Annotated in this window: 37 protein-coding genes; 22 read left to right on the top strand and 15 right to left on the bottom strand. The window is 50.3% G+C overall.

Annotated features, from left to right (window positions below; translation table 11 throughout):
- Positions 1–132: 132 nt before the first annotated feature.
- From ACFSW8_RS14600 to ACFSW8_RS14590, 3 genes are all read right to left on the bottom strand, one after another.
- Entirely contained in the window at positions 133–948 is an 816-nt protein-coding gene (locus ACFSW8_RS14600; protein ID WP_377178614.1) for a transporter family protein, read from the bottom strand.
- A gap of 46 nt (positions 949–994) precedes the next feature.
- Complete coding sequence (locus tag ACFSW8_RS14595; RefSeq protein WP_377178612.1) at positions 995–2,029, bottom strand: hypothetical protein; 1,035 nt, start codon at positions 2,027–2,029, stop codon at positions 995–997.
- A 137-nt stretch (positions 2,030–2,166) separates the two neighbouring features.
- A complete protein-coding gene (locus tag ACFSW8_RS14590) occupies positions 2,167–3,114 on the bottom strand; it encodes a helix-turn-helix domain-containing protein (RefSeq protein WP_377088123.1) in 948 nt (315 codons plus the stop codon).
- Positions 3,115–3,368: 254 nt separating this feature from the next.
- Here ACFSW8_RS14590 and ACFSW8_RS14585 point away from each other — a divergent pair, with 254 nt between their 5' ends.
- The 9 genes from ACFSW8_RS14585 to ACFSW8_RS14545 all read left to right on the top strand — a co-directional run bounded on the left by ACFSW8_RS14585 (position 3,369) and on the right by ACFSW8_RS14545 (position 15,532).
- Complete coding sequence (locus tag ACFSW8_RS14585; protein ID WP_377088121.1) at positions 3,369–4,172, top strand: TonB-dependent receptor; 804 nt, start codon at positions 3,369–3,371, stop codon at positions 4,170–4,172.
- 66 nt (positions 4,173–4,238) lie between these two features.
- Positions 4,239–5,147: a tyrosine-protein phosphatase gene (locus ACFSW8_RS14580; protein WP_377088120.1), complete on the top strand. Its 909-nt coding sequence runs from the start codon at positions 4,239–4,241 to the stop codon at positions 5,145–5,147.
- A gap of 4 nt (positions 5,148–5,151) precedes the next feature.
- Positions 5,152–6,828: a sulfatase-like hydrolase/transferase gene (locus ACFSW8_RS14575; RefSeq protein WP_377178610.1), complete on the top strand. Its 1,677-nt coding sequence runs from the start codon at positions 5,152–5,154 to the stop codon at positions 6,826–6,828.
- A 103-nt stretch (positions 6,829–6,931) separates the two neighbouring features.
- Positions 6,932–8,587: a sulfatase-like hydrolase/transferase gene (locus ACFSW8_RS14570; protein ID WP_377178608.1), complete on the top strand. Its 1,656-nt coding sequence runs from the start codon at positions 6,932–6,934 to the stop codon at positions 8,585–8,587.
- 56 nt (positions 8,588–8,643) lie between these two features.
- Positions 8,644–10,245 carry a sulfatase-like hydrolase/transferase gene (locus ACFSW8_RS14565; RefSeq protein WP_377088117.1) on the top strand — a complete coding sequence of 534 codons (1,602 nt, stop codon included), beginning with the start codon at positions 8,644–8,646 and terminating at the stop codon, positions 10,243–10,245.
- Positions 10,246–10,302: 57 nt separating this feature from the next.
- The gene (locus ACFSW8_RS14560) at positions 10,303–11,391 is read left to right on the top strand and encodes an ABC transporter substrate-binding protein (protein WP_377178606.1); all 1,089 of its coding nucleotides are present in this window, start codon (positions 10,303–10,305) and stop codon (positions 11,389–11,391) included.
- A gap of 64 nt (positions 11,392–11,455) precedes the next feature.
- The gene (locus tag ACFSW8_RS14555) at positions 11,456–13,156 is read left to right on the top strand and encodes an arylsulfatase (RefSeq protein WP_377088113.1); all 1,701 of its coding nucleotides are present in this window, start codon (positions 11,456–11,458) and stop codon (positions 13,154–13,156) included.
- Between the two features lie 46 nt (positions 13,157–13,202).
- Positions 13,203–14,090 carry a transporter family protein gene (locus ACFSW8_RS14550; RefSeq protein ID WP_377088112.1) on the top strand — a complete coding sequence of 296 codons (888 nt, stop codon included), beginning with the start codon at positions 13,203–13,205 and terminating at the stop codon, positions 14,088–14,090.
- A 281-nt stretch (positions 14,091–14,371) separates the two neighbouring features.
- On the top strand, positions 14,372–15,532 hold the full coding sequence (locus tag ACFSW8_RS14545; RefSeq protein ID WP_377088107.1) for a BamA/TamA family outer membrane protein: 1,161 nt from the start codon (positions 14,372–14,374) through the stop codon (positions 15,530–15,532).
- A 17-nt stretch (positions 15,533–15,549) separates the two neighbouring features.
- Here ACFSW8_RS14545 and ACFSW8_RS14540 read toward each other — a convergent pair whose 3' ends face one another.
- The 4 genes from ACFSW8_RS14540 to ACFSW8_RS14525 form a co-directional block, all read right to left on the bottom strand.
- The gene (locus ACFSW8_RS14540; protein ID WP_377088106.1) at positions 15,550–16,392 is read right to left on the bottom strand and encodes a hypothetical protein; all 843 of its coding nucleotides are present in this window, start codon (positions 16,390–16,392) and stop codon (positions 15,550–15,552) included.
- Between the two features lie 81 nt (positions 16,393–16,473).
- Complete coding sequence (locus ACFSW8_RS14535) at positions 16,474–18,246, bottom strand: alpha-amylase family glycosyl hydrolase (RefSeq protein WP_377091411.1); 1,773 nt, start codon at positions 18,244–18,246, stop codon at positions 16,474–16,476.
- 1,214 nt (positions 18,247–19,460) lie between these two features.
- The gene (locus ACFSW8_RS14530) at positions 19,461–20,279 is read right to left on the bottom strand and encodes an HAD-IIB family hydrolase (protein WP_377178604.1); all 819 of its coding nucleotides are present in this window, start codon (positions 20,277–20,279) and stop codon (positions 19,461–19,463) included.
- 218 nt (positions 20,280–20,497) lie between these two features.
- The gene (locus ACFSW8_RS14525) at positions 20,498–21,334 is read right to left on the bottom strand and encodes a hypothetical protein (protein ID WP_377088102.1); all 837 of its coding nucleotides are present in this window, start codon (positions 21,332–21,334) and stop codon (positions 20,498–20,500) included.
- A gap of 164 nt (positions 21,335–21,498) precedes the next feature.
- On the opposite strand from ACFSW8_RS14525, the gene ACFSW8_RS14520 reads away from it, so the two are divergent.
- Both ACFSW8_RS14520 and ACFSW8_RS14515 read left to right on the top strand, forming a co-directional pair.
- A complete protein-coding gene (locus ACFSW8_RS14520; protein WP_377088100.1) occupies positions 21,499–23,232 on the top strand; it encodes a LamG-like jellyroll fold domain-containing protein in 1,734 nt (577 codons plus the stop codon).
- 112 nt (positions 23,233–23,344) lie between these two features.
- The gene (locus ACFSW8_RS14515; RefSeq protein ID WP_377088099.1) at positions 23,345–24,310 is read left to right on the top strand and encodes a DUF6268 family outer membrane beta-barrel protein; all 966 of its coding nucleotides are present in this window, start codon (positions 23,345–23,347) and stop codon (positions 24,308–24,310) included.
- Between the two features lie 29 nt (positions 24,311–24,339).
- On the opposite strand, the gene ACFSW8_RS14510 is transcribed toward ACFSW8_RS14515, so the two are convergent.
- Together ACFSW8_RS14510 and ACFSW8_RS14505 are read right to left on the bottom strand one after the other, a co-directional pair.
- Positions 24,340–26,868: a DUF6288 domain-containing protein gene (locus ACFSW8_RS14510; RefSeq protein WP_377178602.1), complete on the bottom strand. Its 2,529-nt coding sequence runs from the start codon at positions 26,866–26,868 to the stop codon at positions 24,340–24,342.
- A 169-nt stretch (positions 26,869–27,037) separates the two neighbouring features.
- Positions 27,038–28,081, bottom strand: coding sequence for a GntR family transcriptional regulator (locus tag ACFSW8_RS14505; RefSeq protein WP_377178600.1), 1,044 nt, complete (start codon positions 28,079–28,081; stop codon positions 27,038–27,040).
- Between the two features lie 102 nt (positions 28,082–28,183).
- On the opposite strand from ACFSW8_RS14505, the gene ACFSW8_RS14500 reads away from it, so the two are divergent.
- A complete protein-coding gene (locus ACFSW8_RS14500; RefSeq protein WP_377088093.1) occupies positions 28,184–28,879 on the top strand; it encodes a PEP-CTERM sorting domain-containing protein in 696 nt (231 codons plus the stop codon).
- A gap of 49 nt (positions 28,880–28,928) precedes the next feature.
- On the opposite strand, the gene ACFSW8_RS14495 is transcribed toward ACFSW8_RS14500, so the two are convergent.
- The 5 genes from ACFSW8_RS14495 to ACFSW8_RS14475 all read right to left on the bottom strand — a co-directional run bounded on the left by ACFSW8_RS14495 (position 28,929) and on the right by ACFSW8_RS14475 (position 34,502).
- The gene (locus tag ACFSW8_RS14495; protein WP_377088091.1) at positions 28,929–30,062 is read right to left on the bottom strand and encodes a lactonase family protein; all 1,134 of its coding nucleotides are present in this window, start codon (positions 30,060–30,062) and stop codon (positions 28,929–28,931) included.
- 309 nt (positions 30,063–30,371) lie between these two features.
- Positions 30,372–31,058 (bottom strand): PEP-CTERM sorting domain-containing protein, encoded by a 687-nt coding sequence (locus tag ACFSW8_RS14490; RefSeq protein ID WP_377088087.1) that lies wholly within the window; start codon positions 31,056–31,058, stop codon positions 30,372–30,374.
- Between the two features lie 104 nt (positions 31,059–31,162).
- Positions 31,163–32,683, bottom strand: coding sequence for a FecR domain-containing protein (locus tag ACFSW8_RS14485; RefSeq protein WP_377088085.1), 1,521 nt, complete (start codon positions 32,681–32,683; stop codon positions 31,163–31,165).
- Between the two features lie 166 nt (positions 32,684–32,849).
- Positions 32,850–33,440, bottom strand: a complete 591-nt coding sequence (locus tag ACFSW8_RS14480; RefSeq protein WP_377178598.1) for a sigma-70 family RNA polymerase sigma factor — start codon at positions 33,438–33,440, stop codon at positions 32,850–32,852.
- Positions 33,441–33,596: 156 nt separating this feature from the next.
- Positions 33,597–34,502 carry a sugar phosphate isomerase/epimerase family protein gene (locus tag ACFSW8_RS14475; RefSeq protein ID WP_377088082.1) on the bottom strand — a complete coding sequence of 302 codons (906 nt, stop codon included), beginning with the start codon at positions 34,500–34,502 and terminating at the stop codon, positions 33,597–33,599.
- A gap of 397 nt (positions 34,503–34,899) precedes the next feature.
- On the opposite strand from ACFSW8_RS14475, the gene ACFSW8_RS14470 reads away from it, so the two are divergent.
- The 10 genes from ACFSW8_RS14470 (at position 34,900) to ACFSW8_RS14425 (ending at position 48,376) form a co-directional block, all read left to right on the top strand.
- On the top strand, positions 34,900–35,736 hold the full coding sequence (locus ACFSW8_RS14470; RefSeq protein WP_377088080.1) for an AraC family transcriptional regulator: 837 nt from the start codon (positions 34,900–34,902) through the stop codon (positions 35,734–35,736).
- 40 nt (positions 35,737–35,776) lie between these two features.
- Positions 35,777–37,885, top strand: coding sequence for a DUF7133 domain-containing protein (locus ACFSW8_RS14465; RefSeq protein ID WP_377088079.1), 2,109 nt, complete (start codon positions 35,777–35,779; stop codon positions 37,883–37,885).
- Positions 37,886–38,902: 1,017 nt separating this feature from the next.
- Entirely contained in the window at positions 38,903–39,520 is a 618-nt protein-coding gene (locus tag ACFSW8_RS14460) for a hypothetical protein (protein WP_377088075.1), read from the top strand.
- Positions 39,521–39,541: 21 nt separating this feature from the next.
- On the top strand, positions 39,542–41,746 hold the full coding sequence (locus ACFSW8_RS14455; protein WP_377088074.1) for a DUF7133 domain-containing protein: 2,205 nt from the start codon (positions 39,542–39,544) through the stop codon (positions 41,744–41,746).
- Positions 41,747–41,816: 70 nt separating this feature from the next.
- Positions 41,817–43,262, top strand: coding sequence for a sulfatase family protein (locus ACFSW8_RS14450; RefSeq protein WP_377178596.1), 1,446 nt, complete (start codon positions 41,817–41,819; stop codon positions 43,260–43,262).
- A 195-nt stretch (positions 43,263–43,457) separates the two neighbouring features.
- Positions 43,458–44,207, top strand: coding sequence for a 3-keto-disaccharide hydrolase (locus ACFSW8_RS14445; RefSeq protein ID WP_377088069.1), 750 nt, complete (start codon positions 43,458–43,460; stop codon positions 44,205–44,207).
- Positions 44,208–44,508: 301 nt separating this feature from the next.
- On the top strand, positions 44,509–45,249 hold the full coding sequence (locus tag ACFSW8_RS14440) for a VC0807 family protein (protein ID WP_377088068.1): 741 nt from the start codon (positions 44,509–44,511) through the stop codon (positions 45,247–45,249).
- A 58-nt stretch (positions 45,250–45,307) separates the two neighbouring features.
- The gene (locus ACFSW8_RS14435) at positions 45,308–46,186 is read left to right on the top strand and encodes a DUF4261 domain-containing protein (protein WP_377178594.1); all 879 of its coding nucleotides are present in this window, start codon (positions 45,308–45,310) and stop codon (positions 46,184–46,186) included.
- Between the two features lie 8 nt (positions 46,187–46,194).
- Complete coding sequence (locus ACFSW8_RS14430) at positions 46,195–46,632, top strand: YchJ family protein (protein WP_377178592.1); 438 nt, start codon at positions 46,195–46,197, stop codon at positions 46,630–46,632.
- Between the two features lie 1,015 nt (positions 46,633–47,647).
- Positions 47,648–48,376: a substrate-binding periplasmic protein gene (locus ACFSW8_RS14425; RefSeq protein WP_377088060.1), complete on the top strand. Its 729-nt coding sequence runs from the start codon at positions 47,648–47,650 to the stop codon at positions 48,374–48,376.
- A gap of 195 nt (positions 48,377–48,571) precedes the next feature.
- On the opposite strand, the gene ACFSW8_RS14420 is transcribed toward ACFSW8_RS14425, so the two are convergent.
- Positions 48,572–49,630: a hypothetical protein gene (locus tag ACFSW8_RS14420; RefSeq protein WP_377178590.1), complete on the bottom strand. Its 1,059-nt coding sequence runs from the start codon at positions 49,628–49,630 to the stop codon at positions 48,572–48,574.
- Positions 49,631–49,773 lie beyond the last annotated feature (143 nt).

Below are 49,773 nucleotides of genomic sequence, written 5' to 3'. Positions count from 1 at the left end.
AGCCATACTGAGCTGTCAGCAATATTCGCACCAATATGAAGAGGACTTCGCTGACAGCACACTAGGCGGTGTGGACAAAATGCACATCGATCCAACGAGGAGCACCTCTAAGAAATACGCAGCAACAGCCGACTACTTCGGAAAGAGCATGATGAAATTGATGCGAAGCCCCCAACCCTCAGGGCCATTTCTCGGGCTATCTAACCAATAACGACCACCAATCCCAACCTGCAATGGCTGCCCAGCGATCTTAAGCATCTGGTTCGCTCCAAAATTAATGGGCGCAGACCATGTGCTGGAATTCCAATCATAGGTCGATTCCGAATTCAAATAAAGCGTGGTCTTGCTAGGTAGAATGTAGTTGATGAATGGCTGAAGAAATGTCGCGTTAACTGTATTGCGATCCTCGTTCCCTGCAAACGACCAAATGTGATTGGCCAATCCCCCAACAGTCCATGGCCCAAATTGTTTCAAAGCAATCCCCGTTGGCCCTATGCCCCATCTCTCAGATCCCAACACGTCATTGCTGGCTGTCGGTAATAAAAAGACGGGACCCCCTCCTAAAATCCAATCACCTACTTTCTCCCGCGGCGAGAAAAATAAACTCTGTACCGTATCACCAATCCCAGACTTATTCTGATTAGGATCGCTGAACCCAGACTGATCAATCACGGGAACAATCGTACGCGATATCACATTCCAATCCTCATTAATCTGGATCGGAATCACTGGCTGCACGTTGATACGCCAGACACTTCCCCCATCATCAGCACCGTAATTCTCATCGTAGTTCGCTTGAATAGGAAAACTTACCAAATCCGCGATAGGATTCGCTAACTTCTTGGCCAACTCATCAACCTGCCCGCCTGAATCTGCACTTGCCGCTCCTGACGCCAGCGACTCACTGAAGTCTTGAGCCTGCAGATTTGATATACTGATGCTGGCCATAGCTCCTGCTATGGCCAATCTTGAGGGTTTTACTTTCATAAAGTGTTTATTCAGTAGGCAACTTCACCTTGCCTGCTTCGTAGTCGATTAACCACTGTTTGCGTGCTTTCAGATTCGACTCTAACTTTTGAATCTTACGGCGCTCGTCCACAATCTCTGCATACTTCTGCTTAATCAAGCGAATGTCAGAGTCAAAATCGTTGACCGCATCGTCCAGTGCACGCTCTACGTCAAGCGCCTCACGCTGACTAATTGCCTTTGTGTGAGGTTGCTCCACTAACACAAAGTCTGCTAACTGACGCTTACGGTTCTCAAGCACGCGATTGTAATGCGCCTGCTCCGACATCAAAAGCTCTCTGTACTCCGCCGAAATTTCCTTGCTCTTCAACTTTTGCTCTACGCCATTGGCCAATGACTCATAACGAGTGATAGATTTTTCCAGAGCCGCTTTGACAGCATCACGCTGTTTCTTATTCATGCTCTTATCACGGTTATTTTGACGCCACTCTTCACTCACGCGCTCATTCGAGTTCCAACCTCCACCCCAGCCATAATAACCACCACCTCCATTGGTGTATTTTTTCACATCTCGCTCCTGAGAAAATGACTTCGAAAGCAACAAGACTTGCTCAACGCGCTTCTCAACTCGGTCATCAACGATCTGAACATCCCCTTCTACCATGTCCTTAGGCTGACTAGGTTTCTTCTTCTGCAGCTCTCTAATCAATTCCGCACGCTTAGATTGATACTCCTTAGCGTCTTTTACCAAGCCTTCCATCGCTGCCATCTTAATCTGGCTAACACGTCGTCGTGAACTCTCTGAGTCTTTTAACGACGCCAATTTGTTCACAATGTTATCCACCTTCTTCTCAAGGCGATCATCAAGTCTCAGAACATCTACACTGATTTCCTCAAGGCGCCCGCGACGCTCAGAAATATGATTCTCTAGACTAGGAATCGAAGCCTTTCGCTCCTCTAAAGTCATCGGTACTTCTTTCTCCTTTGCCGGGGCTTCAGTCTGAGCCGAAATGGCTCCCATCGTAAGTGAAAGCGTCGTGATTGCGATCGGTAGTGGTTTCATTAGCGTAAACTGACCATAATCTGACAAATTGATCAAACACAAACAACCCACCCAGCATTACCCTCATAAACGATCACTCTGATAAACCAAAATTACTCTAGCTTAAGCAGACAAAACCCCAACCCACTCCCCCTTCTTTACATCCTAACAGTCTGTGAGGGCAGCTCTAAAAAGAGCTTCCTGTAGTCTGCTGCAAATTGCCCCATGTGATTGAACCCCCACTCCGATGCCACCTCTGAAATATTCCTCCTCTCACCTCTCATAGCACAAAGCTCACGTCTCACCTGATGCAACCGAAAACGCTTAAAATAAGCTTTAGGCCCCATCTGGTATTGCTCACGGAAAGCATATTCTAACGTACGGGCACTCACTCCAGATACCGCTGTCATCTCCTGCAGATTCAAATGATTCTTCGACATCGCGATACACTCACGCACTTTGTCTACCGCCATCACGCGATTACTCCGCACCCTATCTGACTCAGATAACCTGCTGCGATAACAAACCCGCACCAATAACTCCACTAAATCAGATGTCACTGCCCCCACACAGGGAACCTCATCCAAATTAAGAAAGAGACCAAAGTGCTGCCGTAACCTAGCCATACTGACAGGGTCTGACCGAAATACCTCCCTCTCCAATATCTTCGGAGAGCAACCCACTGCTTCACAATGTGACTCTAACGTATCCTTCGGCACCGAAAATGTGATCACGTGAAAATCCGACTCGGATATTGAATGCAACTCCCCACCCACGGGAAATAACATTATGTCATTCCCTCCAACCTCATGGTTTCTCCACTGAATTCGGCTCTCCGGATTTAACAAAAATGCAAAGGTCCGATAGCCAACCGGTGCACTCCCTAGCTGCTCCACCTTCGAACAAAAACGCGCTCTGCTCACCAACATTTCTCCCGCAACAACTTGCGTCAAATGCGCCTGAAAGACCCCGCACTGAAGCTGAACCAAATCCAAATCCCAGTCGCGTATCGATGCATGCAAAGCATCAAAGTCATCAAATCGCATCTGAAACCTTTGTACCCCATTCATCCCCACAGCCTGAATCAGGCCTCCCTGATCTGTCAACGCCCCAACCCAATCGACACACTTCTGTCACAGACTCTATCAAATACTTTAACCCGAAATAGTTAGAGCCAACCCAGCAAACTCAACGCCAAAGTGAATATCAAAAAATCGCAACCTAGCCGAAATTCACCACTTTCTCAAAAAGCCATCCCCCTCTAACGTGAATACAGAAAAATCTGATAATCAAAAGCTTCTTGCCACGCCTAACACATATAACTATGTTACCTGTCACTTTCGTTCATTATTTTTTTCCAATGAAATCTACAAAAAACCACCTGTTTGGAGCTCTCATTTTAGGAGCAATGTGTACCCCTATTTTAGCTGGTGAAGACCAAAGCAAAATTAACTTAGAACCCATTTCTGAAGATTGTTGGGAGTTCTCTCTCTCCCCCTACTTCATGATGGCAAGCCTAACGGGAGATGTTTCCCCTGGCCCTAACGTGCCATCACTTGGCGTCGACGCGGCTTTCTCTGACCTCAAAGATCACCTCGAAGCCGGTGCCGCCGGCTACTTCGAAGCCAGAAAAGGAAAATGGGGCTTCGGCCTAGATGCCATGTGGTTGAAACTCAGTGGCAGCAACACATTCTCCCCTGATCCTGGTAGTATGCTCACAGCCTCCGCGAGCCTCGACATTGAAGAAGTGCGCGCTAAAGCCCTCGCATTCTACAGGTTCAATGAATATGACTCCGGCTCACTCGATTTCTACGCAGGTGTCAGCTACAACTATGTTGACATGAGCGCCTCCATTGCAGGCTCAGGCCCCGCAGGTCTAGACGGCAACAGAGGGAACAATAAGGGCTGGTTTGACCCCGTAATCGGCGTCCGCTTTATCCAAGATATCAATGACAAATGGTTCCTTAAGGGCATCGCAGAAATTGGGGGCTGGGCCTCATCAGACACCAATTGGGAACTCATGGGTGTCCTCGGCTACCACATCAACCATCGCTGGGATCTAGCACTCGCCTACCGCGGCATTGGCATTGACTATAAAGACGACGGATTCGTCTACGATGTCACGATGCATGGCCCAATGATCGGCTTCACCTATAACTGGTAAAACCTCCTCTAGCAGCGCTGAAAAATGCGCTGCTTTTTTTAAACCCCTAACTCTCTCATCCACAGCATGCTCATACCACGCCTCCTGATAGGAACCATGCTAGGCTCCCTATGCCTCTACTCAGCCTCGTGTGATAAAAACCATCCCACCACACACACTGCCACCGAACAACCAAACAGGCATGTGCCACTAGAGGGCCAACCAAATTTCCGCGACCTCGGTGGCTACAAAACATCCGATGGTAAAACTATAGTATGGCATAAACTCTACCGCACCGGCTCACTCAAAGAACTCAGCGATGCTGATGTCGAAAAACTCGATGACCTCGGCATCAAAACCGTCGTCAATTTTCTCTCAGACCTTGAAGTCAAAAGCGAAGACCCAGACCGAGTCCCCGAAGGAACCAAAGAAATCCACATCCCTATCGACCCCAAAATCGGTCTCGGCGAAGAGTTCATGCATGACCTCATGAGTGCACGCAAAACTGGCGACTTCTCAAAAATACCAGCCAGCGTGAACCCCGAAATCCACCGCGCCCTAGTCACCGATGCCAATAAAGAATACACTCGGCTTCTCAATCTTCTAGCGGAACCTAGCAACTATCCTCTCGCTTTCCATTGTTCGCACGGCGTCCACCGTACTGGCACCGCCTCCGCCATCATCCTCTCCGCTCTCGGAGTCCCATGGGAGACTATCCAACAAGATTATGTCCTCTCGCGGAAACTCCGCGAAAAACAAAACACGAAGCGCATCAACGAACTCACCGAGACCTACGCGAAGTCGAAGGGCATCAAGCCCGAAGAAGTCGATGCCACAGATATCAAAGCCTTCTACCTCCTCGAAACCGACTACATCGATGGCACCCTTGAACAAGCCGTCAAAGACTACGGCTCCATGGGAAATTACATCCGCAACGGCCTCGGTATCGACGAAGCAACTCTCACGAAAATCAAAGCAAACCTTCTCACCAAGTAATCACATGAAAACTAAAACACTACTCACAACCTGTGCTCTGAGTGCCAGCCTACTCAGCACCCCACAAGGCCACGCAAAGGAGCTCATCCACGATGCCGACCACTACGTCCTCAAAGCCCAACACGCGGAACAATGGGCTAAAGACGACAAAGCCGTGGATTCCAAGCTCGCTGAGTTCAAAAAGTCCAACAACGGCAAACCGCCTAACATCTTTTACATCCTCATCGATGATATGGGATACGGCGACATGGGTATCCCAGAGCTCAACTCAATTCGTGGGTACTCCACAGCCAACGTTAACAAATTCTCAGACCAAGCCATGCGCCTCAACCGCATGTACACCGAGCCATCCTGCACACCGACCCGCTGTGCCTTCATGACAGGCCGCCAACCCTACCGATACGGCATGGGCGACACAGCTGTCGACATCTCAGGATTTGGTCTACCTGCAAAAGAAGTGACTCTAGCAGAAGTTCTTTCCGAAGCAGGATACGCAACCACCCACATTGGAAAATGGCACATGGGCGACATCAAAGAAGCTTGGCCAAACCATCAAGGCTTCGACTACGCAGCCTTCCCTATCCACCAACAAGGCCAGCTCACGATCTTCAATGACGACGCATCAAAAGAAGGCGTCGCCGTCTCTATCGGCCCAGGCCAATACAAAGAAACCTTCACCAAAGACAAGTGGTTCCGCCCAGATGGCTCTGCCATGGCTGTCGGTGTCGAAGGGAAAAAAGGTGAAAATGTCCGCGAAGTCGGCATGAAGCCAGGCGAACGCTGGACCGAAGCCAAGTACGATGAGCTCAACCAGCGCTACCAAGACCAAGCAGTAGAACACCTCCGCAAACTTGCAAAACAGGACAAGCCATTCTTCCTCCAGTACTGGCCAATTATCCCACTCTCCGCTCCACGCCACACTACCGAAATCTACAACACCCCTAACGGTGGTACTTATACCGAAAAAATGGAGCTCCTCGATCGCTGGATCGGTGACCTCATGAAAGAAATGGATGACCTCGGTGTCGCAGACAACACCATCGTCATCATCATGGGCGACAACGGTCACTTCACCAAGTACTCACCCCAAAGTGGCTACACCCCAATGATCTTCAAAGGCGGTAAAGGCTACACCACAGAAGGCGGCGTCCGCGTGGACGCCTTCGTCCGCTGGCCTGGTATGATTGCAGCCGACTCCATCGTCGCAGATATCTTCAACGTCTCAGACTTCTACACCACCCTCGCACGCCTCGCAGGGGCAATGGATAAACTTCCTACTGACCGCCTCATCGATGGGGTCGACCAGTCAGCACTTCTGCTAGAGGGCGAAACCAAGGGCAGAAGAGACACAGTTTACATCTATTCTGGAAATAAAATGGAAGCGATTGTCAAAGAGCACCTTAAGCTCAAAGTGCCAGAGCCGGGCGAAAATGCCATCCTTGCATCCTTCTACGACCTCCAACGTGATACCCGCGAAGAAAACCCCGTTTCCACTGAAATCGGAGCCTGGGGCGGAGCGGAATTCACACGCATTATCCAACGCCACATGATGCGTAAGAAAAAATACCCAGATGAGCCAGCTGCCTTCGGAAAACCCTATGAGGGCATCGATAACCTGCGTCCAGAAACCAAAGCCGCAGTCGAAGCCTTCCTCATCAAAAGTAAGGTCCACGAACAGTAACCATAGACGCCCACTCCCTCTAAGAGTGGGCATATTTCTTACAATCGACTTTCACAACAGACTCAACTCTCAGCCTTCGAGAGGCGCCGCACACTCTAGAACAATGAAAACCAACCTACTCACTAAAGCACTCGCCCCCCTCGCTCTCGCCAGCAACCTCGTGCTCGCAGAGGACAAACCCATCATCCACGATGGCGAATACAATTTCCTCGCCGCCCAACATGGAGAAAAATGGGCCGCTCAAGATAAAGAAATCGACGCCAAACTCGCCGAGATCAAAAAGAAAAATGGCGATAAGCGCCCTAACATCCTCTACATCCTTATCGACGACGTCAGCTTCGGCCAAATGGGTGACCCGAAAATGAACTACGTCATGGGCATCAAGACGCCCAACCTCAACAAGCTTTCCTCCGAGAGCCTCAACTTCATGCGCATGTACACCGAGCCATCTTGCACTCCGACACGCGCAGCCTTCCTAACAGGACGACTCCCTGTCCGCTCTGGCATCAAAGAAGTCAAAGTCGCCCTCGTCGGTGAAGGCCTCCCAGCTAACGAAGTCACCATTGCTGAAGTTCTCAAACAAGCCGGCTACAACACCGCCCACATCGGAAAATGGCACCAAGGTGACATTGAGCAAGCCTACCCGCACAACCAAGGCTTCGACTTCGCTGCCTTCCCACTCCACCAGCAGGTCCAGCTCACCGTCATGACCCCAGAGTCAGGCAAGGCGAATAACCAATTCGGCTACAATGCCTCGCTCCGCAATGACACCTTCGAGCTCGATAAAAAGTTCCGCCCCTTCGGCCTCGTCACCGGCGTCGAAGCCACCGCAGGAGGCAAAGCCAAGGAAGTCGATCTCAAGCCAGGTGAAGAATGGACTCACGCGCACTACGTCAAAATGAACGAGCGCTACCAAAAGCAAATCCTCGAACAGGTCGAATCACTCGCCAAAAAAGACGAGCCCTTCTTCCTCCAGTACTGGCCTCTCTATCCACTCAACTTCGTCGTGCCGGAAAACCCAAAAACCCTCAATGGTGGTTTCATGGCCGAAAAACTTGAGTTGTTAGACACTTGGGTAGGCGAACTCCTCGCTAAACTCGAAGAGACTGGCGAAGCCGACAACACCATCGTTTGCTTCATGGCCGACAACGGTCTCATGTACCACTACGAAGGTACCTCTGGCCTCAATCAGCTCATCTACCGTGGCGGCAAAACCGACTTCACCGAAGGTGGTATCCGTGTCGATGCCTTCATGCGCTGGCCTGCTGCGATCAAGCCAAACAGCTACGCAGGCGACATCGTCCACGTCTCAGACCTCTTCACCACTTTCGCCCGCCTTGGAGAAGCCAAACAATTCATCCCTCGCGACCGCATCATCGATGGCATTGACCAGACCTCCCTCATCCTCGAAGGCGAGCTCAACGGTCGCCGTGACTACGTCTACGTCTATCAGAACGACATCCTCCGCGGCATCGTGAAGCAAGAGTATAAAATGCACATGCCAGCTCCGGGTATGCCAGGTGCTGCAGCTCCTGTCTTCAACGTCTTCCGTGACCCACGCGAAGAACACCCACAGATCGGTACCGCACTCTGGTCGGGCGCCAGCTTCCAAGACATGGCCTACCGGCACATGATGATGATCAAAAAATACCCACACAATAAACTCGGCAAGGGCATCCCCTACGAAGGCATTGAAAACCTCCGCCCCGAATCCGTCGAAACCGTCAAAACATTCATGTCCTGGCAACCACAAAAATAGATCTGAACTATCAAACACACTCACCTAACACAAATCTACTAACCTAGTTTCACATAATGGAAATAAAACACTTAACCAACACAGCCATCACACTGGCCCTCAGCCTTTCCGTATCTTCACTCACAGCTGAATCTATCATCTACGATGCTGAATTCCAAAAAATAAGAAAACAGCACGCTGACAAATGGGCCAAAGAAGACTCTGCTCTAGATAAAAAACTATCCGAGCTCAAAGCCAAACACGGCAAAGCACCTAACATCATCTACTTCATGTGGGACGATGCTGCCTATGGGCGTGTGGGCCACCCCATGCTCAGCAAAGTCACTGGTATGTCGACTCCCACTTTTGACCGCATTGCTCGTGAAGGAATGACCTTCACCCGTATGTACACTGAACCATCATGCACACCCACTAGAGTCGCTACCCTCACTGGCCGCCACCCCATCCGCACAGGCCTCACTCAAGTCGTCTTCCCCGTTCACGCCATCGGCATGCCACAAGAAGAAGTCACCATTGCAGAAGTACTCAAAAAACAAAACTACAACACCGCCTTCTTCGGGAAATACCACGTCGGTGACATCGATGGCAGCTATCCACACCAAAATGGCTTCGATGAATGCCTCTTCACCATCTACAACCAATTCGGCTCCCAGTTCTTCAACAAAGACGGTGAAGCAATTGGTGCAACATATGGCTTCACCGAGGATCAACAAGATCGTCTCTACACACTCGATAAAAAGTTCCGTAACTCCAGCACCATACCATGGGCAGCTGAAGCCAAGGCTGGGGAGAAAGCCAAGCAGTACAATAAAGACTATTCCTACGAGGAACAACTCCGATACGTAGAAGACGTACACACTCGCTCCATGAACTACATCAAAGACAACGCGAAAAAGGAGAACCCCTTCTTCCTCTGCTACTGGTTCCATGGACCTAACGTAGCTGGCGTGCACCGCCTCGGCCGTCGTGGAGACTCTTCCATTTCCAATGCAGATGGTGATGGCTTCGAGGAAATGGATGCCAAGCTCAAAGAAATGCTTGCCCTCATCAAAGAACAAGGAATCGAAGAAAACACTCTCATCATCGTCATGGCGGATAATGGTCCGATGTTAGAATTTACCCCCCACATGTCGCGCTTCGGTATCTATCGCGGTGGCAAGGGATCCTTCACAGAAGGAGGTGTTCGCGTCCCAGCCTTCGCCTACTGGCCTGGTACCATCGAAGCAGGCACAGTCGCTGGCGATATCATCCACGTCACCGACCTCTATACCACCTTTGCTCGCCTCGGTGGAGGCATGAAACACATTCCAACAGATCGTGTCGTTGATGGTGTCGACCAAACATCTCTCCTCCTTAATGGCGATGCCTACGGCCGCCGCGACTACGTCCACATCTACACAGGCCCGCTACTCGCAGCCACGGTGAAACAACAATTCAAGCGCCATTGGGTCGGGGAAAGACCCGGCCTAGCAGGCAAATCCTTCTTCGATCTCTATAAAGATCCTCGTGAAGAAGACGGCCTCATGGCCCAATTCCTCTGGGCTTGGGAGCCATTCGACTCCATGAAAATGCGCCACGAAAAACTCATGGAAAAGTATCCGAATACACCAACAAAACGCGCAGAGCCATTCGGCGGCATCGAGCTTCTCAATCAATAACCTCTCCCATACAAACACCCGCAAAGAATTCCATCCTTGCGGGTGTTTCTTCCTATCATGCAGCGACGTAATTTTCTCAATATCATTGGAGCTTCCTCTGTGCTCACTCCGCTTGCCTTACAAGCCGCATCAGGCAAACCATCTACAAAAAAACTCCAACTCGCCGGCTATGATTACGACAGACTCAGGATGCTTTCGGATAAGAAAGCTGAGATTACAGGATACGAGTATGACTACAAACTGACATCCATTGGAGAAGCAAACTCGAATACCTTCTCAGGCCCTCAAGACTATGATGTCACAGAAATTGGACTCCACCCCTACATGCTCGCCTATGCGAATGATGGATTCCGAGGCTACTCATTACTTCCAATATTTCCTGTTAGAATTTTCCGCCACAAAAGCATTTTTATACGCACGGACAGAGGGATCGACAAACCCGAAGACCTCAAAGGTAAAAAAATCGCCACTCCTGGTTTCTCGTCCACTTCGCTCACATGGATTCGTGGAATCTTACAGCATGAATACAACATCTCTATGAACGATGTCGAATGGATCGTCGCAAAAACGGATTCTTCTGCCGACATCGCAGGTAAAGCATCAGCTCAAGAGCGCGTCATTCCTAAAGGCCTTAAATTCACTGAGGGTTCAGCGGGCAAAGACGAATCACAACTACTCGAAGACGGTGATGTCGATGCCCTTCTACACGCTGCTGAACCACGTTGTTATGTCCAAGGACATCCCAAAGTCGCTCGACTCTTTGATAATGTGCGAGCTACTGAAAGTGCTTACTACAAAAAGACAGGCATCTTCCCCATCATGCACGCAGTGGCTGTTAGAAACTCTCTCGTCGAGTCCGACCCTTCCATCATCCAGTCAATTTTTAAGGCCTACTCAGAATCAAAGAGCGCAGCTCAAGAACGCCTCGCTAAACTCGGATGGGTAGACAGCATGCTCCCATGGCTTGGGCAAGAAATGGAAGAGACATACAGTCTGTTAGGAAAAGATTATTGGTCCTATGGCATCGAGAAAAACCGTAAGACACTCGAGGCTCTCTTCGCCTACTCGCACGAGCAAGGACTCTGCAAAAAACACCTTAAAATCGAAGACCTCTTTCACCCAGCATCTCTCACTCTTAAAGAGTAATGATCCCCACGCACCAATGCTTTGGTTTATATGGCAACATAAATAATCCCTCCAATGAACCACTATGTTTGAAGTAACAAAACTAGTCTCAACATTATTATTTGCCGCACTATCAAGTAACGCATACACCCAGAGTTCCCCCTCCAAGCCCAATATCATGCTCATTGTTGTCGATGACATGGGATACTCGGACCTTGGGAGCTATGGAGGCGAAATTCGAACTCCAAACATCGATAAACTCGCTAGCAATGGAATTAGGTTTACACGATTCTACACGCAGCCAATGTGCGCTCCCACACGAGCTTCCATTCTGACAGGTGTTGATAATCACCAAAATGGCCTTGGAGCCATGGCACCACTACACACTAAGAACCAGTACATGCAACCTGGGTATGAAGGCTTTTTAAATGACAAAGTCGCCACACTCGCAGAAGTATTAGTCTCTAACGGATATCACACTTACATGAGCGGAAAGTGGCATCTTGGATCTCTTAACTCATCCCAGTATCCTTACGGTCGAGGTTTCGAAAAAAGTTTCGCTCAAATGGCCGGAGGGTCGGGTTACTTTGAAGATGGTGATCCACTTGGCCCCTATGACGAACCAGTCACTTTCTATGTTAAAAATGACAAAAAAGTAGATCAACTACCAAAGGATTTCTACTCAACTAAAGACTTCACTGACCACATGATACAATTCATCAAGGACTCAAGTGATGAAAAACCATTCTTTGGATATCTCGCTTACACTGCGCCACATGATCCACTCCATATTACAGATGATTACATCAACAAATATAAAGGTGAGTATGATATAGGTTATGATTCCATAAGAAAAAGTCGGCTTGAGCGCATGAAGGATCTAGACCTGATTGACCAGTCTGTTCCATACAATGCAGGGACTGGAAATTTTCCAAAATGGAAATCTTTGACCGATGATCAGAAAACTATCCAGGCTCGAAAAATGGAAATTTATGCATCTATGATTGAGTATCTGGATGACCAATTAGGCCATTTGATTCAGGTCATCAAAGATATGAATAGGTTTGAGAATACCCTATTCATATTTATGTCAGACAATGGTCCTAATCCATACGAGTCAGCTTTTTATTATCTCGGTGATGTCGATGCTTTTAATAAAAAAGGCTACGACAATAGCTTGAAAAATCTGGGTAGGAAGAACTCATTTACTTCACTGGGCGGCTCTTGGGCTGAAGTCACAGCAACGCCTTACAGCTATTATAAAACAACAACAGGTGAAGGCGGCATTAGAGCTCCTCTCATTATTTCTGGTTCAGGCGTTGTGGTTGATGGAATCACCGACACGACTGTGCATGCTGCGGATATCTACCCAACAATTTTGGAATACGCGAATGTAGAGCGACCAGAAACATTCAAAGGAAAAAAGCTGAATCCCTTATTTGGTCAATCGGCAAAGCCTTTCCTAGAAGCCAAAACTAACAATATTAGAAACACAGAAATAACACCCCTCTGCTTCGAAAGTGGTGGGCACAAAGCTGTCTACCAAGGCTATTGGAAACTAATGCAAGGAAGTACAATTAATGAGAATGGGAATTGGGTACTCATTAACTTGAAAACCGACCCAACTGAAAAAGTAGACTTGTCAGCAGAGCATCCAGCAAGAGTCAAAAGAATGACTACGCATTGGGAAGATTACAGTAAAGCCTACGGATATATTGCTCCTGAAGGCAAGATGTACGTATTAGACATAGGCGCTGAAGAATTTTACAAATACGAGCAAAAGTAACGAATTAATCTCTAGCCTTTCACCCTTATAGACAACCATAAGCCCTATGCATCGCCACATTATACATTCAGCAAGCCTCACTTTTTGCCTCACGGGTTTGCTCACTGCTAACGAAGCCATCGACATCATCGACACCTCCTCACACGAGCTCACTCCAGCTTCCAAGATGTCACTAGACGACATCAGCACTCAGCTCGAGAACCCTCTCACCTCCCTCTGGTCGATCACCTTAGAAAACTCCTATCGCTCTATCAGCGGTAATAGTGTCAATGGTTCTACCGAAGCCAATGTCCTCAACTTCCAGCCCGGGATGCCCATCCCCATGGCCAATGACTTCACCTTCATTGCACGTCCCGTTTTCCCCCTCGTCACCTCCCCTGTTCTAGACACCAATGGTGACACAATAAAGCACACCACTGGAATCGGGGACATCCAAATGCTCAGCCTCTATGGACCCGATAAATCAAAAGGCTTCGTTTGGGGGCTTGGAACGACCATGAAATTTCCAACCGCCTCCAGTGAATTCATCGGTGCAGGAAAATGGCAGGCCGGCCCCGCTGCTATGGCATTCCATTTCGGCGATAAATGGACCCTAGGTGCACTTGCCGAACATTGGTGGTCATTCGCTGGCGATAGCGACCGCGCCCATACCAATGAAACCAACATCAAATACATCGTCCGCCACAAACTACCCGATGCTTGGTCGATCGGAGCTGGCCCCACCATCGCCATCAACTGGAAAGAAAAACCTAACAACCGATATACCATCCCTGTCGGCCTTGGGCTAAGTAAAACCGCCAAATTCGGTGAACTGCCTATCAAATTCCGCCTCGAGGCACATTACAACCTCGTCCGTCCAGATAACATCGGCCAAGAGTGGCAGATACTCTTCAGAATCGCTCCCGTCATTCCTTCTCCATTCTCACAACCATAAGTAATACCATTGAGCGAAACGGAATGGACGAATGGTCGGAATGATCTTGCAGAATATCAAGGCGGAGTGAAGGAGTGATGTGGGCATCACAACTGAATGACAACGATGACATTCTGTAAGATAATCCGATTTACTCTAAAATCACGAAGTGCAAACTTCACAAGACTGAGCCACACTCCATTCGACTATTCCGAGTCGAGAGATGGTATAACCAGATTTAAGTTCCCTCCCACACACTTTCCCGCTAAAGTCCCCACCGTACCCATCTCCCGTTCCTTACCATGAAAGCACCCATCCTCTTCTCCTGCCTTCTCATTAGCCTGACCACTGCACACGCCAATGAAACGCCTTTATCTAAAGCTGATGATGAGAAAGGCCTCCGCTTTTTTGACGATGACGGATATCTAGATATCGGGGAATTTCTTGACCGCCCATTTGGCTTCTATCCAGTAGTAGTTCCTATCACCGAGCCTGCCGTCGGCTACGGTGCTGCTGTCGTGCCAGTCTTCATGAACCGCCCTGAAGGTCGCGAAAAAACCGACTTCTATGCTCTCGGTGGCCTCGCCACCGAAAATGGCACTGAAGGCCTCTTCGCATTCTACTCCGGCTACCACCTCGATGAACGCTTACAGATTGAGGCCGCTCTCATCGGCGCCTCTATCAACCTCGACTTCTATGGTCTAGGGTCCTCCATTATCCCCAGTAATAACCCACTCCGTTACAATGTCGATCTCACAGGTATCGAGTTCGGTGGTGAATGGAAACTCAAGGAAGACGCCAACTGGAATGTCGGTCTCAAGTACTTCTATGGAGACGCAAATGCCTCCATCCGCAGCTTCCCAGGAAGTGAATTCCTCCCACCTGAAATCGACCTCTCAGCCCTCGGTGCCCGAACCATCTTTAGTTCCTTCAAAACGACTATCAATTACGACACCCGCAATAACATCTTCACCCCCACCAAAGGACAAATTACCGAACTCGGTGTCGTCTGGAACCAAAAAGCCTTCGGCGCCGACGATGATTTCCAAATCCTCCAATTCCAAACCCTCCAGTTCCACCCACTCATCGAGGATAAACTCTACCTCTCTGCCCGCGGCGACTTCAAACAAAGCTTCGGCAACATCCCATTCTACCGCCAACCCTACCTAGAACTCCGAGGCGCCCCCATCGCCCGATACCAAGGTGATGGCATCATCCAAGCCGAAGCCGAACTTCGCTGGCAAGTCCACCAACGTTGGAGCCTGCTCGGGTTCGCCGGCGTCGGTAACTACTGGATCGATGACTCAGTCTTTGAAGGAAACAAAACCATCGCCACCGGTGGCCTAGGCTTCCGCTACCTCATCTCAAAACGCCACGGCATGCACACCGGAGTCGATGTCGGATTCTCCGAAAATGATACCGCTGTCTATATCCAGTTCGGCCACGCATGGCCACGCACCTAACGACGTATCAACTAACACTATCTACTCCCGCTCTTTAATTCCTTCGTCACCAAGTACTTCACAGGTGTTTTCACTACCGTAGTGGTACCACCATGGCTGCTCGCTGTCGTCATCTCCCCCTGCATCGTAATCTTGTAATCAAACATCCTCTTCATATCGATCCATACCTCTCCATCCAAAGAAATCGACGCATCAGCATCATGCCTCACCCCTGCCGACTTGATGCTGAAACTTACCACCGCCACAGGAACCTGGTTAAGCATCTTCACATCTTTCAACTTCATCTTTGCTATCACCTTCGCCCCCTTCAGGTCGCGCTCCATGATATGCTTGATAAAACTCGGACTAAAATCCCATGTCGTCCCAATTCTCACGGGCTGCTCGATGAACCATCGGCGTTTCTCATAAGACTCTAACTCGTCCATCAAGACGGCTTGCTCAGCATCTGCCGCTGAATCCAAAAACAGCCTCCAAGTCCCAGAAGCATCCTGCATTCCCTCCACAGTCTTCCCCACCAAGGGGCTCGTCGTCGTGCGCGTGTCTTTTTCCCCTCCCATCGTCACCTCTCTCACAACAGTATCCTTCAGGACCTTATACCTCAGCTTCTTCACCCCATTGTCGAGCACCTCTGTACGTTCTAATTCCTGCTGCCAAGTAATCTCTATCTCACCCTTCTTTACTTGCCCATCTTGTGATGTCGTCATCTCACCTGGCCCAGTAAACGAATGAATGTGCACAGCTACTGTCTCTCCCAATTGAGGTACAAAATGCTTCAAACGTACTGGGGTATCGCGCAACGCACTCCCAGCGTACAAGGAACCACTAAGACATATCAAACTGCTCAATACCTTCCACTGCATAACGAGCTACCCATAGCACATACATGCAAAATGAAAAGACTCCTCTCAACCACCTAACGACGAATCAAATAGGCCCCAACATCATTTATTGGTAATCCAAGCACAGCCATATGGCTCCAGCTCAATGCTCTTCATCCCCTCTGTGATCACAACACCACTGAGAATATCCCTCCATTGCTCAGTCGCTATTAAATTTAACTCCACAATCGGAATCACCTGCTTCGCATCAGAGATGTTGTGTATCGCAAAAATCGATTGGTCACGGTTCAAACTCTCACGCCAAAACGCAAATACCTGCTTGCCAAAATGTAGAGTGTACTGCGTCGCATTCGGATGAAATGCCGCCTGCTGCTTCCTCAACTTAATTCTATCCTTCAAGGCACGAAAGACCCTCGCATGATGCTTCTCATCATCATTTAACGCATCCTCTAGTGCAGCTTCATCCCAATGATAGCGATTGATCGCTCGCAACTCACCGGATTCTGCAACCCCTTGCAAATCATTCTCCGTCCCTAACAAGCTATGAATGTAAAATGCCGGAACCCCCTCTAACGCCAACATAATCGTGTGCGCACAAAGGTAACGCTCAACCTGCCATGCATCTCTCTCTCCTCCAATTTTTCCTGCAAGCGCACTGAACAATGAAATATTCGCTTCGTATGGCTTAAGCTGCCCATCAGGCATCTTCCTCATCGAAATCTCTCCCCCAAATCGACATAATGTATCCGTCAATCCCTTCAACTCACTTTGACTCAACAACCCCTCCGCGGGACGCAACCCAATCCCATCATGCGATGCGATAAAATTAAAATACGCCCTGCCCCTGCGCGCCGGTGGCATCGACATCATCCATGTCTTCAAATGACTACAGTCACCACTCAATAAGGTGTTCACCAAGAGGGGCGGTAGCGAAAAGTTATAGATCATGTGCGCCTCGTTATCATTCCCAAAATAACTCAGGTTTTCTTTGTTTGGCACATTCGTCTCCGTGATAATGATCGCCTCCGGATTGATCGTTTCTATCACTAACCTCAACAACTTAATGATCTCATGCGTCTCATCTAAATGCACACAACTCGTCCCAGACTCTTTCCACAAAAATGCAATCGCATCTAATCGAAATATCTTTATCCCCTTCTTGAGATAACTCTTGATGATCTTAACAAATTCTAACAGTACATCGGGGTTCCTGAAATTAAGATCTACTTGGTCGGCGCTGAAGGTACACCACACCTCCTTTTCCCCACTTGCAGTCTCCACTTGAGTCAATAATGGTGAACTTCGTGGACGTACCACTTTACTCAAATCCTCATACTCGTCACCTAACACGAAGTAATCTTTCCCAGGATCCTTATCCAAAAGGAAATTTTGAAACCACTCTGACTTGCTAGAACAATGGTTAATCACCAAATCTGCCATCAAATCAAAATCCTCCCCAATCTCCTGAATATCCTTCCAAGTTCCAAATTCTGGTTTCACCTGCTGATAGTCCACCACCGAAAACCCATAGTCCGATGTATAGGGACAGAAAGGTAAAATGTGCACACCACTACTCACACCACGTAAATTTTTCTTCAAAAACCGCTGCAGAGTCTTCAGTGGTCGCTCACCCTCCTTTTGAACCGTGTCAGCATAGCTGATGGTTACCACATCACTCTCATCCCACTTGTCTACCATCGTATGCGACTCAATTGCCGCATCCGCCAAATCAGCCTCCCGCATGATAGCACTCGATATCCCCGCTGCTGCTTCAGCCCCATAAACATTCCCTACATGCTGCTCAACGCGTTCGCGAATATGCTGCACCTTCGGATGGTTCGCTTGATCAAATCCCGCACCTCCAAACTCACGCATGTCTTCGTCCACCGCCTCTATCAATTGCTCCATGATGTCAGGCACCGCCGCCTGAACCCGATTCCAACTCGGCATGAAAGGCGTCTCCATCGATTTCTCAGGATCCAAAAAGTCATACCCAGCCTGCATCACATTCTCTGCAAATGTCTCCACTGCCAATCCCTCCGTATGCCTGTCATACTTCAACCCATTGATCACCGCGTCATTGTGATAACTATCTACCAAATCCAAGGCGATCCGATAATAGGTCGCCTTGATCGTCCTTATCCTCTCCGGTGAAAATACCTCACCCTGCGTCGCCATCTTCCGATACAATGACTTCGCAATGTCACAACTCATCTTTGAAAGACCACGTGTCTTATCCTCTAGCGATAATTCCTGATGCTTGTGATCGTAGTTGTCCGCTATGTCTACCTGACAAATCTGATTCGTCGCATAATTCCGGTTCATCTCAGATAACACCCCCATCTCTAAACCCCAATCACTCGGAATCCTAACATCTTCTATCACGTCTCTCGTCAACGAAAACTCACCTGCTAGAGGATACCTAAAGCTATCCAGATAATTGAGGTAATCATTCGCTCCACAAACCTTCTTCAATGCTCGCAATAATGGTGTCACTAACAGACGACACACCCGACCATTCATCGACCCACTCGCCACGCGGGCATAATACCCTTTACAAAATTTATAACTAAATGCCGGATTTGCTACCGGATAAATTAAATGGGCCAACATATCTCGCGAATATGTCGTGATATCGCAGTCGTGTAATGCCACCGCCTCAGCACGCCCAGATGCCAATACGTACCCAAACATATACCAAACATTCCTCCCCTTTCCCGGCTCTTTCGGAGCCAACCCCAATGCCTGTAACTGTGCATCAATCTTACGAAGACGTGGCCCATCATTCCATAACACCTTGGGCTTCTGCGGCAAGCGACTGAAAAACTCTAAGGCATAGCGATATTGACTCTCGTCTGCACGATCCAAACCAATCACCACCTGATCTAAATAGGGCACATGCGAAATCTCATCGACAATGTGTGATAAAGCAGGCCCCTCAAGCTCCGAAAAGAGAGAGGGTAAGACCAATGCCATAGGCTTCTTCTTTGAAAATTGTACCAATTCACTCTCAATCTCCTCCAAGGGTCGATTGCTCAATTGGTGTAAGGTCGTGATGATCCCATGCTGGTGAAAGTCGCCCATAATCTTTAACTTGTAATAATTTCTCTAACTGCTTGCCCCCACCCCGCTGAGCCAGGACTGTTTGCCACACGTGCCGCTCCATGTTTCGGCTTGATCCGTGCCCCCCCCACGTGAGGAATCACTACCGGGATGTCAGCCGCCTCTAACATTGCTAAATCATTCTCACTATCACCCACCGCTACTGTCGTCCAATGAACCTCCGGATACGCCTCAGCATACCGTTCACTAAACCAACGCATCCCTCCTACCTTATCCACCATCCCCATCAAATGAATAAACCTTCCACCTCGCACAGCCCTTACCCCCACTGCCTCTAATCCCATAACAAATGCATTCCATGCCCCCTCACTATCACTCCAAACAATCGGCTCAGTCGATTCCCTCTCCATCGCCAACTCCGCCCCACGCACACTCAAACCCGTGCGCTCTACCACTTCAGCTACCGACCAATCTGCAAATCCCTCAAACCGATACCCACACGCCTCTCGTATCCCGTGCACATGCTCAAGTATCCGCCTCCTCGACATACCAGAATGCTGACAACAAAATCCGTAAGAATCCCCAGCTGCCTCACACAGTGGACCATTTCCTCGTGGTCCAACCATCCCCCCATTCTCTGCAACCACCCCACTGCAAACCGACACATCAGAGGCCAGTGCCCTCAACTCAGCATAGGTTTTCGATGAGTTGAAAACCAATGGTACCCCCATCTCTGACATCAGTGCCAAGCAATCTTCAGCCCCTGCATATCCATAGTCCTCGTCTAACAAAGAACTGTCCAAGTCCGTCACCACGAGATATCTATGTTCTTGAAATCCAGACATAAGAAGATGCTTGAGCCCCTCTGTAGGCCACCTTCTTGGACTACAGCAGCTACCGTACCAGCTTGAACTTTTTCTTCTTCCGCCCAACACACTATTAGGTGTCAAAACAGCCACCTCCTCGCTCTCACCCCACAAAAAACGCCCAATACCACACTGGCACTGAGCGTCATCATTGCTGCACCCACCGCTAGCGCGATAGCGTGCCTAACAGTCTTATACTACTTCGCAGGAGTCAGCTTGATCGTCTGATGCATGGTTCCTTCACCACTCATACTCATGCTCATCCCGGGGCCCACTTCGCCCCCCATCGTGATCTTCATCTTCATGTCTAAATCAAGATCCACCAAATGCTCGAGACTGCGAACCACGTTCCCGGTGCCCTCCATCTTCATCGTCATCCCACTGTCCTCAATGGAACCTGACATGTCGAACTTCACCAAGATTTTCGCACACTCCTGGCCATCCTTGGTCACAATCTCCTGTAAAGTCAGTGTCGCTCCCCCCTCATCAAAATCCGCATCCTTCATCAGAACCGAAAGCTCATCACCCTCGACCTTCCATGTCTCACCCACCTTGCGCGCCTTCTCACCATAAATCTCGCCCGCTTCCAAAAAACCTTCCAGCTTGTCTTCCGCAGCCTCGCGTTGCTCATCACTGAGTTGCCCGTTCACCGGCTTCGCTTCCCAGTCGTCTCCCTGTAGCTCAAACAAAATGGGCGTCTTCAACAACTTGTTCGGCGGCTCTGGAGCCTCCTGCCTCTGCCCCATCATCTCAGTGGCATTCTGCGACTCAGATGCCTTTAGCTCATAGTGCAGCTTTCCTTTCCCCTTTACCTCAATCACCTCAGTATCCTCAGACTTCCGAGACATCTTCCCCTCCATCGCCTGTGGCCCCCCCTTCACACTCATCTTCATCTCCGGAAAATCCGTCTTCGATGTCATCTCCAGCTTAGTCCCAACCGCTGGCATTCCCCCCTCTTTGTAGAGAATGTATTCCTTGGCGAGACATGGCAAACTCATCAGCCCTAGCGCTAACACACTTGTTGTCGTTTTCATCACTCCCAGATTTACGCTAATTCCATTCTTCTGTCAGCAAGTATTCTTAGGCCGATTTTCTTCAAGGATCTGAGAATTAGGCTTTATTTGGCAAACCGATAATGCTAGTCCATTCCAATCCCTCCCGTCTAGAACCAAATTTTGACAAAAAACTCACCACACTAATGGACGACCGCTACCAAGTTGGCCAGCTCATGGAAGAGCTTGCCTACGGGAACTACTACGAAGCCGAAGATACGCTCATCCAGCGTAAGGTGCAGATCCTGCGCTATGAAACTCCCACCGGCAACAAAGCAGAATGGCAAGAAGCCTTCAATGCTGCGTCCGCTGAACTCGCCACGGCCTCCCACCCCGGATTGCCTATCACGTACACCCACGGTATCGATGACGACGGCCCCTACATCATCCGTCAGCTCCTCGAAAGCACCGTGCTCAATACCCGACTCGTCGAGTCAGGCCCCCTCAGTGAATATGAAGGCTGGGAGCTCGCCCACCAAATGCTGGAAATCCAAGATGCCGCCAAACCCTCTGGTAACTTCCACGGCGCCCTCGATGCCAACCATATCGGCCTCATCGCACGCCCCAGTGGAAAAAAACTCTACTCCATCACTGATTACGGCCTCGCAGAAATCTCCCGCCGAATCCACGATAGTAAGGAATTCCTCGGTGCACCCTACCTCATCTCACCCGAACAAGCACGCGGTGAAGAAGCATCCGAGCTCTCCCAAATCTACGCCATCGGCCAACTCGTCTTCCACGGCCTCTCCGGCGGCCACCCGTGGATCGAAACCACTCTCGACGAAATCATCGAGCTGCAAAAACAAGAACCACGCCTGATCACCGAGTACAATGCCGGTATCCCAGATGCCATGGCCCAGTGGATCAATAAAATGCGTGCCTACGATCCAAAGGACCGTTTCCAAAGTTTCGAGGAAGCCACCCAGCACCTTCCCGAACCCATCCAGTCAGCCCCCGTTCCAGTTCAGGCAACCTCCGCGGTCTATAACGTGCCCGCCACCCACACAACGACCACTCAAACAGTCGCTGCCCAAACCACCGGCCAAGTCTCCGCTGCCGATGCATTCGCCGCCCAAAAAGCCACCGCAGATGCTCAGAAAAAAGCCGAGATGGCCGCAAAAATGCAAACCTTTAAGAACCCCTTCGTTCTCGGTGGCATCGGCGCAGTCGTCCTCCTCATCATTATTATCGTCGCCATGTCCGGCGGTGAGGAAGAAACTGAAAATGGCTACACCGATGGCTCAGAGAAAGCACAAGCTGAACTCTCCAGCCTCCCCCGTGAAGGACTCATCGCCTACCTCGACTTCAATGAGGAAAAACTCTCCGCTGCCAATGCCCCTAACATTAAGCTAGAGCCGCTCAACGCCGCTCCAATCTTCTCAAGAAATGGCCGCAGTGGCAAAGGCCTCATCCTCGATAAGACCCGCTACTACAGACTGCCTCTCACCGGCACCCCAATGGGCAGAAGCGATAAAGACTTCACCATCTCCTTCTGGGTTAAACCACGCAAAAATGAAGACCAAGACCTCGTCGCCGTCTCCAAACAACCGTGGCAAGAAGGTGAAACCGAAGCCTTCGAGGGCGATAGCGCTAACCACGTCTGGAAACCCGAAGACGCCGTCATCGCAGGTAGCACATGGAACATGGTCACCATGGTCTGCGCCCGCTCAGATGAAGCACTCACCATCTACATCGATGGCGAAAAAGTAGAATCCTCAGGAAATGCCGAAATCAATGAATTGAAAAAAAATCCATTCATCTACATCGGCTGCGATAGTAACGAAAACTTCCATCATAAATCACCCGTCACTATCGACAATATGGCCATCTGGGATCGCAAACTCAGCGACTTCGAAATCAGAGGCCTCTTCGAACAATAAATCACCCATGTGGCTATCACGCTCACTTTGCGTGATTGACACCCATTTAGAATCTATCAGAGAGTGTTAGTAGAATCGCGCCAGAAGCGTGGTGAACTAACACTCTTTTTTTATGCTCAAATACCTCATCTCTGGCCTCACGGCACTCACTGCCACTTTCTCACTCGCAGGCTCAGTCACTGAACTCACCACCACCGAGCCAATTATCGACTCCTCGCCTCCAGAAGGCTTCTACATCGGTGCACCACACCTCGAGTTCTTCACTCGATCCCAAAGCACTACCACCGACCTCCCCGGATACTTTGTCGCCTACGCCGGCTACCAACACCAATTCGCCTCAGACTTCGACTCCCTCCCCGGAGATGTCAAATCCGACGAGTTCTCATTCCTAGCCCCAGTGCTGCCACTCAACTACAATGATTGGCATCTCATCTCGTTTCTCTACTACACCCAGCTAGAATTTAAAACAAGCTCCCCAAACTTACTACCCAATACTAACCTCCACTCCATAAACCTCCCTATCGCTATCGTCAAAGAACATGGCCATGAATGGATCTCAGGTGCCTTCGTCATGCCAAGCTGGAATGGTGACTTCGATGCCGGTGACAATGACGGCATCGCCGCTGGCGCAGGCCTTGGCTACGTCTTCAACCCCGACTTCCGCTTCCTCGTCGGTGCCTACTACTCCCACTACTATGGAAATGACTTCCTCATCCCTGTCGTCCAGCTCATCTACCGCCCCTGCACTGATGTCGAAGCCTATATCCTCGGCCCCATCGCTGGTGTCTCCTACAGCGTAAACGAAGATTGCTTCCTCGGACTCAGCGCCCGCTTCTCCTCACCCACTTGGAAAGTAAAAGCCGACCAATACGGCCCCGAACGCACCATCAACGTCGGAAAAGTAAACCTCGCCTTCCGCGCAGAACACCGACTCTACAAAAATATCTGGGGCGGCATCGACCTCGGCTATTCCTTCGCTCGCTCACTCAAAGTCGAAGACCTCAATAACAATACCCTCCAAGAATCAGATATCAAACCCGGCCCCTTCGCTAGCATCTCTATCAACTATCGCTACTAGTGTGCTGTCAGATTCCGCCCCCCACAGCCTCACTCCAAAATCTCAATCCTGTCAGTCATCGGCAGGAACGGATTACCACCACGGTTAAAATAGCCAAACCGTACCAAGGTCCCCGCCTCCAAATTTTTCTTCCGCTTCTTCTTCCACTCCGCGTAAGTCGTCACATCTCCCTCGGCATTGATCAATTCCGTGTTCCCCATCAGTGAACACTCAAATAGCACATCGCCGGCCATCCGTGCCTGAAATGCCCCATTCTCCATCGCCTTTTCCACCCGCGCCACAAAAGGTCCATATACCGTGTCGCTCGGGTTCCTAGACCACTTCCCCCTCACACCTTCTGAATGCTCTAACATGTAATCATATTCAACTTGGATGTCCTTCCACAAAATCACCGTTTTACCGGCTAACTGAACATCCGTATCTCCCTCCTTCACCTTCACCGTCTGCCCAAACCGCTGACTCTCCCTAGTCTCTCCAGCACTCAGCTTCTTCTCAAGCTTACCCTTTGCTCCCTCCACAGTCGCGACCAACTCAATCTCACCTAAATTCGGTCCAGTCACACGGTGCGTCACCCGTGCGTTCTTCCCACGGATACTCATCTGACAGTTGTAATTCACACCCAACAAAGCAGCTAACACCTTGTTGCGTGTCTCACTCGTCAATGACATGTTCGCCACGTCCCGTACCGCTTTATCCAAATGAGCTTCGTACACAGCCACCACCTCCTTCTGGTAGTCAGGGCTCTCTATCGCCACACGCTTCAATGCCTCCATCAGTGCTATCACCGAAGAAGGTGACCTCTCACCTATCAAACTCACCGCTTCCGCTACTTCAACCACCCTGTCCTGACGCTCAAAATAATCTGACGATGCCACTAAACTCTCAGTGTACAACTCTTTAGATGGCGTCTTGTAAGCCTCTTTACCCGTAAGCAACATGTTCCCCTTATGACGGTTCAATAATATCACATTCCCCGCATTCGTGTAATGAGCACCTAACACTATGTCGGATGGCCTAAACTGTAAATGCGCACTCGGCTGCAGGTAAAAACCTGCATCGTGCCGCCGGTTGAAATTCCAATACCAAATACGACTCTGCATTAACTCCCTATATGCTTCCTCAGATTCAAAACCTATCCCAATACTCGCCCATACCCAACTCATCGACCCACCACTCGAATGACCACAATCCGTATATTCCTTGTTTAATAAAAGGTAGTCTAACATTTTATTAAGATGGTCTTCCTTACCACCTAACAACCTGTAGGCCATATATGCCACCCCTGTGCGCCCCTGGTCTTCATTGTGCTTTACGCTCGTAATCTTGCCCTTACTTCTCGCCGTCCAGCCATAATCCAATGCCCCGTCCGGAGCCAGCCGCTCAATACTGCGTGCCATCGCCATATCCATTCCCTCTGGCACCTCAACTCCCATCGCCTTGGCAATCCCAAATGTGAGCGCCACATGCGCCGTGCAGGCATTGATCCCACCGTAACGGTAATTTCCCCGAATTAAACTATGACCATAACCATACACCCCATTGTAATAAAAGGCGCCTCCAGCTAACTCGTCTACCATCCGCTTGATCTCATCCTTCGCCCGCTCATCTCCATAACGAAAGGCATACTCCGCTAAAAATGCCGCCCTGTAACAAAAAAACCACGACTGGAAACTCTTCGGATATTGCCCTAACACCCATTCATAACACCGGTCAATCGCTTCACGATACTTTTCCTCCCCAGTAGACAGTAAAGCTAACCCACCCATGCAGGTCGGTAATAACTTGCCCACTTGCTTCTTGTCGTCTGAAAAACCAGACCCCCATGAACCATCTGAATTTTGCTGCGCTGCCAATATCTGAGCATGCATCTCTGCAAGAAAATCCGCCTTCGCACTGCGCATCGGAAACCCATCCCCAAAAGCCCCTAGCCTCTCTAACTGAAGTGATATCTCAATCTCTCCTCCATTGCGCTCTACCATCAGATTCAACTGCCCATCCTCTACAGACTCAGCGCGCTCAATCGCCATGCCCATTTGCGGATTCGGAAAACGTGCCTTCGCTACCTCCGGCCCCTCAATCTCACTAAAGCGCTGCCCAAATACACCACTAATCACATCCCCCACCTGAACCTTGCCCTCCGCTGGTGAACCGCCTAACACCTCAGTCACTGTGTATTCCTGCTCCTTCGGATCCCGTCGTGCCAGTATGCCTGTCGGCCCTAAATTAAATGGATAACCCGCTTTCTCCTCCCGCGTCGTAGTCATCCCTCCCAGTGGATGCTTCCTCTGCATTCCCAATCTGTCAAAGCCACTCGTCGGCATCAAGCTCCTCAATCTCTCAAGCTCAGCCTCATACGCTTCCTTCTCCATGCGCTCTTGCTCACCCTCACTATCCGCAAGCGCAGAGCTCGGCACTCCAACTGGCTGATGTGGCTGGTGATCTTTGGGAAAATACATTTGAATCCCATACCCTAATGCAACACACGCAACTAACATGCCCACTGCCTTCGTATTCGCTACCCCCCTTACCGGCCTCTCAGATCTCACTCTCAATTTCATGGATATTTTTTGGATTCAATCACTTACGCTACCCCCGACTCTTATGTTTCAACAAGCCGAAAGCCAATCCACCTCTAATGAACCACTCCCCACTGACTATTACGCAAATTGAATAGCAAATTAACTTAAAGCATCCCCACAACTACTAATCCCTATGACAAACACCACACTAGCAAGGACGCGTCCTTACCCCCCTAGAAAAATCACACCGACGCCCCACCTTCATACTCTCCAACCATTCTTGTATCCCCCGGTCATAATCTTCTAGCACAGGACTCACCACCGCAGGAGAAACATCAAACAGTGAAAATGTCCCCTCGCGCAGCATGTTCTTCACTGGCACCGCAATCCCTGCGCATTGTAACTCATAAATCACCCTGCTCCACGCATACTCCTTCGTCGTTAATACCATATCAATGGGCCGACCCAGTACCGCCTCCCGCAGTCGCATTCCCACCTTAGAAGCTTCCAGATGCGGCGTGTGAAATGCCGCATGATACGGCTTCTTTGCCCTCGCGTATGCCCGCTCAACATACCCACCAAACTTCGTACGCACCCCACGCGGTAAACCGACCTCCGCCAAACACACCTCACGACAACCATGCATCAATGCGTGATAAACTGCCTCCTCTATCGCCTCCCCCATCCTTAAACCCACCGCAGCACATTCACTGTCCTCAAACGCCTTACCGCCTAACAGCAACATCGGACAAGGAAACGGAAACCTCTCTCGCATCCACCCGTGTGACATGTCCAAACCAATTACCGCCTCATCTCCTCGAACACTTCGAACCCTATGGTCCTCTCCCTCACCACGCCGATGCTCATCCACAGCAAATTCCTCATACGCATATCCCGCCTCTCGTAAATAGGGCTCCAAACGCGTCAATACCTCGCGACTCAGAGCACTCAACTGACTAAAGGGGGGCCTCACTAAAACCATCCCCCCCCTGCGCACTCCCGATTCTTTCCGAATAATCTGCCTGCGCTTGCGCAGCTGCGCAGCCGCTAACATCCCCTCCGATTCCAGTTGAACCAATGCCGCCTCTACTGGTGGCCGACTCACCCCATAGCGCTGCATCAACTTCCGCACCCCTGGTAAATACTCCCCCCATACCCCAGCCTCAATATCCCCACGCAATCCCTCCACTACCCCCTCCTCCAACTTAATCCGACGCACAATGCTCACGCGCTCATCTCTCCGCTCATTCATCTGTGTCAGTATATGACGCAGAACTTCTCCTGCCAATCTCCTTCTTCCCCCACCACCGACACCTCTACCCTTGCATAACTACAATGTAGCAAAACACATAAGATGAAAAAAACATACACTCTAATCACACTGCTCGGCATCACTGCCTCCCAAGCCGCCACTGTCATACACAGCATTGGAGACAACAATACCGGTATCAGCGGCCTCTCCAGTAAGTACACAAATTGGACCGACTATACCTCTGTCACCGACAATAATACGGGAACTGAAACTGCCACCTACTCAGGTATCACTGGCTCGCTATCCGAAGGAGGAGAGACCATTAACTTCACCTACGATATCATCCTCACTGGTACTGGACTAGGAACAGGCACATGGCCCGTCACCTACGGAGCCGGGGGCCTTGGAGACGCCTCAGATGGCTCCAACTTCTCACGCCCAGATAATGGAGACACCTTCAGTATCACCCTTGCCAACTTCAGCGATGATAACGCAAATTTCGACATCGATATCGCCGCATTTACTTTCTTCTCCGCCCAAAACATCGCGATTGGTGAAACCTGGACAGCCAATGGTACCAGCTACGCCCATGGTGTCTCAGGCGTCGACCTCGCCACTGGAGTCTCTACTAACATCACCGGCACCAATACCTGGACTGGTGTCATCTCTAATGCTGGTGACGGAACAGGCCTATCCAATGTCGACTTCAGATTGACCACCACTGCCGTCCCAGAACCCAGCTCATCCCTATTGGTCGCTCTCGCCGGACTCGGCCTGCTATCACGTAAACGTCGATAAGCCCCAATTCCCGAGCCAGTGGCCCTACCACATCACTGGCTCCATTCTCTCAATACTTGGGAACAAAACCAATCCACATCGGAGCCTTCACTGCCACGCGCTTCCCTGTAGCACTCAACGTACCAGCCTCTGTGTCGCGCTTGTGCGATACAACAAAATTCGAGCGTTGACCCGCAACTAACAAGTTCTTCCCACAAGGAGTGATGTCAAAATGCCGGGGAATCCACACCCCTGCTGCCGCTGTCTGAATCACCTTCAAACCTCCCTCACCATCCACTACCAATACCGATATAGAATCACGCCCCTTGTTTGCCAAATCCCGGTTCGCTGCATACATAAACCTCCCATCATCACTCATACGAATCTCAGAGCTCGTCATATCCTCGCCTTCTCCTTCACCTAACAATGACACCGTCTTCCTCACCTCCAAAGACCCAGTTTCCACATCCCTGTCCATTATCGTGATACTCGTGCTCAGCTCATTGAGTACATAGATAATGCTCCCGTCGTGAGAAAAACACATGTGCCGCGGCCCTCCTCCAGCCGGAACCTTGAAACTCCCAATCGACTTAATCTCCGCAGTCTCCACATCTAAGTCATACACCTCTATCGCATCCGTCCCTAAATCCGCTGCATACACATGCTTGTTGTCCGGACTCGCATAAATCGAATGCGCATGCGGCCGCTGCTGCCTCTTCGGATGCACACTGCTCCCCTTGTGCTGAGGCACACTCACCGCTGGACTTAAACTCCCATCTAACTTCACCTTGAAACTCGCTAAACTCCCACTCCCATAATTCGCTACTAACAAAACCTTGCCACTGCGATCTAAACTAACGTGACATGCACCTGAACCTCCAGTCAACCGACTCTGTAACAACTCTAATGTACCATCTGCTGTGCGTAAATAGGCTGACACCCCTCCTAACCTCGGCTTCCCATCCACATCCTTACTGCGGTTCGTACTGTAACAATACGGCTTGTCCTTGCTAAACACCATAAAATTTGGCGTGTGCGCAGGTGTCACTATCCGCAAATGAGTAAACGCTCCAGTCTCCGTATCCAATACCACCTTCGCTATCCCGTCCGTCCCACCATTGCCAATGTATACATGATACATCTCCGCCACAGCAGCGCTCGTCATTATACAACCTAACAGAAAAGATAGAGCTCTTACTTTCATAGCATTAGCAGACATAACAGCTAATGCTCATCGAGAAAAGAAAAGATCTGGCCCAAAACAATCAACCTAGCCTGAGCCAGACCCTCAGCCCCCCCCTCTAGGGTGCTGTCAGAGAAGTAATGAACATCATTGCGAAAGGGAATTTTCCTGATCAATAAGGCTAGAGGCAGTCCTGAATAGACATTCCGGACTGCCGAAGAACAATGTTGATCAGAAAATAACCCGAGCCTCATGAAATAAGCGACTAACAGGAGCCACTTCCTCAACTTAATACTAAAAAACGATGTTGAAGACTTAGCTGATACCGCACTAGCGCCTGCGACGACGGCTCAATAAACTTAAGCCCGAAAGCCCAATCAACACACTGCTGCTGGGCTCAGGAACAGACGCCACCGCAAATGGGCTATCCCCATTGTCATAGAGTGCCATGTTCGAAAAAGTAATCACGTTTTCTGAACCATTTCCCCTCCGAAATGTAAAACCATTGCTATCAATCACACCCGCATTCCATGTATTCGTAGGCTCGTCGTAATCAGCCACTGGAGTACTGCCTGTCCCCAGTGCAGGATCCAACCATACTTTCACAGTGCCCGGGTCTGCAGACCCAGATACCCCCAAGTCATACTCAAGTACCAAGGTGAAATCAGTATCCATCGGTATCGCCGTCGCCGGACTACCCAGGTCTTTGTTCCCATAGTAGTTAAAACCGATGTTAGATTGCTCCCAGAGTTGACCAAATACATCCCCAGCCGAATGACTCCATCCTCCAAAACTTCCCGAGGTGTCAAGCACCCCCGGGTTGGTAGGATTGCTGAAGTTCATAGTTACCGTAAAGTAAACAACGCCCTCATCATAACTAAACGTCTGCCCTGGAAAGAGACTCGCAAATGTCTCATTACCATCGGTACTTTTCGTGTAATCTGGAAATGAGAGGACCCCTGCTGCCGCGACTGAACAGCTCGCTAAAGCCACAGCCAATGATAGTGTTTTTTTCATAGTGTATCTTCGTTTGTTTGCCAATTTCTTGGCCTTCACCCACATACAGACACACCCACTAAAGGTTACGGATCTTTTTTCAAAAAGACACCTCCAACACCACTCTATCGCTCAAGTGGTAATACGGAACGCCAGCTCAAACCCACACGTATCTCGTCAAAATCTACCCGATGGATCCCCCCATTTCCTGAACGTAACGTAATCCTACTGAATGGGGGAGCACCCTGATAGCGCATCACAGGCTCCATATCTTCCTCCTCCACACTCAGATCAGGATCTATAAAGATGTCCGTCAACTTCCGTGTCTGGTCAATCCGTACCACAAATAAATGCACCGCCGAATCACTCGGAACTTCAAAACTATCTTGCTTCGCCTCCTCATTATAGCGTGAACCATAAGCATCATACGGACTCAAATCCCCTACAAATAAACGTTCTTTGTATGCGCCTTCATACAAAATTAATCCCCCAAACGCCCCTCCTGACTTAGGCTCACGCTGCTGCATTAAAAAACTAAGATACACAACGCCTTCACTAGGTAAGAAACCTTCGGGTAAATCCAAGGCATTACCTACATGCCCCACCCCCATGGTCTGAAACCCTCCTCCTTTGCTCAACAAACGCTCCTCCCCCTGAACATACCCTAGTCCCTCATCTCTAAAAATGCCACGACCTGCCCATCGCTCTATCTTACCATACCCCTGATAGGGCTCATCCTTTCTCTCCCCCTCCGCATAACCCACAAAACTCTCCTCCATCCTCAACAAACGAGGTGTGTCATTCGCATCATGCGGATCCTTCCCGTAATGAAGCTCAATCACATCACTCACCCCATCCCCATCACTATCAGGTAAAATAGGATCTAACGGAACCTCCAATCGGTGCGCCAAAAAATCCGTCTTCACCAGCGCGCCATCCTTTAAAATGCCAGCCTGACCTTCCGATAAACGCTGCATCCCCCCCTTCACCTCTGCTTCCACAAGACCTTCATTCACATGCACCTCCGTCCCTATCGACGTCCCCGTACTCGTCACAAACTTCGTCCCCAAATCCACCACCTTCCCATCATCAGTATCAATGGTAAACCCGTGTGCATACGTCGGTGCATAAGTCTGCACACGCCCCTTCTTCAGCGCTATGCGTTGCGCATCTACCAACTCAAACTCCGCAGGACCATTGATGTGCAACCTAGCCCCAGCACGCATCGCTATCCCCAATTGCGCCCCCTCAGGAATCGATAGACGCCGCGCCTCCAAACCTTGACCAATCTTCAATCCCACACCATCCGCAACCTCATTCGTGTCCGTTATCGTAGCAACCACCACCACTTCAGGCTCCAACTCTTCCACCGGATTCGGCAAAAAATATCCCACCGCCAACGCTGCCGCCAATCCTAGCGGTACCCAGTAGCCTTTCAACCACCTCGCCGCCCCCCCTTCACTCTCCCTCTCCGGACGATTCAACCCTCCCTGCAAATCCAAACTCGTCTCTAACAATAGAGCCTCCAAGTAGCCATCCATCTGCTCTGGATCCCGCTCCAATGCTGCACGAAAATCCCGAAGCTCCTCTTCGGTGACCTCCTTGTTCTCTATCTTTTCGATCCACTCTTGCCAGTCGCTTTTCATGCCCTTCATTGATTATACATCCAAATCTCTCCAAGGTTACGGAGAATACCTCTGCCCGATTCCAGAAAACTACAGGACCCAACTCTAAACCACGAGCTTGCAGTCCCACCCCTCACGCGCTCTCGCGTCACCCACCCCATGCTGTCTGAATGAAAATACATTGCTCTCACTTGAATGACGGTTTGGTAAAAGATGGCTCCTCGGACCGTGCCGTCTCTACCCTCCCAGACACACATAACTTTAACTTCGCTCGCGCACGCATCAACTTCTGCTTCAACGCACCCACCGATGTACTCCACCGCTCCGCCACCGTCTCTAATGGTGTCTTATTCTGATAACGCTCCTCCACCAAACTCTGAGCCTCATCACTCAACTCCCCCAAACACGCCTCTAATGCCACACCATACATCTCCACCTCCATCGCCCTCCCATCAGCCGAGTCTGCAATGTTTTCGATCAACTCTGACTCTAGAACATCCCACTGCACCCGCTTGTATTGCTTCAGATAGTTCAAACATTCAAAACGTGCCACTGAGAATGCCCACGCTTTAAAATTTGTCCCCATCACATAATAACTCTGCTTCTTGAACAAAATGATGTTCACATCTTGTAACACATCCCTCGCGTCCTCAGGGTTGAAAACCATCGAGCGAATATAAAAGTACAGAGGCTTCTGATAAACAGCAACCAAGCGGTCGTAATCCAACGACCCCTCATCCACTCTCGCATCCTCTTTCTTACGATCCGTATCACTCATCTCTACTGCCCAGTGCCTCATCTATGTGACGCATCCAGTACTCTCACTCTATGAGGGATCATTCATTCCTTCGAGAGATAAATCTTTTCTTTTTAAATTGCGTAACCTCTCAGCCAGCAGAGATGTATACCTAACTCAAACCCTCTCTCGCCTCTCTCACTTCCCTCCTTGCGCCAACATCTCCGAGCGCACTTTCTCTAATAAAGCCAAGGTCTTCCGAATCCCTTCTTGCTCAGAAATGTTCCCTCCCTCCCACTCAATTCCAACATACCCCTTGAACCCAGATGCCAGCACGATCTCCATCGCTTTGCGAAAATCCGTCTCAGCCTCATTCCCATCCGCATCAAAAACCCGACTCTTCGCACTCACTCCCATCGCAAATGGCATCAAGTCCCGTAAGCCTTGATAACGGTCATAGCTGTGGAAATTTCCAAAGTCAGGTAGCGAACCACAGTTCTTCATCCCCACCGACTTTAAGACACCCGCCAACCACGCGCCATCCGATGACAATCCCCCATGGTTCTCCACCAAGACATTCACACCCATCGGCTCCGCAAACTCAGATAGCAACCTTAAGCCCTCAGCCACTCGCTTCCCAGCCTCCTCACGTCCACCGTGACCATGCGCATTCACCCGTATCGAATGACAACCCAAAAACTTCGCAGCCTCCACCCACTTCTTGTGCCGCTCCACCGTCTTTTCAGTTTCTGCGCGCGTCTTTCCCCCCATGTGCCCCTCCCGATCCACCATGATCAATACATTCTCCACCCCCACATCCGCAGCCCGCTTTTTCAATTCCCCCAAGTACGACTTGTCCTTCGCCTTGTCATAAAAAAAACCATTCACATATTCCACCGCACCTATCCCAAATTCCTCTTTCGCATACCTCGGAAAATCTAAGTTATCTAATTTTCCTGCATGGATCGTCCGGTGCAACGACCACTCCGCTAAAGAGATGTCAAATAGCTTATCACCCGTCCCCGCACCATAAACCCTCGGAACCATCGCTCCCGCTATGACCACCTGTGCTAGACCCAATATGAATTCTCGTCGTTCTATCATTACTCTATCAATTTTCTATTTGTTTATAATCTCTACTCCATTCACCACCCCACTCTCTCTAACATTTTCATATAGCACCCCCTGCGCTAAGCTGCCCAACATGCAGCTCGCTATGATTGTTTGTAGTTTCATATTGTGTTTCGTATTTCGGGTTTTTCTCAGGTGAACCAAGGCCCACCAACATCGCGAGAACGCAGCACCCCAATGCCTCTCCGGCCAGCACGACCATTCAAAACTCTGGGGGCTCATACTCTCGGCAACCTCTTGATTGCTCGACGAGTCAATCAGCTTCAGGCACGATTGAAAATGCACCCACCGGGCACATACCTATCCCAGGTACGCATCGACATGCTTTTGCATGTACACCCCACTTTTCTCACTCCAGCTTCACATATCCATGCTCACACCACTCTATTCAGACCCATACTTGAGAGATAGCATCGACTTAGTCCGTTACTCAGGTGACTGCCGACTTGGCAAAGTCATCTACAAACCGGGTGGGTTTTGGCCTCTCACAAATTATGATTTCTATGAACTTTTTGGAATCACCCATGGCTCGGCGATACTCAATGTAAATAATACCTCAGTCACCGTATCAACGGGCAATGTATGCCTGCTCCCACCCCATGTCGATGTCACCAGACACTTCTCCAAAGAAACTGAAACCCATCAGTTTTGGATGGCATTCAATTGCGAACTGCTCACAAAAAATACCCAAAAACTTGCCAAAGATGCTCCTCTTTGCCTGCCCATGTCACCTGCTTTCAAAGCACTCATTGAAGCAGGTTTCTCCATCCCTCATACCCATTCAGAAAGTGCATGCCATTTCCTCGAAAGCCTTGCCGAATGTGCCGTCGCTGAATACCTCAATATGGCAGAGTACACCCAATTCTCATCCCTCACCCACGGCCCCGTTCACAAAGCCCTCAACGTCCTCCATAACCAATACGCAGACCATGATTGCCTCCCAAAAGCGATCGCCGCCTCCCATGTCACTGCCAACCATCTCACCAAACTTTTCCAGAAAGAACTCCAAACCTCACCCAGTAAATTGCTCTGGAAGATCCGAACCATTCGTGGCCTCGAACTGACAAAAGAAACTGCTCTCCAAGTGAGTGAAATCGCCTTCCTCTGCGGCTTTAGAAATCCATACCACTTCTCACGCCTTATCAAACAATACTGCGGAAAATCACCGCGCGAATTGAGAAATTCACAACAGTCCCCCCTGTCCTAATTCCCACTCACACCCTATCCTTTCTAATCCATCCTCATCTATGACCACTTACTCAATACTCTTCTCCCTCGCCCTCATCGCGCACACCCTCGCTGCTGAAACAAACAATCCTAACAGACAAACAGATGGCACCCTCCTCCCACTCAGCGCCGAGGAGAGCCTCCGCCATATCGAAGTTCCAGATGGCTATAACATCGAACTCGTCGCCTCCGAACCCATGGTCCAAGAACCTGTCTGCTTCACCTTTGACCCACAAGGCGCACTCTTTGTCTGCGAATGGAATACCTACATGCAAGACCAATACGGTACCGGCCAAGACCAACCCGTATGCCGCATCGTCAAACTTACCGATACCAATGGAGATGGAAAAATGGATCATCGATCAGTCTTCGCTGACAAACTGCTCATGCCACGCTCCATCCTCGCCCTCCACGACCGCATCCTCGTGCGCCTCTCACACAACGATACAATCTATGCCTTCTTCGACTCTAACAAAGATGGAGTCGCCGATAAAAAAACAGTCGCCTACCAAGGACGTAAAGTCGGCGGAAATATCGAGCACCAAGATAATGCCCTCGTCTGGAACGCCGATAACCGTATCTACGCCACCGGACAAATCTACCACTATAATGCTGGCACACTCGAACTCCAAAAAAACTTCGGCCGCTACGGCCAATGGGGCCTCACAAGAGATGACCTAGGTCGCATCTACGGCAGCGGCAATAGCATCCCAGTCAAAGGATGGCACTCACTCGGTGGATTTCCCATCCTCACCCCCCACTCAGACCCAAAGATCTATCAAGCACACTTCACCTGCGATGTCGATGACGCCACCGACCCCGGCCGTAATGTCACATCCACTGGTGGCCAAACCATCATCCGTAGCCCCCAACTCCAGCCCTTCTACGGAATGTACGCCATCCCTGACCCCGTCAGACGTATGGTCAAACTCGTCGACTTCCATAACAACAATGGCACCCGCAGCGCCGTCGTTCCTAAAGGCTTTGAAACCACTGAATTTATCCGCAGCGCCGATACCTACTTCCGCCCAGTCTGGACAGACATGGGGCCCGATGGCGCACTCTATATCGCAGACATGTCCCGAGGTATTATCCAAGAATCTCAATGGTTCCCCACCGAACGCACTAAAGACCCAAACCAAAGATGGCTCGAAAGATACCACCGCACCAAAGATTGGGGCATGCTTCAGGTCAATAGCCGCGGCCGTATCTACCGACTCGTCCCCGATGATAAATCGTTGTTAGACCCGCAACCTAAGCTCAATGACCTCTCTAGTAAACAACTCGTCTCATACCTCTCCCACCCAAATGCTTGGTGGCGTGATACCGCCCATAAACTCATCGTCCTGCGTAACGATAACTCCGCACTCCCTGCCCTGCGCCAAACCCTCACCCACAAACAACCACTCGCACGGCTGCTGTCCATGCGCTGCCTCCAAGCCTATGATGCTCTCACTCTAGATGACCTCACCAATATGTTAGCGGATTCTAACGAAAACGTCCGCACCCATGCGGTTGCCATAGCCACCGAGTACCTCCCACAATACAAAGAACTCCAATCCCCCCTCCTCAACATGCTCAATGACCCCTCCCCACTGGTCATCGACCAACTCTACGCCAGCTTCTCTACCCTCCACTCAAATACCTGGCTCCAAGCACGTAAACAACTCGTCCAACTCCACCCCCATCACTCAGGAATAAAACTCCAAACTAAACACCAAAACGCCCTCCCCCATCACCTCAAAAAATTTAAAAAAGCTGCCGAAACCTACGCCGGATTCTGCGTCGACTGCCATGGCGATGGTATCAATGGACTCCGTGATGACTCCGGCCTCATGGCCCCCGTCTTCTCAAAAAATCAACGCCTCAAAAACCAAGACTACCTCGTAAAAGTCCTCCTCAAAGGCATCCAAGGCCCACTCGGTAACGCCGAAACCTATTCCGCCGGCATCATGCCACCACTCGAAAATATGTACGACGACCAACAAATCGCTGACCTCGCCAACTACCTCGGCTTCCGCTGGGCCTCCTGGAAAAAGGAAATCAGCCCAGAACATGTCTCCCAAATCCGCAGCGATATCAAACAACGCACCACCCCCTGGACTTTCAAAGAACTCGAAACCAAGTAAATCACTCCTCCCACCCCTCAGCAACGCTCGCTCACGAGCCTTGCTCAGACTGTTGAAAACCTCATCGAGGTTTCGGCTCCAAGCCCAGAGTGGCAGAGCCAACTCTGGGGACTAACAAAAACCGACTAGAAGTCTGAAAGACTTCAGGCTTAAAAAATGATGTAGACCCTTATGCCTACCCACCTTTGGCCTTGAGTGCTGTATGTTCACGACTAGACCCTAGGTTTTCACTCGCGGCTCGACTCTTAAGCTTAGGGATTCAAATCCCCTTAGAATTTTCCAAGGGATTACTTTAGCCACTACCTCAGCAACGCTCGATCACGAGCGTTGCTCAGACTGTTGAAAACCTCATCGAGGTTTCGGCTCCAAGCCCAGAGTGGCAAAGCCCACTCTGGGGACTAGCAAAAACCGACTAGAAGTCTGAAAGACTTCAGGCTTAAAAATGATGTAGATCCTTATGCCTATACACCTTTGGCCTTGAGTGCTGTATGTTCACGACTAGGCCCTAGGTTTTCACTCGCGGCACGACCCTTAAGCTTGGGGATTCAAATCCCCTTAGAATTTTCCAAGGGATTACTTTAGCCACTACCTCAGCAACACTCGCTCACGAGCCTTGCTCAGACTGTTGAAAACCTCATCGAGGTTTCGGCTCCAAGCCCAGAGTGGCAGAGCCCACTCTGGGGACTAGCAAAAACCGACTAGAAGTCTGAAAGACTTCAGGCTTAAAAAATGATGTAGATCCTTATGCCTATCCACCTTTGGCCTTGAGTGCTGTATGTTCACGACTAGACCCTAGTTTTTCACTCGCGCCTCGACTCTTGAGCTTGGGGATTCAAATCCCCTTAGGATTTTCAAAGGGATTACTTTAGCCACTACCTCAGCAACGCTCGCTCACGAGCGTTGCTTTTTTTGTACCCAGCCATTTCTTTCCGTAACTTTTCACCCAGCGCGCTGTAACACCAATACCAACACACATCTCACCCTAGAGATCTCAACCATTACCCATTCATCCACACCATGACACCCTATTGGACACTCAGCCTGCTCACCCTCCTGCTGCCACATTCCCTCATCGCAAATACTTTCCAACAACAAGTCACCAATCTCAAAAATCAACCCACCCCCAGTGTCTTCCGTTCCGTCATCAATGACAGACCACGTATGCTCACCATCCTCCTCAGTGACTCACACGCCATCTCATACGACACCGGAATCGCCTCCATCGGACTCGCCTGGAAATCCCACCAAGCCCCACCAGTCAACCTCATCGGTGCCGTCTACAACGGGAAGCATGGACCACAACCCACCACCAATGGAAACATGTTGTTAGTAAATGCAAAGCCTGAATTTTCTACCCCCCTGGGCTCCATCCACTTCCTCTCTCACTCCTTTAAAGAAGATAAAATCATCCTGCGCTACGCTATCAAAGACTCCTCCGGCACCCACCTCGCTACTATCGAAGAAATCCCCCAGTGGCACCAACAAACCCTCAGTAGGTCCATCCGCCTCACACCTGCCCATCTCGGCTCTAAAGTCACCTTCACCCCTGCTGCCGGCCTCCATTGGAAATATAACAATCAAGCCTGCCAGTCGCTCAACCTCGCCCAAAATCGCACGGTAACTACTAGCCTCTAACATTTTTCAATTCTCACCACCATGAAAGCCATTCTCTTTCTCATCACCTGCATCACTGCCCCACTATCTGCCAAAACAATCACTGGAGAAACTGCCACCCTACGCGGCCCCAACGGCGGTAGAGAACTCACTTGGAACAACAACCTCCTTCGCTTCTGGCATTCCCCAAACTCTATTCCTGAATGGCAATTCACAGCCACCTCCAAAGGCTCGGTCACCCTCAGCATCACCTATGCAAACCAAGATCAAGCCGGCACCACATGCCGAGTCAGCCTCGGCAATGACCAACACAACTTCACCGTCCAAGACACAAAATCTTGGAGCCAGTTCAAGACACAAACCGTCGGCACCTTCCACTTCAATAAAGGATCACAAACCCTCAGTATCGACCCACTCTCCCTCAACACTCGAGCCGTCATGGACCTCAAATCCATCACACTCTCAGGCGATACCCACCTGCTCAAACTCGTCACCCCACGTACTCCAAAGCGCCCCGGAGTCCTCCAAAAACTCAATGCCCCCCATCCTTCCATGCAGGTCACAGACCTCACGCCTGAAGGCCTCGACCTCCGCGTCACCGGCATCGATTACCTCAGCGATGGCACCATGGTCGTCAGCTCATGGGACAAATGGGGATCAGTCTACCTCATCCGTAATTACCGTGGCCCGCGCGAGAAAATGACCATCCATCGCTTCGCCCAAGGCCTCGCCGAACCACTCGGTGTCTGCGTCGTAGACGACACCATCTACGTCCAACAAAAACAAGAACTCACCCGACTCCGAGATACCAACAATGATGGTACCTGCGATGCCTATGAAGTCGTTTGTAACGCCTGGGATGTCTCAGGAAATTTCCACGAATTCGCCTTCTGCCCCATCTACAAAGACGGCTACTTCTACGTCGCCCTCGCCATCGCAGTCAATAAAGGAGGCGCCACAACCAACCCACAACAAAAAGACCGCGGTACACTCATCAAAATTAATCCAAAAACTGGTACCTACGAAGTCCTCGCTGCTGGCTTCCGTACACCTAACGGACTCGCCCTCAGTGCCAATAAAAAACACTTCTTCCTCACCGATAACCAAGGCGATTACCTGCCCGCCTCCAAACTCATAGACGTCCGACCCGGTCGCTTCTATAACCATAAATACTCCCCCCCGCACCCCATGAGCTCACTCCCAGTCAGCCCACCAGTCGCCTGGCTCCCACAAAATGAAATCGGTAACTCACCAACCCAACCACTCGAACTCACCCATGGCCCCTACGCTGGCCAACTCATCTTTGGTGATATCCACCACGGCGGCCTCAAACGCGTCTCTCTCCAATCCATCAATGGAGAAATCCAAGGCACCGTCTTCCGCTTCGCACAAAACCTCCGCGGCGGCATCAACCGACTCTCCCTCACTCCCGATGGTAACCTGATCGCAGGCATCGCTGGCGATCGTGGAAACTGGGGCAATGGCCAACGTAACGGCCTCCTGCGTATCGCATTCTCACCCACAACTACCTTCGAAATCCACTCGGTCCAAACGCTTACCAACGGCCTCAAACTGACCTTCACCCAACCACTCGCAGAAGGACTCGGATGGGACCCAGCATTCTACCAAATCGATTCCTATACCTACAAACCTACCATCAAATACGGTGGCCCAAAAATCGACCGCCACAACCTCACCGTCACCGCCGCCACCGTCTCCAATGACCGAAAACATGTCTTTCTAGAAATTCCTAACATAAAAACTGGTTACGTCGTCCACGGAATCCTCTTCCCAGATCTCATTGACTCTAACACACAAAAAGCATGGGCCGCAGAATGGTGGACCACCGTCAACCATATCCCCACTAACCAATTCGGCAAAACACTGGCGCCACCCAAAAATCCCACCCGCATCATTCCCAATAAAAAAGCCACCATCACACCCCATACTCTCGCTAAAACCCTCTTTGCCGAAAACTGCCAGTCATGCCATAAAACTAGCACTGAGAAACTCGTCGGCCCCGGCCTCGCTGGCCTCATCGGAAAATCACAAAAAGTCATCCGAAATGGCGCAGAAACGACCATCACTATCGATAAAGCATACCTCCGCCGCGCCATCACCCATCCAAGCCACGAATTCCCAACCGGCTACCAACCCATCATGCCAGCCCTCGGCCAAAACTTCACCGACAAACAATTAGATGCCCTCGTCGATTGGATGAGCTCCCTCACACCCAATCAAGAATGACGCAAAGGATATGAACCTATGTCGCACAGCGTGTAACATTCCACTACCATGGATCAGTATCCATCCCTGTATGACTCTCAAACACCTCATCCTGCTCTTTCTCATCACAAGCCTCTCCTCGGCTGAGCAAAGACCCAACATCGTCTTCTGCATCGCCGATGACTGGGGCTGGCCACACGCCAGCAGCTACCATGACCCCGTAGTCAAAACCCCACACTTCGACCACATCGCAAAACAAGGTGTCCTCTTCCAACACGCATACGTCTCATCCCCATCCTGTACCCCCTCTCGTAACGCTATCCTCACCGGAAAATACCACTGGAGCCTAGGCCAAGGCGCCAACCTCTGGAGCCACTTTCCCCAAGGGGAACACACCTTCCCCAGAATACTCGAACGCGCCGGCTACCACGTCGGCTCCTACCGTAAAGCATTCGGCCCTGGTAAAGATGCCAAGCCTCCAGCCGCCGGTAAAATCTACAAATCCCCAGATCACTTCTTTACATCCCTCCCACCCAATCAACCCTTCTGCTTCTGGTTTGGTACCTCAGACCCACACCGCTCCTATAAAAAAGGCTCAGGCATCAATAGCGGCATGAACCCCAAAAAAGTCCGCGTCCCTCCCGTCCTGCCAAATACCCCAGAAATCCAATCCGATATCTGCGACTACTACTTCGAAGTCCAACGCTTCGATTCCCAAGTCGGTGACCTCCTCAAACTCCTCGCAAATAATGACCTCTTAAAAAATACCATCGTCATCATGACCAGTGACCATGGATGGCCATTCCCACGAGGAAAAAGTAACCTCTACGACCTCGGAACGCGCGTCCCACTCGCCATCATGTGGCCTAACGCAATCAAACATACCAACCGCACTTTCACCGACTTTGTTAGCCTAACAGATATAGCCCCCACATTGCTCGAAGCCGCTAACATCTCCCCTCCCGCCCCCATGCACGGCCGTTCACTCCTCCCCATTCTACAATCAAACCAACTCTCCGACCCACAAAACAAACGCGCTTCCGTAATCACCGGCAAAGAACGTCACACGCCTTGCCAAGAGTCTGGCTCCCAAAGCGCCCCCTGCCGCGCCATCCGCACCCACCAATTCCTCTACATCCATAACTTTAAACCAAATCGATGGCCAGCAGGGGCCCCAGTCGGTGAAAAACGCAGCAACTACGCAGACATCGACGACAGCCCCACTAAATCCTTCATCCTCAAACATAAAGATGATAGTAAATACTCCCAGTTCTATCAGCTCGCTTGCGCCAAACGCCCTCAAGATGAACTCTATGACCTCTCTAACGACCCTCACCAAATCAATAACATCGCCCATAAACCACAATTCCAAAACACCCTCAAAACACTCAAAAATCAACTCTTCGAAAAACTCACCACCACCGGTGACCTCCGTATGACCAACCACGGTGACCAATACGAAAATTGGCCCTACCTCGGACGCACTCAACAATCTAATACCATTGAGCGAAACGGAATGAACGAATGGTCGGAATGAGCTTGTAGAATATCAAGGCGGAGTGAAGGCCTGATGTGGGCATCAGAACTGAATGACAACGATGACATTCTGTAAGATAATCCGATTTACTCTAAAATCGCGAAGCGCAAACTTCACAAGACTCAACCACACTCCATTCGTCTATTCCGAGTCGAGAGATGGTATAATAGAAATAAAAAGTAACACCTCAAATCTATGAACTACCCACTGATATGCTCCTTAGGAATCGCCCTCACCTGTTCTAGCTACGCCCAGGAACCAGGTAAAAAGCCCAACACACCCAAGCAACCTTGGAGTGACTATGTCGTCCATGACGGCACCCGACCCACCCCACAAAAAGTTCAAACAAATGGAGCTATCACCACCCCTGCCCCAGCCGATGCCATCGTCCTTTTCAATGGCACTGACGCCTCAGCATTCACCAAACAATGGAAGGTAAAAGACGGAATCCTCATCGCCTCACCAGGAAATACCCACACCAAACAACACTTCGCTGACTGCCAACTCCACATCGAATGGCGCGTCCCCGCCAACCGTAAAATCAAAAATCAAGCAGGCGGCAATAGCGGTATCTTCCTCATGGATAAATACGAAATCCAAGTCCAAGAAAGCCATACCAATGTCACCTACGCAGATGGCCAAGCCGGTGCCCTCTACGGCCAAACCCCTCCCCTCGTCAATGCCTCTTCACCCCAAGGCGAGTGGCAAAGCTATGACATCCTCTTCACTGCCCCCAGATACCAAGATGGTAAACTCATCAGCCCCGCCTATGTCACCGTCATCCACAATGGTGTCGTCATCCACAACCACCAAAAATTCTATGGACCTACCGTCTTTAGAAAACTCGCAAAGTACCCAGAGAAACACCCAGAAAAGGCACCCATCCGACTCCAGTGGCATAGCGACCCCATCGAATTCCGCAATATCTGGATCCGCCCACTCTAACCACCACCCAGCCAAAGCCTACCTCTGGTAACACACTGCCGTCCCACTCCCCCCCGATCCCAGCGGATGCTCACTGTTGAAAAACCTCATCGAGGTTTCGGCCCCAAGCCCAGAGTGGTAAAGCCCACTCTGAGGACCTTCAAAAATCAACCTGAAGTCTGAAAGATTTCAGGTTTAAAATAATTCAGACCGTGATGCGCCCCCCCCACGCTCTCACAAAACCCAGCTGAGACAGCTTCTCCCGCAACTGCGACTTCCCGCTTGCATCCTCCGCAAAGGAAAGCCACAACTGGCGGCGCATATGACTGCTGCCAAAGAAGAAAACCCATTGGTCAATATCCTGATCAATGTCCTCCTCCCTACCGTCATCCTCAGTAAACTCAGTAAAGAAGGTGACGCACTCTACCAACTCGGCCCCACCTGGGCCATGGTCGCCGCACTCGCACTCCCACTCGGCTACGGTATCTGGCACTGGCTCAAACACCGCACCCTCAATATCTTCTCAGCCGTCGGCATGGGGGCTATCCTCCTCACTGGCCTCATCACTATCTACCTCTGGTACAACGAAAATGCCAAACCCCACGTCGCCTGGATCTTTGGCATCAAAGAAGCCGTCCAACCCCTCATCCTCGGCTCCCTATTCCTCATCACCAGACGCTCCACCAGCCCACTCTTCCGCACCTTCATCTACAACGACGCCATCTTCGATATCAAACGCATCGAAAAAACCGTCGCAGAAAAAAATGCCATCTCCGAATACGACGGACTCATCTGGAAATGCACCCTCTACTTCTTCGGCTCCTTCTGCCTCAGCGCCGTGCTCAACCTCGGACTCGCGCACTACTTCCTCGGTGACCTCTCACCCAATATCGAAAACTGGAAAGAAGAATACAATGGCATCGTCGGCAGCATCACCCTCTGGGGCTTCCTCGCTATCGGTGTCCCCATGATGGTCGTCGCCTGCTACATCCTCTACATGATGATCAATGGCTTGGAAAAACTCACAGGACTTGATAAAGAAGCTCTCCTCCTCCCACGCTAACCACTCATACCACTTCGCGATCCACCCTCAGACCGCAGCCCAGAAACACACACCCATCATGCGCACTCTAGGAATCCTACTCCTCCTCATCCTCCCACTGCTCAACGCCCAAACCACACCCGCAGACATCCCCACAAAAGGACTCGTCCCACTCCGAAAAGCCCCTGAAGTCCAGTTCGCTTTCCTCTGCATTAACCAAACCACTCCCGCCACTACTGAGGCCCTCAAAGCCTCCCTCGTGAAATGGTTCCAACTCAAGTCACCAAAAGACATCCACGAGTTCAAATTTAACCAAGACTCCCTCGCCTTCTCCTGGCGCATCGGCCGATCCCGATTCGTCGCCACTCTCGAAACCATCCCCATCCCAAAAGATGATATCCGATATGCTTCGAATAATTCCCTCCACTGGCCAGATGCTGAAAAATCCATGATCGCCCATAAGGCAAACTACACCATCTCCTGTAATAGCATCCACCGCATCCCCTGGCACGCCACCCTCGACCTCACCAAGGCCCTCGCAGCTTTCACCGAAACCCACGATACCGCAGGCCTCTACTGGGGAGACGCCTCCATCGTCCACTCCCCCACTAGCCTCACTAAACAAGCCCAATACCAACACGACTCAGATGCCAAAGTCCCCACCCAACTCTGGGTCGGCCTCCTCTTCGAATCCGATACCAAGGGCGGTTGGAATATTTTTACCGATGGTATGACCCCACTCGGCCATAGAGACATCGAGATCCATAGCTCACAACTCCAACGCACCCAACTCTTCTCCTTCCTCAACCAACTCAAACACGACGTCATCACCCGTAAAGTCTCGCTCGCCAACGACCTCCTCATCGAAGACCCAAAAGGTAATGAATGGAAAGTGACCAAGGGCAAGTCAGTCATCGGCAAAAATGCCCCAGTCTGGGTCCTCGTCCCAACCAACTAATCCATCCCATGGACCACCAAGACCAACAAGAAGATCGCCCACTGCGTATCAGACTCCGCTCTGATTGCCCCTGCGGCTCCCAACAAGCCTACAATGACTGCTGCCGCCCCTACCACATCGGTAAAGCCCAACCCAAAACCGCTGAGCAACTCATGCGAGCTCGCTACAGCGCATTCTTCTTCCGGCTCCCAGATTTCCTCGTCAGCACCACCCACCCAGATACCAGAGAAAAAAACCTGCGCGCTGAACTCGAATCCTTCCTACCCACCGCCATGTGGCGCTCACTCAATATCCTCAGCTCTAGCAAAGGCGGCCCCAAAGATAATAAAGGAAAAGTTGAATTCGTCGCCCAATGCCACGAAGATGGCCAACTCCGTGAACTCTACGAACACTCACGCTTCCGCCGCCATAAAGGCCAGTGGAAATACCTCGACGCCAAAGGCTAAGACACCCCCAATCCCAACCAGATAGATGCTCCCAGCCCAAGGTCGACCCGACTTTAAAAACCTGGGGAGGACAGCCAACACACCTCACAACGCTGACATCCTTGCGCCCCCCCCGCATCCCAACCAGATAGACGCTCCCAGCCCTAGGCCGACCCAACTGTAAAAACCTGGGAAGGGCAACCAACACACCTCACAACGCTGACGCCCTTGCGCCCCCCAGCATCCCAACCAGATAGATGCTCCCAGCCCAAGGCCGACCCGAAGGTAAAAACCAGAGAAGGGCAACCTACACACATCACAACGCTGACAGCCTTGCGCCCCCCGCATCCCAACCAGTTAGACGCTCCCAGTCCTAGGTCAACCCGACTGTAAAAACCTGGGAAGGGCAACCAACACACCTCACAACGCTGACAGCCTTGCTCACCCCAACAGTTTCCAACAATCCCAACGGGATGCAAACTGTTGGAAAACCTCATCGAGGTTTCGGCTCCAAGCCCAGAGTGGCAAAGCCAACTCTGGGTAATTGCAAAAACCAGACTAGAAGTCTAAAAGACTTCAGGCCTAATAAATGATTGAGCAGTGATACCTCATAACCTCGGTCCTTGAGTACTGTATCTTCACGACCAGACTCAGGGTTTTCACTCGCGGCACGACTCTTAAGCTTGGGGATTCAAATCCCCTTAGGATTTTCCAAGGGATTACTTTAGCCACTACCTCAGCAACGCTCACTCACGAGCCTTGCTCAGACTGCTGGAAAACCTCATCGAGGTTTCGGCTCCAAGCCCAGAGTGGCATAGCCAACTCTGGGTAATTGCAAAAACCAGACCAGAAGTCTGAAAGACTTCAGGCTAAAAAAATGATTGAGCTGTGATACCTCATAACCACGGTCCTTGAGTACTGTATCTTCACGACCAGACTCAGGGTTTTCAAAGCGCTTACTTTGTGTCCACATCGCCGAACTCTGGCATTTTTTCATTCCCTGCTTAGACCATTTCACGCTATCTTCCCAGATGCCATGAAATGCCTTCTCCTCGCCCTCTTCACCCTCACTATCCCCCTCCATGCCAGAGAGATCATCGTCGCTACAGATGTCTGGCAGGGCTACTCCGCTAAAGACTCCCGTGGCTATTACATCGACCTCCTCAGAACCATCTTCCCCAAACCCGAATACCAACTCAAATTCGAGTTCGTCCCCTTCAAGCGCTCCATCATGATGCTCCAAAAAGGAGAAGCCGATATCCTCCTCGGAGCCTACCCCTCTAACCTCCCAGCCCAACAACTCGCCAAATTCCCCACAGACTCAGACTCCGTCAGCGCCGCCGTCTCCAAGCAACTCGCCAAAAATTGGAACGGGAAACAATCCCTCACCCATAAAAAAATTGTCGCCCGTACCGCCTACGGATTCGACCGCTACTTCTCAAACCCCATCACCTACTCAGAGCAACCCAACCTCAAAGCCATGCTCAAAATGCTCAAAATGGGACGCGTCGATGCCGTGCTCGACTATAAAAAGGACATGGCCACCTATTGGAACCTCCTCGATATGCAAGACCAATGGGTCATTATCGATGGCGTCATCACCGAAAATGTCTACCCAGGCTTCGCCCTAGACCAAAAGGACCTCAAAGCACACTACGAAAAAACCTTCCTCACACTCTACCAAAACGGCACCATCAAAACACTCATGCAAAAACATAAAATCGCTAAAGAACGATTCCCCATCATCGATAACCCCACCCCCTAACTCCCTCTCTCCCCTCTCCAGACAGAGACACCCATCACCTTTACCTCCGACAGGGACGACTGTCCCCAGTCGTCCAGTGGACAAAACTCCTCATCCCCCAATAACATCACGCCCCCCGCCCCTAGACTACCCAGAATCCGCTACAGTCCGTCCTTCAATGGGATATTGCCAACCAATCTTACAAAAAAACCTCCATCACACAAGCCACTCAGTTTTCTTGAAAAGACGTGTTTCTGGGAAATACCCCATCCCGTCTTTATCGAAAAAGTCGAGATAATAGCGATAACCTTCTGCGAGAATTTCGATCTTTACTGATACCTCAAAACCGTTCTCCAATGTGAGAATACCCAGATCCTGAAGCTCTTCTTTTTTCAGCTTTTTCCGACGTTTCTCTCTCTTAGCCCACGATTCAGGGTGTAATTCATGCCATCTTAGTTCATACTGTGCAGCAAAAGAATTCTCTCGAACTTCAGCTAAAGCTCGATTCAATGTTTCAGAATAATCGTGAACATGTCCTTCGCAGAACCATCTATGTCCTCCGATTCCTAATCGCGAGTAATAGAACTTGTTGCCTAAGGCGTCTTTATCTATCCAATCTTTAGCCCATCTCTCAATGGCTACCAACTCCTCTAACAGTGAATTACCACAGTGGCTATACTGAAAGCGACCTTCTTGCTGTTTTTGAGTAGGGTTTTCCCCAACCTTGAGCAACAATGAGTTGGTGAACTCCTTATAGGATTGAACAAATGACTCAAAAAAAACGTCACTCTTATCATCAAATTCAACCTCAGGAATATCACCACCACTACGCACATAACGCCCTAAAGCCTGACCAGTAGAACTGACATTAAACATTAGAGAGGGGAAGTCTTCTTCCCCTCTGATGACGCCATCATTTGTATAGCGAAGCATAACCGATACAGGCCTATTGGCTGTTTTAGAAAAATAGACGAATTTTAAAGTCTGGTTGGACCCCTCCTCCTCCCAAATATGCCATTTAGAATAAACAACATTCTGATCTATTACACTCTGTGAGCTTTCAAGTTCTTTATCAGCACAGATGTCAGCACAAGAAGCACCTCTAGGAATGACGAACTTATCCAAGTCAGCCGTGATCAAATCTTCATGGATGATTTCTTTAGAGACACCATTGCAGCCACCATTAGGCTCCCAACGACATGTTTTCCCTGGCTTCTGAATCGCAGACAAAAGCTTCTTCGCCTCATCCAATTCTAATACTTTACTAACTATCACAGCTTAATACTTTTTTATTTGAGACACCTACGAAACCTCCCACTCAGTTTTCTTGAAAAGGCGTGTTTCTGGAAAATACCCATGCGCGTTCACTTAAGGAGCTGTAGTTTATCCATCAGCGACTTACGACTTCTTCGATCCAT

The sequence above is a fragment of the Rubritalea tangerina genome (genome assembly GCF_042683245.1).
Taxonomy (GTDB): domain Bacteria; phylum Verrucomicrobiota; class Verrucomicrobiia; order Verrucomicrobiales; family Akkermansiaceae; genus Rubritalea; species Rubritalea tangerina.
This window is presented reverse-complemented; position numbering and strand designations above follow the sequence as displayed.

Bases quoted from the DNA above. Each gene is read 5' to 3' on its own strand.
- ACFSW8_RS14525 (WP_377088102.1), bottom strand. From the start codon at position 21,334: ATGAAAACGACAACAAGTGTGTTAGCGCTAGGGCTGATGAGTTTGCCA.
- ACFSW8_RS14580 (WP_377088120.1), top strand. From the start codon at position 4,239: ATGCTCATACCACGCCTCCTGATAGGAACCATGCTAGGCTCCCTATGC.
- ACFSW8_RS14520 (WP_377088100.1), top strand. From the start codon at position 21,499: ATGGACGACCGCTACCAAGTTGGCCAGCTCATGGAAGAGCTTGCCTAC.
- ACFSW8_RS14470 (WP_377088080.1), top strand. From the start codon at position 34,900: ATGCTCACACCACTCTATTCAGACCCATACTTGAGAGATAGCATCGAC.
- ACFSW8_RS14455 (WP_377088074.1), top strand. From the start codon at position 39,542: ATGAAAGCCATTCTCTTTCTCATCACCTGCATCACTGCCCCACTATCT.
- ACFSW8_RS14575 (WP_377178610.1), top strand. From the start codon at position 5,152: ATGAAAACTAAAACACTACTCACAACCTGTGCTCTGAGTGCCAGCCTA.
- ACFSW8_RS14545 (WP_377088107.1), top strand. From the start codon at position 14,372: ATGAAAGCACCCATCCTCTTCTCCTGCCTTCTCATTAGCCTGACCACT.
- ACFSW8_RS14585 (WP_377088121.1), top strand. From the start codon at position 3,369: ATGAAATCTACAAAAAACCACCTGTTTGGAGCTCTCATTTTAGGAGCA.
- ACFSW8_RS14460 (WP_377088075.1), top strand. From the start codon at position 38,903: ATGACACCCTATTGGACACTCAGCCTGCTCACCCTCCTGCTGCCACAT.
- ACFSW8_RS14500 (WP_377088093.1), top strand. From the start codon at position 28,184: ATGAAAAAAACATACACTCTAATCACACTGCTCGGCATCACTGCCTCC.
- ACFSW8_RS14540 (WP_377088106.1), bottom strand. From the start codon at position 16,392: ATGCAGTGGAAGGTATTGAGCAGTTTGATATGTCTTAGTGGTTCCTTG.
- ACFSW8_RS14550 (WP_377088112.1), top strand. From the start codon at position 13,203: ATGCATCGCCACATTATACATTCAGCAAGCCTCACTTTTTGCCTCACG.
- ACFSW8_RS14495 (WP_377088091.1), bottom strand. From the start codon at position 30,062: ATGAAAGTAAGAGCTCTATCTTTTCTGTTAGGTTGTATAATGACGAGC.
- ACFSW8_RS14505 (WP_377178600.1), bottom strand. From the start codon at position 28,081: ATGAATGAGCGGAGAGATGAGCGCGTGAGCATTGTGCGTCGGATTAAG.
- ACFSW8_RS14440 (WP_377088068.1), top strand. From the start codon at position 44,509: ATGACTGCTGCCAAAGAAGAAAACCCATTGGTCAATATCCTGATCAAT.
- ACFSW8_RS14535 (WP_377091411.1), bottom strand. From the start codon at position 18,246: ATGCGTGAGTTTGGAGGTGCGGGATTTGATCAAGCGAACCATCCGAAG.
- ACFSW8_RS14560 (WP_377178606.1), top strand. From the start codon at position 10,303: ATGCAGCGACGTAATTTTCTCAATATCATTGGAGCTTCCTCTGTGCTC.
- ACFSW8_RS14435 (WP_377178594.1), top strand. From the start codon at position 45,308: ATGCGCACTCTAGGAATCCTACTCCTCCTCATCCTCCCACTGCTCAAC.
- ACFSW8_RS14430 (WP_377178592.1), top strand. From the start codon at position 46,195: ATGGACCACCAAGACCAACAAGAAGATCGCCCACTGCGTATCAGACTC.
- ACFSW8_RS14450 (WP_377178596.1), top strand. From the start codon at position 41,817: ATGACTCTCAAACACCTCATCCTGCTCTTTCTCATCACAAGCCTCTCC.
- ACFSW8_RS14555 (WP_377088113.1), top strand. From the start codon at position 11,456: ATGTTTGAAGTAACAAAACTAGTCTCAACATTATTATTTGCCGCACTA.
- ACFSW8_RS14595 (WP_377178612.1), bottom strand. From the start codon at position 2,029: ATGAAACCACTACCGATCGCAATCACGACGCTTTCACTTACGATGGGA.
- ACFSW8_RS14480 (WP_377178598.1), bottom strand. From the start codon at position 33,440: ATGAGTGATACGGATCGTAAGAAAGAGGATGCGAGAGTGGATGAGGGG.
- ACFSW8_RS14510 (WP_377178602.1), bottom strand. From the start codon at position 26,868: ATGAAATTGAGAGTGAGATCTGAGAGGCCGGTAAGGGGGGTAGCGAAT.
- ACFSW8_RS14490 (WP_377088087.1), bottom strand. From the start codon at position 31,058: ATGAAAAAAACACTATCATTGGCTGTGGCTTTAGCGAGCTGTTCAGTC.
- ACFSW8_RS14485 (WP_377088085.1), bottom strand. From the start codon at position 32,683: ATGAAAAGCGACTGGCAAGAGTGGATCGAAAAGATAGAGAACAAGGAG.
- ACFSW8_RS14465 (WP_377088079.1), top strand. From the start codon at position 35,777: ATGACCACTTACTCAATACTCTTCTCCCTCGCCCTCATCGCGCACACC.
- ACFSW8_RS14530 (WP_377178604.1), bottom strand. From the start codon at position 20,279: ATGTCTGGATTTCAAGAACATAGATATCTCGTGGTGACGGACTTGGAC.
- ACFSW8_RS14515 (WP_377088099.1), top strand. From the start codon at position 23,345: ATGCTCAAATACCTCATCTCTGGCCTCACGGCACTCACTGCCACTTTC.
- ACFSW8_RS14475 (WP_377088082.1), bottom strand. From the start codon at position 34,502: ATGATAGAACGACGAGAATTCATATTGGGTCTAGCACAGGTGGTCATA.
- ACFSW8_RS14570 (WP_377178608.1), top strand. From the start codon at position 6,932: ATGAAAACCAACCTACTCACTAAAGCACTCGCCCCCCTCGCTCTCGCC.
- ACFSW8_RS14600 (WP_377178614.1), bottom strand. From the start codon at position 948: ATGGCCAGCATCAGTATATCAAATCTGCAGGCTCAAGACTTCAGTGAG.
- ACFSW8_RS14425 (WP_377088060.1), top strand. From the start codon at position 47,648: ATGAAATGCCTTCTCCTCGCCCTCTTCACCCTCACTATCCCCCTCCAT.
- ACFSW8_RS14565 (WP_377088117.1), top strand. From the start codon at position 8,644: ATGGAAATAAAACACTTAACCAACACAGCCATCACACTGGCCCTCAGC.
- ACFSW8_RS14445 (WP_377088069.1), top strand. From the start codon at position 43,458: ATGAACTACCCACTGATATGCTCCTTAGGAATCGCCCTCACCTGTTCT.